At 31.8% G+C, this 55,426-nt stretch carries 52 protein-coding genes and 1 tRNA gene; 24 read left to right on the top strand and 29 right to left on the bottom strand.

Annotated features, from left to right (window positions below):
- Positions 1-176: 176 nt before the first annotated feature.
- The 13 genes from H3S88_RS11275 to H3S88_RS11335 all read right to left on the bottom strand — a co-directional run bounded on the left by H3S88_RS11275 (position 177) and on the right by H3S88_RS11335 (position 7,310).
- A complete protein-coding gene (locus H3S88_RS11275) occupies positions 177-608 on the bottom strand; it encodes a phage tail protein (protein ID WP_198228951.1) in 432 nt (143 codons plus the stop codon).
- A 184-nt stretch (positions 609-792) separates the two neighbouring features.
- Positions 793-1,074 carry a phage holin family protein gene (locus tag H3S88_RS11280; protein ID WP_198228950.1) on the bottom strand — a complete coding sequence of 94 codons (282 nt, stop codon included), beginning with the start codon at positions 1,072-1,074 and terminating at the stop codon, positions 793-795.
- Complete coding sequence (locus H3S88_RS11285) at positions 1,071-1,448, bottom strand: putative holin (RefSeq protein WP_198228949.1); 378 nt, start codon at positions 1,446-1,448, stop codon at positions 1,071-1,073. The genes H3S88_RS11280 and H3S88_RS11285 overlap by 4 nt, the downstream gene beginning before the upstream one ends.
- A gap of 4 nt (positions 1,449-1,452) precedes the next feature.
- The gene (locus H3S88_RS11290; protein ID WP_198228948.1) at positions 1,453-1,656 is read right to left on the bottom strand and encodes a tail protein X; all 204 of its coding nucleotides are present in this window, start codon (positions 1,654-1,656) and stop codon (positions 1,453-1,455) included.
- 391 nt (positions 1,657-2,047) lie between these two features.
- On the bottom strand, positions 2,048-2,395 hold the full coding sequence (locus tag H3S88_RS11295) for a hypothetical protein (RefSeq protein WP_198228947.1): 348 nt from the start codon (positions 2,393-2,395) through the stop codon (positions 2,048-2,050).
- The gene (locus tag H3S88_RS11300) at positions 2,392-2,832 is read right to left on the bottom strand and encodes a D-Ala-D-Ala carboxypeptidase family metallohydrolase (protein ID WP_198228946.1); all 441 of its coding nucleotides are present in this window, start codon (positions 2,830-2,832) and stop codon (positions 2,392-2,394) included. Before H3S88_RS11300 ends, H3S88_RS11295 begins: the two co-directional genes overlap by 4 nt.
- A 714-nt stretch (positions 2,833-3,546) precedes the next feature.
- A complete protein-coding gene (locus tag H3S88_RS11305; protein ID WP_198228945.1) occupies positions 3,547-3,726 on the bottom strand; it encodes a hypothetical protein in 180 nt (59 codons plus the stop codon).
- A 185-nt stretch (positions 3,727-3,911) separates the two neighbouring features.
- The gene (locus H3S88_RS11310; RefSeq protein WP_198228944.1) at positions 3,912-6,065 is read right to left on the bottom strand and encodes a replication endonuclease; all 2,154 of its coding nucleotides are present in this window, start codon (positions 6,063-6,065) and stop codon (positions 3,912-3,914) included.
- Between the two features lie 16 nt (positions 6,066-6,081).
- Positions 6,082-6,288 carry a TraR/DksA family transcriptional regulator gene (locus H3S88_RS11315; RefSeq protein WP_198228943.1) on the bottom strand — a complete coding sequence of 69 codons (207 nt, stop codon included), beginning with the start codon at positions 6,286-6,288 and terminating at the stop codon, positions 6,082-6,084.
- The gene (locus H3S88_RS11320; protein ID WP_198228942.1) at positions 6,288-6,503 is read right to left on the bottom strand and encodes a DUF2732 family protein; all 216 of its coding nucleotides are present in this window, start codon (positions 6,501-6,503) and stop codon (positions 6,288-6,290) included. Before H3S88_RS11320 ends, H3S88_RS11315 begins: the two co-directional genes overlap by 1 nt.
- Before the next feature lie 26 nt (positions 6,504-6,529).
- A complete protein-coding gene (locus tag H3S88_RS11325; RefSeq protein WP_198228941.1) occupies positions 6,530-6,832 on the bottom strand; it encodes a hypothetical protein in 303 nt (100 codons plus the stop codon).
- Between the two features lie 87 nt (positions 6,833-6,919).
- Complete coding sequence (locus H3S88_RS11330) at positions 6,920-7,069, bottom strand: hypothetical protein (protein ID WP_198228940.1); 150 nt, start codon at positions 7,067-7,069, stop codon at positions 6,920-6,922.
- A 1-nt stretch (position 7,070) separates the two neighbouring features.
- Positions 7,071-7,310 carry a MerR family transcriptional regulator gene (locus H3S88_RS11335; protein WP_025315541.1) on the bottom strand — a complete coding sequence of 80 codons (240 nt, stop codon included), beginning with the start codon at positions 7,308-7,310 and terminating at the stop codon, positions 7,071-7,073.
- 142 nt (positions 7,311-7,452) lie between these two features.
- Here H3S88_RS11335 and H3S88_RS11340 point away from each other — a divergent pair, with 142 nt between their 5' ends.
- From H3S88_RS11340 to H3S88_RS11360, 5 genes are all read left to right on the top strand, one after another.
- Complete coding sequence (locus tag H3S88_RS11340; protein ID WP_198228939.1) at positions 7,453-7,809, top strand: helix-turn-helix domain-containing protein; 357 nt, start codon at positions 7,453-7,455, stop codon at positions 7,807-7,809.
- Positions 7,810-7,833: 24 nt separating this feature from the next.
- Complete coding sequence (locus tag H3S88_RS11345; RefSeq protein WP_198228938.1) at positions 7,834-8,835, top strand: tyrosine-type recombinase/integrase; 1,002 nt, start codon at positions 7,834-7,836, stop codon at positions 8,833-8,835.
- 1,105 nt (positions 8,836-9,940) lie between these two features.
- Positions 9,941-10,459, top strand: a complete 519-nt coding sequence (locus tag H3S88_RS11350) for a hypothetical protein (protein WP_198228937.1) — start codon at positions 9,941-9,943, stop codon at positions 10,457-10,459.
- A gap of 28 nt (positions 10,460-10,487) precedes the next feature.
- The gene (locus H3S88_RS11355) at positions 10,488-10,811 is read left to right on the top strand and encodes a hypothetical protein (RefSeq protein ID WP_198228936.1); all 324 of its coding nucleotides are present in this window, start codon (positions 10,488-10,490) and stop codon (positions 10,809-10,811) included.
- A gap of 1,136 nt (positions 10,812-11,947) precedes the next feature.
- Positions 11,948-12,469 (top strand): SMI1/KNR4 family protein, encoded by a 522-nt coding sequence (locus tag H3S88_RS11360; protein ID WP_198228935.1) that lies wholly within the window; start codon positions 11,948-11,950, stop codon positions 12,467-12,469.
- 59 nt (positions 12,470-12,528) lie between these two features.
- On the opposite strand, the gene H3S88_RS11365 is transcribed toward H3S88_RS11360, so the two are convergent.
- The gene (locus tag H3S88_RS11365) at positions 12,529-13,254 is read right to left on the bottom strand and encodes a LysR family substrate-binding domain-containing protein (RefSeq protein WP_198228934.1); all 726 of its coding nucleotides are present in this window, start codon (positions 13,252-13,254) and stop codon (positions 12,529-12,531) included.
- 17 nt (positions 13,255-13,271) lie between these two features.
- Complete coding sequence (locus H3S88_RS11370) at positions 13,272-13,406, bottom strand: LysR family transcriptional regulator (RefSeq protein ID WP_198228933.1); 135 nt, start codon at positions 13,404-13,406, stop codon at positions 13,272-13,274.
- A gap of 116 nt (positions 13,407-13,522) precedes the next feature.
- On the opposite strand from H3S88_RS11370, the gene H3S88_RS11375 reads away from it, so the two are divergent.
- The 3 genes from H3S88_RS11375 to H3S88_RS11385 all read left to right on the top strand — a co-directional run bounded on the left by H3S88_RS11375 (position 13,523) and on the right by H3S88_RS11385 (position 15,561).
- The gene (locus H3S88_RS11375) at positions 13,523-14,242 is read left to right on the top strand and encodes an HAD family phosphatase (protein WP_198228932.1); all 720 of its coding nucleotides are present in this window, start codon (positions 13,523-13,525) and stop codon (positions 14,240-14,242) included.
- Positions 14,243-14,415: 173 nt separating this feature from the next.
- Complete coding sequence (locus tag H3S88_RS11380) at positions 14,416-14,622, top strand: hypothetical protein (RefSeq protein WP_025315619.1); 207 nt, start codon at positions 14,416-14,418, stop codon at positions 14,620-14,622.
- A gap of 513 nt (positions 14,623-15,135) precedes the next feature.
- Positions 15,136-15,561, top strand: coding sequence for a hypothetical protein (locus tag H3S88_RS11385; protein ID WP_198228931.1), 426 nt, complete (start codon positions 15,136-15,138; stop codon positions 15,559-15,561).
- 397 nt (positions 15,562-15,958) lie between these two features.
- Here the strand turns inward: H3S88_RS11385 and cmoB are convergent, their stop codons facing one another.
- Together cmoB and cmoA are read right to left on the bottom strand one after the other, a co-directional pair.
- Complete coding sequence (cmoB, locus tag H3S88_RS11390) at positions 15,959-16,927, bottom strand: tRNA 5-methoxyuridine(34)/uridine 5-oxyacetic acid(34) synthase CmoB (RefSeq protein ID WP_198228930.1); 969 nt, start codon at positions 16,925-16,927, stop codon at positions 15,959-15,961.
- A gap of 33 nt (positions 16,928-16,960) precedes the next feature.
- Positions 16,961-17,692, bottom strand: coding sequence for a carboxy-S-adenosyl-L-methionine synthase CmoA (cmoA, locus tag H3S88_RS11395; protein ID WP_198228929.1), 732 nt, complete (start codon positions 17,690-17,692; stop codon positions 16,961-16,963).
- Positions 17,693-17,763: 71 nt separating this feature from the next.
- On the opposite strand from cmoA, the gene H3S88_RS11400 reads away from it, so the two are divergent.
- Entirely contained in the window at positions 17,764-18,933 is a 1,170-nt protein-coding gene (locus H3S88_RS11400; RefSeq protein ID WP_198228928.1) for a metallophosphoesterase, read from the top strand.
- Positions 18,934-18,944: 11 nt separating this feature from the next.
- Complete coding sequence (gene rnd / locus H3S88_RS11405; RefSeq protein WP_039128821.1) at positions 18,945-20,027, top strand: ribonuclease D; 1,083 nt, start codon at positions 18,945-18,947, stop codon at positions 20,025-20,027.
- A 27-nt stretch (positions 20,028-20,054) separates the two neighbouring features.
- On the opposite strand, the gene H3S88_RS11410 is transcribed toward rnd, so the two are convergent.
- Positions 20,055-20,747 (bottom strand): 5'-methylthioadenosine/adenosylhomocysteine nucleosidase, encoded by a 693-nt coding sequence (locus H3S88_RS11410; RefSeq protein ID WP_198228927.1) that lies wholly within the window; start codon positions 20,745-20,747, stop codon positions 20,055-20,057.
- A gap of 101 nt (positions 20,748-20,848) precedes the next feature.
- Between H3S88_RS11410 and H3S88_RS11415 the strand changes: the two genes are divergently transcribed.
- Positions 20,849-21,619, top strand: coding sequence for an SDR family oxidoreductase (locus H3S88_RS11415; RefSeq protein WP_232352537.1), 771 nt, complete (start codon positions 20,849-20,851; stop codon positions 21,617-21,619).
- 27 nt (positions 21,620-21,646) lie between these two features.
- A complete protein-coding gene (locus tag H3S88_RS11420) occupies positions 21,647-22,516 on the top strand; it encodes a co-chaperone YbbN (protein ID WP_198228925.1) in 870 nt (289 codons plus the stop codon).
- Positions 22,517-22,769: 253 nt separating this feature from the next.
- Here H3S88_RS11420 and map read toward each other — a convergent pair whose 3' ends face one another.
- On the bottom strand, positions 22,770-23,558 hold the full coding sequence (map, locus tag H3S88_RS11425) for a type I methionyl aminopeptidase (protein WP_198228924.1): 789 nt from the start codon (positions 23,556-23,558) through the stop codon (positions 22,770-22,772).
- 213 nt (positions 23,559-23,771) lie between these two features.
- On the opposite strand from map, the gene rlmC reads away from it, so the two are divergent.
- The 6 genes from rlmC to H3S88_RS11455 all read left to right on the top strand — a co-directional run bounded on the left by rlmC (position 23,772) and on the right by H3S88_RS11455 (position 32,430).
- The gene (gene rlmC / locus H3S88_RS11430) at positions 23,772-24,917 is read left to right on the top strand and encodes a 23S rRNA (uracil(747)-C(5))-methyltransferase RlmC (protein ID WP_198228923.1); all 1,146 of its coding nucleotides are present in this window, start codon (positions 23,772-23,774) and stop codon (positions 24,915-24,917) included.
- A 319-nt stretch (positions 24,918-25,236) separates the two neighbouring features.
- Positions 25,237-27,432, top strand: a complete 2,196-nt coding sequence (locus tag H3S88_RS11435) for a TonB-dependent hemoglobin/transferrin/lactoferrin family receptor (protein WP_198228922.1) — start codon at positions 25,237-25,239, stop codon at positions 27,430-27,432.
- Between the two features lie 53 nt (positions 27,433-27,485).
- The gene (locus tag H3S88_RS11440) at positions 27,486-29,198 is read left to right on the top strand and encodes an SbmA/BacA-like family transporter (protein ID WP_198228921.1); all 1,713 of its coding nucleotides are present in this window, start codon (positions 27,486-27,488) and stop codon (positions 29,196-29,198) included.
- Positions 29,199-29,254: 56 nt separating this feature from the next.
- Positions 29,255-29,779: a HugZ family protein gene (locus H3S88_RS11445; protein WP_198228920.1), complete on the top strand. Its 525-nt coding sequence runs from the start codon at positions 29,255-29,257 to the stop codon at positions 29,777-29,779.
- A gap of 292 nt (positions 29,780-30,071) precedes the next feature.
- Positions 30,072-31,634: a glutamate--cysteine ligase gene (gshA, locus tag H3S88_RS11450; protein WP_198228919.1), complete on the top strand. Its 1,563-nt coding sequence runs from the start codon at positions 30,072-30,074 to the stop codon at positions 31,632-31,634.
- 1 nt (position 31,635) lies between these two features.
- Entirely contained in the window at positions 31,636-32,430 is a 795-nt protein-coding gene (locus H3S88_RS11455; protein WP_198228918.1) for an endonuclease/exonuclease/phosphatase family protein, read from the top strand.
- Here H3S88_RS11455 and H3S88_RS11460 read toward each other — a convergent pair.
- From H3S88_RS11460 to rnhA, 3 genes are all read right to left on the bottom strand, one after another.
- Complete coding sequence (locus tag H3S88_RS11460) at positions 32,396-33,664, bottom strand: transglycosylase SLT domain-containing protein (protein ID WP_198228917.1); 1,269 nt, start codon at positions 33,662-33,664, stop codon at positions 32,396-32,398. The genes H3S88_RS11455 and H3S88_RS11460 overlap by 35 nt on opposite strands.
- Positions 33,665-33,706: 42 nt before the next feature.
- The gene (gene gloB / locus H3S88_RS11465) at positions 33,707-34,435 is read right to left on the bottom strand and encodes a hydroxyacylglutathione hydrolase (protein WP_198228916.1); all 729 of its coding nucleotides are present in this window, start codon (positions 34,433-34,435) and stop codon (positions 33,707-33,709) included.
- 69 nt (positions 34,436-34,504) lie between these two features.
- On the bottom strand, positions 34,505-35,014 hold the full coding sequence (rnhA, locus tag H3S88_RS11470; protein WP_198228915.1) for a ribonuclease HI: 510 nt from the start codon (positions 35,012-35,014) through the stop codon (positions 34,505-34,507).
- Between the two features lie 193 nt (positions 35,015-35,207).
- Between rnhA and dnaQ the strand changes: the two genes are divergently transcribed.
- From dnaQ to H3S88_RS11485, 3 genes are all read left to right on the top strand, one after another.
- Positions 35,208-35,942 carry a DNA polymerase III subunit epsilon gene (gene dnaQ, locus H3S88_RS11475; RefSeq protein WP_086327035.1) on the top strand — a complete coding sequence of 245 codons (735 nt, stop codon included), beginning with the start codon at positions 35,208-35,210 and terminating at the stop codon, positions 35,940-35,942.
- A gap of 114 nt (positions 35,943-36,056) precedes the next feature.
- Positions 36,057-36,133, top strand: a tRNA-Asp gene (locus H3S88_RS11480).
- Positions 36,134-36,638: 505 nt separating this feature from the next.
- Complete coding sequence (locus H3S88_RS11485; protein WP_198228914.1) at positions 36,639-37,004, top strand: YbaN family protein; 366 nt, start codon at positions 36,639-36,641, stop codon at positions 37,002-37,004.
- Between the two features lie 98 nt (positions 37,005-37,102).
- Here H3S88_RS11485 and H3S88_RS11490 read toward each other — a convergent pair whose 3' ends face one another.
- On the bottom strand, positions 37,103-38,158 hold the full coding sequence (locus H3S88_RS11490; RefSeq protein ID WP_198228913.1) for a hypothetical protein: 1,056 nt from the start codon (positions 38,156-38,158) through the stop codon (positions 37,103-37,105).
- Between the two features lie 519 nt (positions 38,159-38,677).
- Here H3S88_RS11490 and H3S88_RS11495 point away from each other — a divergent pair.
- A complete protein-coding gene (locus H3S88_RS11495; RefSeq protein ID WP_198228912.1) occupies positions 38,678-41,452 on the top strand; it encodes a flavocytochrome c in 2,775 nt (924 codons plus the stop codon).
- A 454-nt stretch (positions 41,453-41,906) separates the two neighbouring features.
- Positions 41,907-43,370, top strand: a complete 1,464-nt coding sequence (locus tag H3S88_RS11500; RefSeq protein ID WP_198228911.1) for a DASS family sodium-coupled anion symporter — start codon at positions 41,907-41,909, stop codon at positions 43,368-43,370.
- Positions 43,371-43,443: 73 nt separating this feature from the next.
- On the opposite strand, the gene H3S88_RS11505 is transcribed toward H3S88_RS11500, so the two are convergent.
- The 4 genes from H3S88_RS11505 to H3S88_RS11520 all read right to left on the bottom strand — a co-directional run bounded on the left by H3S88_RS11505 (position 43,444) and on the right by H3S88_RS11520 (position 49,300).
- Positions 43,444-44,913: an exopolyphosphatase gene (locus H3S88_RS11505; protein WP_198228952.1), complete on the bottom strand. Its 1,470-nt coding sequence runs from the start codon at positions 44,911-44,913 to the stop codon at positions 43,444-43,446.
- A gap of 66 nt (positions 44,914-44,979) precedes the next feature.
- Complete coding sequence (gene ppk1 / locus H3S88_RS11510) at positions 44,980-47,037, bottom strand: polyphosphate kinase 1 (RefSeq protein ID WP_198228910.1); 2,058 nt, start codon at positions 47,035-47,037, stop codon at positions 44,980-44,982.
- 110 nt (positions 47,038-47,147) lie between these two features.
- Positions 47,148-48,560: a pyruvate kinase PykF gene (gene pykF, locus H3S88_RS11515; RefSeq protein WP_025315592.1), complete on the bottom strand. Its 1,413-nt coding sequence runs from the start codon at positions 48,558-48,560 to the stop codon at positions 47,148-47,150.
- Positions 48,561-48,880: 320 nt separating this feature from the next.
- Positions 48,881-49,300 carry an META domain-containing protein gene (locus tag H3S88_RS11520; protein WP_198228909.1) on the bottom strand — a complete coding sequence of 140 codons (420 nt, stop codon included), beginning with the start codon at positions 49,298-49,300 and terminating at the stop codon, positions 48,881-48,883.
- Positions 49,301-49,375: 75 nt separating this feature from the next.
- Here H3S88_RS11520 and hrpA point away from each other — a divergent pair, with 75 nt between their 5' ends.
- On the top strand, positions 49,376-53,242 hold the full coding sequence (gene hrpA / locus H3S88_RS11525; protein ID WP_198228908.1) for an ATP-dependent RNA helicase HrpA: 3,867 nt from the start codon (positions 49,376-49,378) through the stop codon (positions 53,240-53,242).
- 101 nt (positions 53,243-53,343) lie between these two features.
- On the opposite strand, the gene H3S88_RS11530 is transcribed toward hrpA, so the two are convergent.
- The gene (locus H3S88_RS11530; RefSeq protein ID WP_198228907.1) at positions 53,344-54,390 is read right to left on the bottom strand and encodes a YdgH/BhsA/McbA-like domain containing protein; all 1,047 of its coding nucleotides are present in this window, start codon (positions 54,388-54,390) and stop codon (positions 53,344-53,346) included.
- 50 nt (positions 54,391-54,440) lie between these two features.
- Positions 54,441-55,154 (bottom strand): cyclic nucleotide-binding domain-containing protein, encoded by a 714-nt coding sequence (locus tag H3S88_RS11535; protein ID WP_086351307.1) that lies wholly within the window; start codon positions 55,152-55,154, stop codon positions 54,441-54,443.
- Positions 55,155-55,426 lie beyond the last annotated feature (272 nt).

The following is a 55,426-nucleotide window of genomic DNA, read 5'->3' on the forward strand; positions in this document are numbered from 1 at the left end:
TAAAAGGCCTGACTCCGGTTGAATATCGAAATCAGGCCTTACAAGCCGCTTAATAAAAGTGTCCAACTTTATGGGGTCACTTCAGATAGGGGCTTTTTTAAAGCCCCTAAAAGCATCTATTTGTCATCAAATTTGAAATGTCTATACTAATGTCAGCATTTTATTTGCAACAGTTATTAATAGCCATACTTTTCTAATGATTCTTGCAAAATTATTCGATCAGTTAATGAGTTAAATTCCAATTTATCTTGCTTTTGTATTGGTTTAATCCGTTCTGACAATGCTAATTCAATTGTTAAATCACACTGATTGCCAGAGATATTTGTAACATTAAACTTAATTGCTCGTTGACGTGATTGTGTGCTAATCAAGGCATCTGGCTGATTAGCTTGCATCCAGCTGACTATACTGGCGATTAAATCTTCAAAAGGGTAGCAATAGCCAGTTAAATATATAGTTAATGTAAAATGGTATTTAAATCCTGAATTATCCACAGAGAAAGGCTCAACAATACCATCTTTGATGGTAAATTGATTTTTAGTTGTTGAATTATCGTTCAGCAGATTTTTCTCAAACAGATATTTTTTTAAATGATTAATTTTTTTCATACAGATCCTTTTAATATTTATAAATAATTTTGGTTACTGTTAAACCCACTAATTTAGTGAAAGATAGATGAGGAGGAATAAAATAATTGTCAATTCTCCATTCTCAATTTAATAGCATTAGTCCAAATATCTAATATAGCTATTCATTTTCTTAATCGGTTATTTTAAATTATTATTATCATTGTTAATTGGTGTTCTTAACCGATTTTGATGAACGACAAAAGGTGCTTATATTGCCTTTGCTTTTTAATAAACAGAGTAATAATGTTATGTTCATCACTACTTGGGCTAGGTAAGCACGATGGGGTAGATTGAAAAATGAAAATAAGCTGATAGTAGCACTTGATATTATCATCAACCAAGCTAACCAACTGTATCTAACTTTGTAGCGACAATTGTTGCGATCAAAAGTAAATAATCGCACAGCAATCATTAAACAAAAAATAGCATTAAGTGTCGTTATCATGATTTTTTGCCCCTAAAGTTATTGATAATGTCAGTTGGATCATCAAATTTTTTAATTAACCATAGTAATAATTTAACGCTAATAGCTGATGCAACTAATGCACCTAAGCCTGGTGGTATTTTAGTTTGAATATTGATTGGAAAAAACGGAATGAGTAAATACAGTGTCATTTCAGCTAAGAGCAAACCCATAGCAAATGAAATAAAAAATAAGATGATACGACGCAAACGGGAAATGCATTGTTCACTAATTACTAATAAAATCGAACCACAAAGAGCACCTAAAATAATACCATTTTCAATGTTAGGATAAATCATCGATAATGAAAAAGCACTGATAATTGCAGTAAAAGTTAGACTGGTGGGCTCTGTCATTAAATTAGTCCCATAAATTAATAGAATTAGAGTTTTTTTCAGGTACTGATTCCGGTACGTTTACTTCTATACCCATAGGCAATATCGCTGGTAATTCACATAGCTTAGGGTTGTTTTGATAAATTATTTCCACAATCCCCGTTGTTTTACCAAAAACACGATAAGCTAATGCATCAATAGTTTCATTTTGCATGGTATAAACTATCATTCTTCAATTACTCCATAGTTAATTTAGATTTTTTTAACAGCGACATTGATGGTGTTTCAATAAATAGGGCTCGGCGGAAAACAAGGGGGATTGCTCTATTAAAACCATTGCTCCGCCGAGGTGTGAGGGTCACTCGTTATAAATGATTATTTAATAATATGGTCGTTGCTAAATCATTTTTAAGCAATTAATCAAAATTGTAATAAATTGACATACAATACGATAAAGTATTGTTGATCAGTTAATAAAAAATTAGTTGCTGTCAGTTTCATTAATCTCACGAATAGCCTGTTTATCAGCATTACATTTTTCAATAATATGCAATAAATGTTCGTTGTATGTAAGGCTATCACCAAAAGTCATTGGATTAGGAGGCAAATTTGGTTGACAACTAATGAGTAAATTCGCGGGTATTGGTTGATTGACGAAGATTTTTCGCTCGGTTGTACAAGCTACCAGAAATAGGCATAGGCACCAGCTGGTTAGCACAAAAATTCTCTTTGAGTTGACCATTTATTTGTTCCTGATTTTGTAACGATTGTTGTTCTAAATACTGCTTGTTTTTTTCATAGTCAAAGATAATCTGATTATTTTTTATAATTGTTTGTTGCAATTGGACTACTTTTTGAGCCAATTGGCTGGCTTCATTGTTTGCTAATCGTTTAGCATGCAGTAAATCGCTAATAATAAAAAACAATAATATAAAGGCAAAAGCAATAGTGACGTTGGTTTTGTTCATACTAATCCTGGTAAATAAATAGTTTTGCCGTTTTGTTTTACTGCTGTAAGAACACACCTGCGTTGGTTGACGTGACTAAATTCAATATGAACCCATTGATTATATTCTTGGATGATTTTGTCAAATTCGACCCCCGAAGTGATTAAATGTTGGCAAATTTGTTTTGGATTGCCATAGGCACAATTGAAATCAACGGCTAAACCTTTGGTATGAGCACTGGTTTGCGACCCACCCACTTGGTAATTCAAAGCAAGGCTGCGGTATCCAGATGAGATAATGATTGGATAAGCTAAAGCTTTTCTAACTAATTCTAATTTGTTAGCTGTCAGATAAATATTTGCCATTAAGTTATCTGGCACACGATTATCTATTTTTAGTCGAGTTGCTGTTGTTGAGCGAGTAAATTCTTCTAATGTGAAGTGCTCGGTTAATTTCATGACTCTTCATCTCCTTTGATATATTTAACTAATTTTTATTTCGAATTTAAATTAAGTTGACTCCGAACCAATAACCTTGGTCATAGTTATGCCGGAGGTAAGTTCAAATTGCCAATTAAAACAGCTAAACGCTAAAATGACTAATGCTCTAGCAAAAGCCGAAAATATACATTTAAGCAATTAATGTTGTAATGCGAAATTTGTTATCATTTTTTACTATCCTTTTTTAATAAGTATATTCCAATCCTGATATCAGTTATCAAGAATCAAAGGATAATTTAAGTAATTTCTTACACTGTTTAATTATACAGTTTTTCACTCTTTTCTCCTAATTTATAATGAGTATTTAATTAAAAATAAGCTTTTTAAAATTGTTATTAATCAAATAATTGAGGGTTTTTGCGGACTGGATTTTGTAGTAACTGTTTAAACAATTAAAATCATTTATTTTGACTAAAATAAATTAGTATTTGGCGGTTGCCGATGTTAATTAAAAATCTAAGTATTAAGGTTTAATTCATATAAATAGTCATTGCTAATATGAATTTTATTAATAACAATCGGCAAATATTTAATAAAATTGCGGTATCTGAGTATACAAAATAAAGCTTTCTCAAATTGTAGTTTTTTATTATTGGTTTGTATGGTATAGGAGGATAGTTGATGATTGTTGTTAAGTGGTCTACACTATTTTCAACTATCCTAAAGTGATTATTAATTATTTGGGTTATCAAGATGTTTAGTCGTCATTTGTTTTTTTAATGGCTCAAGTAAATCACGAAACCAAAACATTATTATGTCTTTATCATTTTCCTGTAAATGAATATGTTCAGTAATGATTCGTGAAAGTAATTCGACGCGCTCTATTGTTTTTATTTTTTCCAACTCATTCATTTCTAGTTACCCTTAAATACTGTATCTACATACAGTATATAATAATTATCTTTTCGATCAAGTCATTTTTTAAAAACTTAGAACAAAGTAGTCAATAATATTTAGTATATTGATAATTATCTATTTTATTGTCTAAATGTTACACGATTCACTAAATAAGAAATATTAATAATGTATTTTTTGCTTTAGTTAAAAATGTCATTGATATGGTTTTTAGGTGGCCTTTTTTTTAGCTCAATATAATGATTGTTTACTATTAAATGAAGTCCTTTTAGGTAGTCAGTTAATATTAGACTCTGATGTGCATTTAGCCTGATACTTCGCCTTAAATAGAGATGATTCACATTTAAATCATTATCTGGCAAACCAATAATTTTCAGTTGTTGTTTAATGGCCTGTCGTTGTTGTTCAAAATTAACTGTGTGAGTACAGTTATTGACAGAACTCCAAGGCGTGCGTTCCGCCCGCAATAAAAATGTATCATTAGTTTTTACGCCATTACTGTTATTTTTGGGAACTAGCTTCCATTTAATTAATCGGGTGCAAATAAAAGATGAAAAACCATGAATCGGTGCATAGACCCCTTTAATTTTTTTGATAATTTCTTCATATTGATTAACTTTATCCTCATAAGCAAGCCGGACTTTAATATCCTTGCGTTTGACTAATGGTCCACCTTGATGAGTAGTATAAGCGGCCCAATCACCAATATCGGCCGATGCTAATACTGGATCGATAATATTATTGTCTACTTTTTTATTTTTTAAACGACGCAGTTCTCGCCATACACTGACTGGTGCTCCCCCTAATTGTTGAAATTGGCGAATCTTCCAGCGGCTGGCCCAAGCGGTAATCGCTTTAGATGATAGCTTTAAGTTTTCGCCTGTTTGAGTATCAATTTCGTTTTCTAGTGCATATCCATCAATATTTTTGGCAATATATTTGGCGATGTAGCCAGTTGCAGATCCTTTTTGTTTATCAATATCTTTAAATTCAAAACGATTGATGGCAGCACCTTTTTCATCCCCATCTTCATCCATAGCATATATCCACATACTATAAAAAGCTTTTTGAATATCTTTTGGACGCATAAAGATTAAAATATGCCAGTGAGGTGTACCGTCATGATGAGGTTCGGCAACCCGAAAACCAAAAAATTGAATATTTTCACGATTTAATTTAGCCCGAATTCGTGACCAAATTTTGCATAAGTAGGCTTGTGTTTCTCGTGGAGTGTTGCCTTGCCAGTTTTCAACAAAGCCACCTTTAGCATGCGCACTGTGATATTTAGCTGGTGCAGTCAAGGTTATAAAAGCACCTTGATAACCAAGTTGATCTGCTAAATCTTCAAAGCCCCGCATGCGTGTCATAAGCTCCACACGCCTTATTGCTGGGTTAGCAATTGATTTATAAACTTGTAAATCTAATGATATTTGTTCACCCGTTTCTGGATTTTCTATCGCCATCTTTTCCAGATATTTTTGATTGCGACGTTTTTGCTCTTGCCATTTCATTTGACAGCTACGACTAGCATAAGGTGATGCCTTTTTTTGCACTTGACCTACGGCAATTGCTAAATGTTCATGTTCAAAATCTCGGCGAGTTTTTAATTTACGCTGCCACCACTCATGATTGGTTATTTTAGCTAATGCTTTAATACAATTATCATTGGTTAATTTGTGATTTTTAAAATCATTAAAATAGGGTGGAATAATGTTAATACCAATTAGTTCTTTTAAAACACTACGATAGAGATTTTGCTCCAAACTATTGCTTTCAATATAATTCGCTTTCAAACAAAAGGCCTGATCTGCAAGACGGGTCTGGATGTGTTTATTCAGATAATTGGCTATGTCAACACTTAATTTTGCTAGCTTTTTTGTACATAATGTGGCTAATTGGGCAAATTCCTCGGTAAAATTTATTGATAAGGCACTGGGTTTGTCTACTTGGTAACGAGCTTTGACTTGCGATAATCTTGCCTGAATATTGCCACCTAAAGTTTGTCGTAAAAAACGGTTGGCTTGTTTTCTTCCTTCAGCTTGAAAAAGATTGATATATTTATCAGCAAAATAACCAGCTAAAAAATCAGGTAAATCACTAAAGAATTGAGCTCGGAATGGGTGGTCTTCTTGATCAACTTGCCACAATTTAATTTCATTATAGCTGATAGATTGTGGCATTTTTTTTCTATAATCAAGCTGGGCTATTGGCGTTCTTGCTAATTTTTTATTAGGTAAATATTGCCCTGTATTTTCATAATAATCACGCATAGCTAATAATAGAGAATGCTTATTTTTAGCTGTAATAAAAGGTAAAGAGAAAGATTGACTGGTCATAAATTCTCGGTAGCTGTTATCGTTTGGTACGCAGTTCTTTTAGACTTTGACAATCAATACAAAGTTGACAACCTTTTATCAATTGTCTACGTTTTTCAGGGATTGGCTCGTCACATTCAATACAATCTATTGCTGATTCGCCGGTAAAGGTTTGGCGATTAGCAATTAGATTATCGAGTTCAAGTTGAGCCAAATCATTTGCTTGGTCTATAATATCTTTCATTAGGCATTAGTCTCATAGCTTTGATGGCGAAGTTTTTCTGCTTCTTGATAAAGCAATTCATTTACTTCGCTAGCGGTTAAATTCTGATCTAAAATATGACCACTTATTTGCATTAAGCGATTTATATAAAGATCACAAAGTCGTTGTTCGGTTTCTTGTTTAATTTTTAACGATATATGCTGTAATTTAGATTGAGTGATATTGCTTGAGTTCATATGTTTTTTCCTTATCTTAATATTCATTATTGTTTGGTAAAATCTTGTGCTTCACAGTGGGTAAAAACATCCACAATGGCTTGTAAACGGCGAAGTCCTATCTCTAAATTATCTACTTCATTATCGTTGAGCAGATCAAAGTTTAGATTATGTTCTGAATACGACAATCTTGTGTTTAATGATGTTATACCTGAGGCTGCTAATAACAGTCTTTTTTGTCCAGGCTTTAACCGATTAAAATTGCTGCGTACTAAACTGCGATGTCCATGAATTAATTGATATAGATGTCTTATATGTTCAAGTTGACGAGATTGTTCAATATTATTCATCGCTCTTCCTTATATAAATGTAGTTTGAATCATCAAAAAAGAGTTATGTCTTTCGAAAAAGGCAAAGGCTTTATCAAATGGTTTGAATTAGTTTTGGAGATGCTTTATTTGCTTTAATTTAATCGTTTTACCATTACTTTTTTCAATCCAACCATTTGGATTATGCTTATTGGTTTGAATAAAAATGACTAACGGTTGGGTAGTCGATTTTTCACTTAAATAGATGGCCTGACTCATATTATTGCTCCATCAAATTTAGTTCAGGATTAAATGCTTTCGCCCCTTCAAGCGTAAGGGCGGTCATATTAATTAATGTTGTTGAGCGGTCATGTTTGCCTGTGATTCTTTTTTTTCGCGTTGGTAGCAATCCTTCATGTACATATTTTTTAACAGTACGAGGATTCATGCCCGAAACTCGAGCAAATTCATCAACAGTGACGTAAGGAGCAGAAATAGTGATTGAAATTGTTGTCATCATAGTGCATTATTCCTAACATAAATATGCTTATGTGTAATTATGTGTATTTATATGTAAAATTAAACTAAATATAATTTATCATTAAGCAAAGCTTAATGTCAATCATATTTTTATTTTTAAATTAACTTAGGCTTAATTCAAGATGAGTATTAATTTTAATTCTGGTGGTGCTAAAGTATTAGATAGAATTATTGAGGCTTATGGGTTTAAATCCAAAGCCGAATATAGCAATTATTTAGGGACATCAGCAGCAAGTTTATCAATTCGTTATCGACGAGATCTCTTTCCTTCTGATCTTGTTGTCAAATGTATGGATGAAACTGGTGCATCATTACAATGGTTAGCGACTGGTGAAGGACAATTTAAACCAGCTGAGCAATCTAAAGAAGCGGTTATTTCCGATGAAACTTTAGTTAAACTTGAGCGGTTGGCAAGCTTAAAAGATAAGGGAGCCATTACTGAACAAGAGTTTAGCGAATTAAAAGGACAATTGATTTAGATTAGCAAAGGACTAATTGTACTTATGTCAGTAAGAAAACAACCTAATGGTAAATGGTTATTTGAAAAATATCTTCCTGGTGGTCGTCGGATCCGTAAAAACTTCGCCACCAAAGGAGAAGCATTAGCATATGAAAATTATCTTGAAGAACAAGCAAATCAAAAACCATGGATTAATGAAAAAATTGATAAGCGTCGTTTATCTGAATTAATCCAAAGCTGGTATTCACTACATGGTCAAACCTTAAAAGATGGCCAAACTCGATTAAAAGCAATGCTTTTTGCCAGTGATTGTATGGACAATCCATTAGCAACAAATTTCACTGCAAAACAATTTACAACTTATCGCCAAAAGCGGATTGATGGTGAGATATATCGAACTGATCGCATTAAAACGGTTGCTCCTAGAACGATGAACCTTGAATTAACTTATTTTAAAGCCATGTTTAATGAGTTAATTCGGCTAGGGGAGTGGCAGCATAAAAATCCTTTGGAACTCGTTCGTTCATTTAAAACCGATGAACAAGAGATGGCTTATTTATCCAAAGAACAAATTCAATCATTACTCAATTCTTGTCAGCAAAGTAGTGCAACCGATTTAACCATTATAGTTAAAATTTGTTTGGCAACAGGGGCCAGATGGAGTGAAGCTGAAAGCTTAAAAAGCGCTCAAGTTAAGAACAGAAAGATTACCTACATTAATACTAAAGGTAAACGTAACCGCACAATTCCGATTAGTGATGAGTTATTTCAACAAATTCCCAATAAAAATGGCCAGCTTTTCACTGCTTGTTATTCGGCCTTTCGCTCGGCATTAGATAGAACTGGTATTGAGCTACCTGATCGACAATTAACACATGTATTACGCCACACTTTTGCGAGCCACTTTATGATGAATGGTGGCAATATATTAGTCCTGCAAAAAATCTTAGGCCATACCGATATAAAAATGACCATGCGCTACGCTCATTTTGCCCCAGATCACTTCGAAGATGCCGTGAAATTAAATCCGTTAGACCATGATTAATTAAAGAGAGATTGAGTCATTATTATTTCAATAATAATAAACTAAATTAAATAAAAAATGGCGGTAAATTGGCGATCGAAAATGATTTTATAGTGCTTAATATGTTTTTATATGCATAATTAACTAATTGATTAATAACTAAGTTGTTGATTTAAAACCTCTATCCAAAAAACTCATAATCGATTGGTCACTGGTTCAAGTCCTATTAGTTTTTATTTTGCTTTTTTAATACGATTTTTATCTATATTGTCAGCAATTAAAAATTGGAATGTCCAATATCACAAAAAATAAGAAAAGTATTTTAAAAAAATAGGTGCAATAAATATGAAATTTATTAACTGACATAATTTGCCATTTATGTTAAAGAAACTAATGATCCTATAGAGTTACGTTCGGATGATATTGTGATATTGAGATATTAGATTTAATTGAAAGATGATTGTTGTAACTTTTGAATTAATTGTTAGTATGATTGGTTCGTTAACTTCAGGTAATTATTTTAAAAGGAAGGATTTCTTTTATTTTATTTTGGCTTATTTTTTAGAGGAGTAGTAATTTGAGTGGTCGGTCGATCCAATGAAATTGTCATATTATTACTACTTTAAAAAGGCATATTTTTTTTAATATCAAAATTTTAGTTCTGATATCTCAATTACAGTATTGCCAATTGAAATATTAAAATAATTTTTAAACCTAAATTATGATGTGATTTGCCATATAGTTTTTGAAAAAGTAATCTTGCTTGAATATTATTGTCTTGTTGATAACATAGATTATAATCATTAACATCCTTTCTAACTTATTTTTAAAAAAATATTGTCAGTACTGACAAAAGCATTAGAGATGAGAATATTCTGTTAACATATATTGAATAATAATTTTATTTTTCAGTACACTACATTTAAAAAAAGAAGTATTGTTACTATTAATCGCAAAATGTTCATATAGTACTAAGTAAATTTATTTTTGTAACCTATGTTATTTATAAGAAGATCTAATTTACTATTTTGATTATTCTAATAATGAATATCTCTACTTTTATATTGATAAAGTTCTTTGTTAATATTATTGTATAAGAGTTAAGCATTTTTATTAGGAAATGATCATGATAGAACCACTATCCAATATTATTTTAAAAGCGTTACCTCGCAATAAAAAGGGCGTAATAGGTGCGCAGGTTGAAGTCGATGGTGTTTGTTTTCATGACAAACTGGAAGTTTGTGATTTAAAAGCAGCTTATCTTTATAACAATCGTTATCTCTTATTGTTTGTCATCGATATTGATATGGGACTTTATGACGAAGAGTTGTACATATATTTACTTGATTCTCAGAGTAAAAAAATTGTTGATCATGTTATTATTGGTGGTCAGCATGGTTGGTTAACACCCAGTATTTTCAAAGTTGGCGATATTAAAATTCTAAATGACAATTCCATAAGTTTTAAATTTATGTTCCCAAACGGTAGCGATGGTTGGATAATTAAGCTGTTTAGCAAGCCGATTAAAAGTTTACCATGGGTTTTAAAATATTCCCCTTTGGTGACATGTCCTGTTTCGTTTAAGCGCTATTTTCAAATCTATCCCAATACATTAGTAAAAGAAAATAGAAAACAAGACAAATAGGATTATTCATAAATATTAAGGAGTAAAAATGCCTTTAATATCTATACAAGATGCCTTAATTAATATTGAAAACATGTCAAATGATTGGTTTTATCTGCCTCCTGATTCAAAATCTTGGACACTTGATACAATAGGATTCTTTTGTGAAGATGAGGATATTGACAATGATTACCAGATTAATTTACCTAAGCAAGCTATTGAAGCAAATTGGATACCAACATTAGAAAAAGCCGATATTGAAAGTATTATTGATGTAGCTAACGATCAATTAGATAATCCAACATTAGATGATTTATTTAATTCTTTTGTTTTCTTTTTTGAAAATGATGCTTTTTTACAATATGATGATTAAATTCATCGAATTTTCAATAAATTATTCCTATTGCAAATCGCACTTAAATCCATTACCAAATAAAAATAGATGGCTAACATTTAATGATTTTATAGTCATTTGGCTAATAATATCAACAATCAGAACATATTAGCCTAAGGTTTTTAACTTTAAATAAAATCTCCAATTATTTCAGTTTAATGTTAAATCATAATGTATGATTTGGTGAGCAAGTACACAAGCGAGAGGTGTATTAATATAACTAGAATAATTTTAAGGATATATCACTGTGAGAATATATATCTAAATATGATAAGACTTAAACCAATCAATTATCCAATAATGATAGTTATATCTAACATTAGATATAAAGTTATTTTGATATTTTATACTAAAATACAGGCGTGACCTCAAACTTTTTAGCGAAGTTAGTTGTTGGTTTTACGTTATTATGTAAATAATAATGGAAAATCAAAACAATATTATTTTAAGAATCATCGAATGTTGGAATTGAGATGACTTAAAAAACGACTAACATTTAAAATAATAAATTTTTTGAAATTGTTAACATATTAAATAATATAAAATCATTTAATTGGTAGATACAATGCCATTTTATTGTAAATCAGAACAAGGAAGATAGGCATAGATCCAATTTTTAATTTGGATTGTGATAGCTTTCTTGATTATGGAAACGCCAAAACAAATACTGGAAAATCAGTAATTAATTGTTATAAGCAAAATAATACTTTTTATTTAAATGTTCAATTGTGAACAACATCCCAATTTTTATGTAAATTCTCAAAGTTATAAGACTACTTTGTATTTATCTTCTTAATAAAATCAAAAAGGACAAAATCGACAAAAATTTGTTCAAGTTTTCTGTTACAATCAGTTCAGTTAATCACATAGAACGGCAAAAACATTCTCCATCTGATTATTATTATGAAATAAGATCTAATAGACGCTCGCAATGCTATTTTTATTTTTTAATTATCATCTTTAATTCTAAAAATGGATATGGTTATTTGCATGATTTATAATGATTTTCTAGGTATATAAACGATACATCATTGAACTATTAATATCAGAATTGTATATGTCATGGGGTGATTACTATAGGAAAAAAATAGTTAGTATTAAAAAGGAAATACAAAATGGCATTGATACTTGAGAATAGTCAACAAAAATTAACCTACGAAGATATTATTGATTTCAACCGATTATTTGATGCGAAAATTCCTTCTTCTTTTCTTGATTTTTTCCATGAATTTAATGGTGGGGATTTTCCTAAAGTAAATGATCTTAATTGTGAATATTTGAGTGGTTTTTATAGCATCAAATATGGCCATTCGACCATAACACGAATATATAATGAACTATTGATTGAAAATCCAGAATTGCAATTCATGTTACCTTTTGCTTACGATCATAACCTTAATAGTTATTTAATTTCATTAAAAGAGGACGACTATGGAACTATTTATCTATGGTCGAATGAAGAACAGGGGATATCTCATATTTCCAATTCATTTGATGATTTTATTCAATCATTCGATCAATTCATCGATGCAGTTGAGATAAAAAAGGTAAGTAATAATATAAAAAATCGTTTAGTTAAAACTTTTATTATGGTCGGAGCAATTTGTATTGTTTGGTATTTTTTTTCGAGAAGATAAACAATTAAAACTTATTTAAATTGCATAAGATTTTTTATAACTTATTAAAGTTTTGCTGATTAATTTTGAGTATTGACGATTTTTATAAAGTTATCACGATAATCATTGTTAATTTTGGGATTCCAAACCATTGCAATTTCCCATTGAACAGTATTTTGTTCAGGAATGAGGAGTTTAACATTTGCCGGTAGGAATTGTTGCATACTTTGAGGAATTAAGGTGACAGCGTTACCACTAGCAACTAATGCTAGCAGTGTTGTCAGATCACCTTTTACAAAAATTTTGTTGGCTCTTAATAGATTACTTTGTAAAAATTGTTCGGTTTGCGCTGCTAGACAAGGGTAGGTAATGTTATCAAGTTGATATAATGAGTAATGGTTTAATATCTCTTGCAAGCTATTGCTCAGATCTTTCGGATAATTTTCAGGTATGGCGAGTGCCAGCATTTCATGACAAATAACTTGAGTAGCCAGCTTGTTGTCTACTGGCAAGCGTACAAAGCCGATTTGTAAGGATCCTTCAAGTAGCATGTCAATTTGAATACTTGATGGTAGATGATTCAGTCGTACTTCACAATTGGGCTCGCACTTAGAGAATTGGTCAATCCATAAGGGTACTTTTACAAATGATGATAGGTTAAATCCAATAGATAAAATCTGTTGTTCACTTTGGTTAAGTTGCTTGATATAACTTAAAAAATTATCATGCGATTGTAAAATGGATTTTGCTTTGACAAATAATTGACTACTAAAAGAGGTTAAAGTTGCACCGTGTCGCCCTCGCAAAAATATTTGTCCACCTGTTACGTTTCTAAAGCTTGAATCTGTTTTGTTAAGATTGGTTGAGTAACAAACAACGATTTAGCCGCTACACTATAATTGCCTTTTTCGACCAATTTTACAAAGGCTCGTAATAACTTTAGATCTATTCCTTGCATCTATAGAATCCTAAAAAATTGGAATTATATATAACCTAAAATCCTATTTATGATGTTTTTTGTTAAAGATAACAGAAATGATGATTTAAATCTCGTATAAATTAAGGATAAAGGTTATGAATAATATTATAAAAAATTTTAATGCTGTTTTATTTGATATGGATGGTGTATTAATTGATTCTAACTCAGTAATTGAAAGGGCTTGGTGTGAAGTGGCACAGATGTATGACAGGGAAATTTCAAATGATGAAATGATTAAGCATATTCATGGTCAACCTGGACCCCATACCATTTCAGCACTATTTGGCGATTTGTCAGCAGCCGATCAGCAAAAAGTTCAAGATTATATAATATATATCGAAAATACAGCTATCTATAAACCTATCGATGGTGTAGCTGAACTTATTTTAGCATTGCATAAAGTAGGTATTCGTATCGGAATTGTTACAAGTGGGTGGCGTCAAAAAATTGATTCCGTCATAAAATTATTGAAAGTCGATGGCTGTATTTCTGTAATTGTAGAACGAGACGATGTCACTAAAGGTAAACCTTATCCAGATCCTTATCTTTTGGCAATTAAGCGATTAAATATTCCAGTCAATCATACAATTGTATTTGAAGATTCCTCAAGTGGCGTAAAATCTGCTGTAGCAGCAGATACATATTGTGTTGGCATTGGGGGAGAGAACTTATTAAGTGTTGGTGCACAATTCACAATTCACAATTCACAATTCACAATTACTGATTTTTCGGCCGTAAAAATTGTTACTCATCCTAATGGTCAAATTATGATAAGTTTTGATGACCAGCATCAATTAACTTATATAAATCCGTGATAAGTTGCTCAAATTAATTTTTTTGTAAATTAACTATTTTAATAATGCTTAAATAATGAAAATGGTCAAAATAAAACCATTTCTTAGCTTGATTTATTGCTAGATCAGCGTTTATATATAAAAGTGATAAGTATGGACTTATCATTCATATTAATTTACTGGAGGAGCTTATAATGGTACAAAAATTTGCTGCATACGGTAGTGATGCTTCAGCTGGCACTTTTAAATGTGCTGATTGTGGCTATGTATATTCAAACCAGAGTAAAAAATCGTTACCTCCTTGCCCAGATCATAATAAAAAACCTCATAGTAAAAATGGCTGGTATATTATGTCAGGTCAGGGTGATTCTGTTAAAGATCCTCATCCAAATAAGAAATAATCTTTTAGTTATATCTTAAGGTAACCATTGGGTTACCTTTTTTATGTCCTTTATTCAATCAATATAATCACACCTTAATATTTATTATTACACCAACTATCTATTTGGTATTTAACGCTTTTTCGCTTAATCATTATCTATGCCTACTTTAATGGATAAAATGATTAACAAATATGGTTAAACGCATCAAAACAGAGATGACCAAGCCTTTATAAATGTGACAATGTCACGTAACAGATAAATAAAAATTTATTTTTTATCTGATTCCACTCTATTTGTGGGGTTCAACGCAAAAATGATTGATTAGCAATATTGACTAAAACGACAAATATAAATTTATTAGATACTCTTTTTTTCTAAAATTTTGTGTATGATAATTAACAAATTTCATTTATTTAAATAATAATTAAAAAAGATAAAATATTACTCTTATCATCTATTGATATAGAGGTATACCAGAATAAACTTCATTTTACTAAAAAGAGTGATAAAGCAGGATTAAAGGATAAAATAATGAGAAATTTGGTTAAATTAATGGTATTGCTTTCTGGAATTATGGTGTTTTCTCCCGTTTATAGCGATGATGATATACTTTCGGTTGATAAAGTAAGTTCAGCGATTGTTGAGAGTGCAAAAAGTTCCCTATTAGGTAAAAAGGGCAAATTTCCTTTCAAAACAGCAGATGGCACCGAAATTACTAATATTAGCTATAATAGCAACAATATTTTATTTGAATTTAAAATCCCATCCGATAGCCAAACCATACTTGCGCAATACCTTGCGGAAGATCTGCGGATAAGATTTAATCATGAATTTTGTCATAACGAAAATTTGATTAATGTACTAAATCATTATGATATTCGTTTTCTATTTCGTTTTGAATATACTGATCATCGAATTGTACCCGCAATACTTTCAATGAATGAGATTTGTTCATAAAATGAGCTAGTTTCAAATAATTAACTGTAAATATTGTGTGCAGATTAACTTATATAGATGATAGCGAAAAGTATTGGTTAATGATCAATAAATAGGTTTTATACTGAAACGTATAGTTTTCCTCAAACTTTTTTACAATTTTCATTATTTTTTGAAGTACTCTAGATAAAAATGGTAAATATTATTGATTGTTAACCCTAATTTCCACATTATAAATCATTCTATAAAAGTGATTAAAAAATAGAAATCAGAAAGTTTTAAAGAGTACTTTTACAATTAATTTTAGTTATTTATCAGGGCTAAAAGTTAACGATATTTGATTTAATCAGTTAACCGCTCATCCTTAGAAAATGGGCTTTTCAACAGAATGAGAGGTTGGTTGGTTGCTTAATTAATCTTATTTCTTAGCTATAAATACTGCCCGCATTGGTGCAGGGTAGCCTTCAATGGTTTTACTTGAATCATTTGGATCTAAGAAATCAGCTAATGAATCTGATGTCATCCATTCGGTTTTACGTTGTTCGTCCAAACTCGTTACTGATTTATCAACCATCTTAACATCAGAAAATCCGCATTTATGTAACCAATTAATCATCGTTGGAACCGATGGAATAAAATAGACATTTCGCATTTGCGCATAACGTTCGCCTGGCATTAACGCTTGATGTAGCTCACCATCAATAACTAAAGTTTCAAGTACTAGTTGCCCACCATCAATCAATTGATCTTTTAATTGAAATAGATGATCCAAAGGAGAACGTCTGTGATATAAAACGCCCATAGAAAATACGGTATCAAACGCATTGAGTTTAGGCAGTTCTTCTATTCCAAGCGGTAATAAATGAGCACGTTGATCGTTACCCAACAATTTGCGAATCGCTTCGAATTGACAAAGGTAAAGTGCCATAGGATCAATACCAACCGCTAGCTTAGCGCCTGCTCCAACCATTCGCCATAAATGATAACCACTATTACACCCCACATCCAAAACTGTTTTTCCTGCAAGATTATTAATATGAGGAATCAATCGTTCCCATTTCCAATCTGAACGCCACTCAGTATCGATATTAATCCCATAAAGATGAAAAGGGCCTTTACGCCAAGGCATCATATTTTTAAGCAATTGAGTAATACGTTGTTGGTCACCGATTGAAATCGGTTGTTCACTTTCGACCGTTACACTATTTAATAGATCAATTTGATAAGGTTTAATCGTAGGTAGATGTTTAATACTGTTGAGCCATTGATTAAAGCGGTTATCAATATTGCTTTTTTGCCAATTGGCAAGTTGTGCAGGTAATACTTCAAGCCATTTGCTCAGTTTATTTTTTGCGATAATCTGGTAAAAATCACCAAAATCAATCATTCTTTTTTCCTTTTAATAAAGTAAATTAATGCGTTATTTAATGGCAATGATTGAGCCAAAATTAAAACATTGAAACCAAGTATCAATATGTTTAAAACCCGCATCAGATAGACGTTTTTTATGGGTTTCAATGGTATCAGTAAGCATGACGTTTTCTAGCATGTTTCGTTTTTGACTAATTTCAAGTTCGCTATAACCATTTGCACGTTTAAAGTCATGATGCATATTAAACAGCAGTTCATCAACGGTTGAATCATTAAAACTAAATTTTTCAGATAGAACCAAGATCCCATTAGGTTTTAATGCCTGATAAATTTTATTTAAAACTTTTTGGCGATTTTCAGGTGTTAAAAATTGTAAAGTAAAATTCAGTACCACCATTGAGGCGTTTTGCATATCAATATTGCAAATATCGTCACAAATCACTTCGACTGGGGTATTGGCTTTATAAGATTCAATATGTCTTTTACAACGTTCGACCATTGGCTGTGAATTATCAACAGCAATAATACGGCAGTTTTTTTCATTGACATTCCGACGAATGGATAGCGTAGCTGCTCCTAATGAACAACCTAAATCATAAATTGTTGAATTGGGTTGAACAAATCTTTCTGCGAGCATACCAATCATGGAAATAATATTTGAATACCCCGGTACGGAACGTTGAACCATATCAGGAAATACTTCAGCGACTTTTTCATCGAATGTCCAATCGCCTAATTTATCAATCGGGGTTGAAAATAATTGATCTTTTTTAATATTCATAAAACATATTGGTGCTATTAAAATAAATTCTGTTATCATAACATTTTTTGACTTATATTGTTTGGATAATTATGACTATTGCAGCTTTCATAGCCATTTCTATAGCTATTATCATTAGTGGCTTAATGGCTGTCTATTTGGGAAAACGATGGCAGTTTTGGTTTAACTTTTCTTTAACAAGTTATTACCAAATTGTTTATTGGACAGTTGTTATTATGGCTGGGTTATCAATTGTCTTATCAAGGTTATCTGAAAACATTTCAACATATTGGCTTCCACTAATCTTAAATAATGTTTGTGCAATAATGATTTGCAGTGTTTTTATGTCATTAATTTTTGATATTGGGCGTTGGATCAGTAAACAAAGATTAAAACCTCAATTAGCAACTAAAGTTGTGTATATTCTTGGTGTTTTTTCATTATTTTATTACGGTCATGAAATGGCGATAGAGCCTAGCGTAGTTAACTATCAAGTTAAAATTGATAAAAGGGCAAAGGTCAATAAACTGCGTATTGTGCAATTGAGTGATATTCATATTAATGACATGACTTCTTCTGATAGAATTCAAGACATGGTTGATAAAGTAAATCAACTCAATGCAGATTTTATTGTAATTACTGGCGATACTTTGGATAGACGGTTACAACCTTTTACTGAAAAAGGTTTTGATAAACAATTTCAGCAATTTAAGTCAAAATATGGAACCTATATTATTTTTGGTAATCATGAATATTTGAATATTAAAGAAGAAAATAATCATGAACAAGATATTATCAATGCTTTTAAACACGCTGATATGAAAGTTTTAAAGGATGATGTCGTTTATCTTGATAACGTAGGTATTACTTTCATCGGTCGGGATGATTTTTCTTCATCGAATTATGATATTAAACGAGCATCATTGTCAGATTTAATCATGTTTTCTAATACCGACGAACCGATTATCTTGTTAGATCATCAACCACATGATCTCAATGAACCTGCAAATTTAGGTGTCGATTTAATGATTTCTGGGCATACCCATGCTGGGCAAGTATTTCCCATTAACCTTATTGAAAAATTAATCTATAAAAATAATTATGGAATATATAAAAATACAAAACAGCATTTTACCAGTATTGTAAGTAGTGGATTTGGTTTTTGGGGACCTCCAATTCGCTTAATGACACGTTCTGAAATAGTCGTCATTGACGTAACATTTGATGAAAAACCCACTGAGTTCTTTAATTTTTCTATGTAGGAATTTAAACTTTGTCTTATCAATATATAGTTAATAATGAGCAATTAATTGATTATTGTTCAAAAATCGGAAACAGTACTGCTTTGGCCTTGGATACTGAATTTGTTCGTACACGAACGTTCTATCCTCATTTAGGACTTTTACAAGTTTTTAATGGTGAGCACGCAGCGCTCATTGATCCGATTAATATTACTGATTGGCATGCTTTTTTAAGCATTTTAAGTAATCCTAACATTGAAAAGTATTTTCATTCCTGTAGCGAAGATCTTGAAGTTTTTTTTCATAAGTTCGGCTCTATTCCAACACCTATCATTGATAGCCAAATCTTGGCTTCATTTTTGGATAATCCACTAAGTAGTGGTTATGCAAACTTAGTTAATAAATATTTACAGGTGGAACTCGATAAAAGTGAAACGAGAACTGACTGGCTAAAGAGACCATTGACGGATAAACAATGTGAATATGCGATTAATGATGTATTGTATTTGTATCCTTTAGTCAATATTTTAAAAGCACAATTAACCTCAAAAGGATATTTAGAAGCAGCCTATCAAGAGAGCCAAATGGTTGTCGCCCGTAAATGTGAAACAATAGATCCAAATGATGCTTATTTGAATATCAAAAACAGTTGGCAATTAAAAGGGCGAAGTTTAGGACAATTATATAAATTAGCCAGTTGGCGTTATAAATTAGCGAAAGAACAAGATTTAGCATTGAATTTTGTGGTACATGAAAAGACATTATGGAATATTGCCCGATACTCGCCAACTTCATTAGCACAATTGGGTAATTTAGGCTTGAAAGGGAAAGAAATTCGTTTATATGGACAGAAAATATTAAATATTTTGTCAGAACCTATTCCGGAATTATCGCCGATTTGTAGGGTGACGAGTTACCCTAATTACAAAAAAATTAGTGATGAATTAAAACTTATCGCCCAAGATATATGTTCTCATACTGGATTGAATCAAGATTTATTACTTTCACGGCGATTAATTAATCAATATGTAAAATGGCAAGCAGATAAAAATGGAAGCCAACCAGAACTGTTATCTGGTTGGAGAGAGCCTTTATTTAGACCATATGGCTTATAACTTTTATAAATATTGGTAATGGGCGTTTTAAGCAAGCTCACTTAACATTGATTCAACAATCAATGATGATTGAGCTGCAGCTACTTTCAAAAAAGATTGGAAATCAACAGCAGATTCACTATCCCCATTATCTGAAATTGCACGAACTACGACAAATGGCGTCTTATATAACCAACAAATATGACCGATTGCCGCAGCCTCCATTTCAACCGCAATTGCGTCAGGGAAAGTTTGCCTTATTCTTTCTAAATTAGATTTACCATTTATAAAAGCATCACCACTACCAATTGATCCTTCAACTGCATTAACACCATGTTTTTTAATGCTAGTTTTGGCTAATAACTGATACTTTGAATCGGCTTCAAAAGCAACCGGACAACCGGACATTTGTCCAGGCTTATAACCAAAAGCGGTTAAGTCAACATCATGATAAAATACCTCTTTTGACACAATAATATCGCCAATATTGAGTTCTGAAGAGAGTCCTCCTGCCGATCCCGTATTGATTACAGCATCAACTTTATAATTATTTAATAATAAAGTAGTACCAGATGCCGCAGCTACTTTACCAATACCAGATTGCAGTAAAACAATTTCACAATTTGCGATTTGGCCAAGATGAAAGTCGTATTCTAGATGGCGTTCTACATGGTAATGGGTTATTTTGCTTTTAAGTATAGCAACTTCTTCTTCCATTGCGGCAATAATGGCAATTTTCATTTGATCCTCTTGGTTTACAATAAGTAACTTGAATTTAGTTGTGCTATCATAATTGCTATAAACAAACTTGACAATATTTGAATATAACGGAGCAAACAAAGTTGCAAACGATTTTTATTACGGGTTGTTCTAGTGGGATTGGCTTAATTTCAGCGATTGCCCTTAAAAAACGTGGATATCGTGTCATTACCTCATGCCGTAAAGAAGCTGATCAAAAAAAACTCATGGAGCAAGGATTTGAATGTGTTCTGCTTGATTTAGATAATCCTGAGTCAGTTACTCATGCAGCACAAGAAGTATTAGCATTAACAGAGAGTAGGTTATACGCATTATTTAATAACGCTGGTTTTGGTGTTTATGGACGATTAAATAGCATAAATCGTGAGCAGTTAGAATCACAATTTTCTACCAATTTTTTTGGTGTGCATCAGTTGACTCAGCTACTATTGCCAGCCATGTTATCACAAAATGCAGGTCGAATTATTCAAACAAGTTCAATTGTTGGTATTATAGCTACACCAGGTCGAGGCGCATACAGTGCAAGTAAATATGCATTAGAAGCTTGGTCTGATGTATTACGATTAGAATTGAGTAACACAGGTATTAAAGTTTGTTTAATTGAGCCGGGTCCATTAAAAACTTATTTCTCTAATAATGTTAATCAAACAGAAAAAGAAAATATTGTGAAAAATCCGCCAATTGCAAAACGTTTTACTCTGCCTCCTGAAGCTGTTTTGCCCTATTTGTTTCATGCGTTAGAACATCCGAAACCCAAAATACGTTACAGGGTAACAAAAGTAACTAAAATTGCAGCCATTGCTAAACGTTTGCTTCCAGATAGATTAATGGATAAAATTTTAAAGAACAAATAATAACTCATCATATTACTAGGACATATTATGCAAAACCAATTCATTTTTGATGTTAATGAGCAAAATATTCAAGAGGTTATAGAAATCTCTTCTAAATATCCAGTGTTGTTTTATTTTTGGTCTCCTAGAAGCCCAAATTATGAAGCAATGACACAAACATTAACTAATTTAGCAAATGAATATCCTGGGCAGTTTGTATTAGCCAGTGTAAATTGTGATGAGCAGCAGATGTTAGCTGCACAATTTGGTTTACGCGCTATCCCAACTGTTTATTTATTTCAAAATGGACAACCTGTTGATGGTTTCCAAGGTCCACAACCAGAAGAAACGATTAGAGCGTTTTTAGAGAAAGTTCTACCAAATGAAGATGAACTTAAATGGATTGAAGCACAAAATTTGTTTAATGAAGCCAAATATGAACAGGCTTTACCATTATTAAGACAAGCATGGAAAACATTAACCGATCATTTAGGTAAACCAAGAACAGATATCGCCTTAATGTTAGTTAAAGCTCAAATAGAACAAAAACAGCTTAGTGAAGCTAAAGAGGTATTAGCAACAATTCCTCTGCAAGATCAAGACTCTGATTTTCATGGATTGCAAGCTGAAATTGAATTGCTTGAGCAAGCAGCCAATTCGCCTGAACTTCAACAATTACAAGCTGAACTTGCCAAACAACCTGATAATATTGAACTTATGATTCAATTATCATCACAATTAATGCAAGTAGGGCGACATGAAGAAGCACTAGAATTGTTATTTAAACCATTAACTCATGATCTTAATGCTGGGGATGGACAGGTGAAAAAAACATTACTAGATCTGCTTGCTGCTCTTGGAACAAGTAATCCTTTAGCAAGTGCTTATCGCCGTAAACTTTATACACTTTTATATTAATTTTTATGAAACCAAAGTATAAACGATTTTGGCTACACATGTTAATGTGGTTACTTTCTATATTGAGCCTTGATTGTTATTCTCATCAACTATGGCAACCTTATATTAAAATTTTGAAAGAAAAAATATATAAAAGTAAAGTTGATGAATTAAACAAGAAATTAGAGGAAAAAAACTCGAATCTAAGAGTATTGGATAAATTTTGAGAAATGAGGAGATTCAACAATAATAAAATTGTTGAATCTTTCTCTATTTAATGTTCAATAATTCGTGAAAAGTCTTCATTGCTACGCAATGTTAAAATTTCAACACCATTATCCGTCACTAAAAGAGTGTGTTCATATTGGGCAGAAAGACCATGGTCTTTAGTTTTCACTGTCCAACCGTCTTTCATTGTACGTGTTCGCCAATCACCAGTATTCACCATTGGTTCAATGGTAAAGGTCATCCCTGACTTCAAAATCACACCGCCATCATCTGCATCGTAATGTAGAACTTGCGGTTCATCGTGATACACTTCGCCAATACCATGACCACAATATTCACGGACTGATGAAAAACCAAATTTATCAACATATTTTTGGATTGTTTTACCAATTTCTTTTAAACGAATACCCGGTTTGATAATTTTTATTGCCTCATATAAGCTTTGTTGGGTAACTTGGCAAAGTTTTTCTCCAGCAACAGTGGGTTTACCCGCTATGTACATTCGGGACGTATCACCATGATAACCATCTTTAATAACAGTTACATCAATATTTAAAATATCGCCATCTTTTAATTTTTTATCAAAACTTGGAATACCATGACAAACGACATCATTGATTGAAATACAAGTAGTATGTTGATAACCACTATAACCAATATTGGCAGGTATAGCTTTTTGAACATTAACAATATAATCGTAACAGATTTTATCAAGCTCACCAGTACTAATACCTGGTTTTACATAAGGTTCAATCATTTCTAATACTTCAGCAGCAAGTTTTCCTGCTATACGCATTTTTTCAATTTCAGCGGGGGTTTTTAATTTAATAGACATTAGAGTGTTCCTGTAATTTTCATGGCAATATCCTATCATATACCATTATTTCGTCAAATCATCGCGATTAATAAATTAGTTGTGTGAATTAAATACATAATTTTTTTGTAAAGAAGTTTCATGTTAAGGGTACGTTTTAGTATAAAATTGAAAACTAATATTTATTAGCATAGTTTAAGTATATAATTATTGATTATAAAAAAAGGTTATATAGTGATGCAATGTAGTTATTATCAACAAAATAAATGTTCATCTTGTCAGTGGATTGACTATTCTTATCCAACTCAACTTGAAATTAAACAAAATAAAATTTTAGAACAATTAATTCCTTTTAAACCATTAGACGTTAAATCTCCTTTTGCGAGTCGCGAGGCAGCTTTTCGTAATAAAGCTAAAATGGCTGTGCTTGGAACCGTTGAAAAACCAGTATTAGGTATTCAAAATGCTTATGAAACTGTTGATTTATGTGATTGTCCTCTTTATACCCACAGTATGCAAAGCATCCTTAAAATAGTTCGTAGTTACATTCGGAAACAGGGTTTAGTTCCTTATAATATCAATAAGCGAAAAGGCGAATTGAAATTTGTAATTATCAACGAGAGCGTCAGTGCAGGCGAACATAAATATATGTTAAGGTTTGTTGTAAAATCAGATAAATTCGTTAAAAAAATCAGAGATACCTATAAACAGTTGCAAGAGAAGATTCAAAATTTACTTGTTGTGTCAATTAATATTCAACCTAAGCATGCAGCAATTTTAGAAGGTGAACAAGAAATTGTTCTAACTCATAATGCTTTTTTACCTATGACATTAAATCATGTTCCACTGTATATTAAGTCCAAAAGTTTTTTTCAAACGAATACTTATATCGCGGAAAACCTTTATAAAACAGCAAGCGAGTGGGTTGCAACTCTGCCAATTAACTCTATTTGGGATCTCTTTTGTGGGGTAGGCGGGTTTGGTTTGAGTTGTGTCAATAATGCCGCTTCAAATGATATTAAATTAACAGGTATCGAAATTAATTCTGATGCTATTGAGTGCGCATCAAAAACAGCAAATATTTTAGATTTTAAACATTTGACATTCAAATCACTCGATGCAACACAGTACGCCATTGCTACGCAAGATATACCTGATTTAGTTTTACTTAATCCTCCTCGTCGTGGAGCAGGTAAAGATTTGATGCAATATTTAGAAAATGTTAAACCAAACTATGTTTTATATTCCAGTTGTAATTTGACTTCGTTAACCGAGGATCTAACCTTTTTATCCAATTATCAAATAGTAAAGGTTCAACTATTTGATATGTTCCCTCATACATCACATATGGAAATTTTAGTTTTATTAGCGAAAAAATAATTAATTCTATTTTGATTAGTCGATAATGGCTAATCAATTTTCTATTTGTGATTTGTTATAAATTTTTTAGTAATAACAATCTCATTTTGATAACTCAATTTTACTTAGCTGTCCCTCGATAATAAATCTAAATCTCGTTATCTCATTTAATATTAAAAACGTTCAATATAAATACTAATGATAATCATTATTAAATGTTAGTAATAATTATTATCATTGATCGCTTTAAGTAAATTTGTTAGATTAGCGCAATAAATATGATAAACATCAAATATTGGAGCAATACTTTATAAGTTTTAATATGTTTTATGGTGTATGAATGAGAGTAAATAATATCTTTTTAACTTTTGTAATTGCTTCAATCTCTTTGCCTGTATTGGCGGATAATGATGAATTAGAAACAATAACTGTGACAGCAAGTCGGCAAAAAAAAGCTAAATTAACCATTCCAGAAACTGTCGATATCATAAGTAGAAAGACCATTGATGATCATCAAATGACAACAATGGAAGATTTAGTCCGTTATCTTCCCGGTATTTCGGTAAATAGACAAACATCAGGGACCGATCCTTATGGTAATTTGGGTGGAATCAGAATTAGAGGGATGGCTGGAAATCGGGTGCAATTACAGGTTGATGGTGCAAGAGTAATCGAAGGTTTGCAAGACGGTAATCGTAATTTTATCGATTTATCGACAATTAAAACTGTTGAAATCGTGCGGGGACCGGGTTCAGTTTTATGGGGAGCGGATGCATTAGGTGGAGTTGTTGCATTCAAAACATTAGATCCTAATGATTTACTGAAAGGTAAAGCTTATGCAGTACAAATTAAAGATGCTTATGATAGCTTGAATAAGCAGAATACAAAAACAGGTATGCTGGCATTAGAATTAATGCCAAATTTAGAAGCACTTATCAGTTTTAGTCGACGTGACTATCAAGAAACAAAGCTAAAAAAAGCTAAAGCGAATGGGGGGATATGGGGATGTCCTCGAGGCGAAAACGCAATTAGATGTAATAAACTCAATCCGTTAGATGCAAAAGCTGAAAATATGTTGTCAAAACTGGTTTATCATAATGATAATCGTGAGACAAAATTAACTTTTGAAAATTTCCGCTCTAATTCTTTTGTTAAACAGTTATACGATTATGGTTTACAATCTTCTGGTACTTTTAATGGTGATTATAGAAGAACTCAAATACAGACAAGAAAGCGTTATGCTATAGAAGACTCATGGTCACCCGCTTTGCCTTTTATCGATCAAATCAAAACAATGATCTCTTATTCTCCTCAAGAACGTTATCTAAAATCTCGTCGTGAACAAATCGATAGAAAGCGTAATCCAATCTATACCTATACCACAAATGATTATAAAGAGAAATTTTGGCAAGTTGATTTACAATTCAATTCAAACTTGGATTTTTTGAATGTTGATCATGATTTAGTGTATGGATTTCAAGGTGATATTACGCACAGCGATTACCGTAATAAAAGTACAAAAAATGGTATAACTACCATTGGAGGTGGATTCAATTTTGCTAATTCTAAAACTCAACGAGCAGATATTTATTTGCAAGATGAGTTTCATATATTTACGGAACGTTTAAAAGTTAAACCTGGTTTACGTTATGCTACTTATAAAATTAAACCTGATATTGATAGTTATTATGCTGTTATTCAAGGAAAAGAGCCTCGTAAATTAACTTCTCATCGCTTGATTCCTCAATTAGGAACTTTATTCAACCTTACCGATCAATATTCAATTTATGCCCGTTATGCTGAAGGCTTTAAAATGCCAACAGCTCAGCAGTTATATACTTCTTTGCCATCGGTATCGATGAATTTGATACCTAATCCTAATTTAAAACCAGAAAAAGTTAAATCCTACGAAGCAGGATTAAGGGGCGATTATACCAATGGTTGGTTTAGCTTTGGTGCCTTTAAAGCTGACTATAGTAATTATATTAAAAACTTTATTCGTGTTGGCCCTAAAGATTATACATATAAAAATTTATCAAGAGTAAATCTTTGGGGATTGGAATCATCGGCTGAGTGGAGGTTTTCAAATAACTGGACTTTAAATACTTCTGCATCTTATCAACATGGAAAAAAACAAGAAACACCTGGTGAAAAAAAGTCATATTTTAATGAAGCAATGCCTTTACAAGGTACTGTTGGTCTTAAATGGCATCATCCAGAATACAATTTTGATACTGAAATAGTTGGAACGTTCTCTAAAGCTGTGACACGAGTGTCAAAAGATAGTTCATCTAACGATGAAGTATTCAAACCTAAAGGATATGCTATTTATGATGCGTATCTTAATTGGCATCCTAGTAAAAATATTACTTTTAGGGCATCAGTCTTAAATATTTTCGATCGACGTTACTTTAAGTGGCCAATGTTTAGTACATATTATAAAAATCCACAAGATAATGTAAAAGTAACCAATCCGATTGAGCTACAAACAGCACCTGGAAGAACTTTCACTGTTGATGTGGTAGTAAATTTTTAAAAGATCGTCTAAATATAAACAAGACCACCGTTTCTGATTAAAAAGCAGAGTAGGTGGCTTTTAACAATAGTTATTTATTGAGAGTAAAAGTTTTGCAAACATTAAGAAATATTTTTTTGCTTATAAAACTCTGCACCAAAACTAAGCAAGGTAAATGGGGATTTTGTTACGCTTTCATTGTGATAAGTTTAAAAATTGTTTTAATTAAAATTAGTTTGGAGATGATTGGTTGGAATAAAAATTTCTTCAATGCACTGGAAAAATATAATTTACAAGAAGTAGTAAATCAAATTGGCGTTTTTATTTTATTAACAATCCTAGGTGCCATTACTTTTTTAATGTCAGATTATTTAAGAAAAATTACCGTTATTATATGGCGTAAAGTACTTAATGATACGATATTAGATCATTGGATAAATAATAAAACCTATTGGTTTTTGAATAATAAACAAGGTGAAATAGATAATCCTGAACAACGCATTGCTGAAGATTGCCAGTTGTTTGTTGATAAATTAACCAATGAGGGGTTTTCTTTTATCACTCAACTGATAGGTCTAGTTACGTATTTTATATTGCTATGGCAAATTACAGATAACTTCGTTTTATCGTTTAATCTATTGGGTTTTGATATTAGTCTTTCACACTATATGGTTTGGTTAGCGCCAATATATGTCATTATCTGTTCTTACCTGACTCATTGGCTTGGTAATCCTTTGAAAGCTTTATTAATTCAACAACAGCATAAAGAAGCGGATTACCGTTTTGCTTTAACTCGATTTAGAGAATCAAAAGAACCGATAGCCTTATTAAACGGAGAAAAAGTTGAAAGAGAGATACTCGATCAGCATTTTAGTGACATCATGACAAATTGGTATCAGTTAATTAAACGACAGTTATTTCTAGGTTGTTTTACTCGACCTTATAATCTTACTGTTTTACAAATACCCACTTTTTTTGCTTTACCTATTTACCTAATTGGCAAAGTTAGCCTTGGATCATTAATGCAAATTAGTAAGACATTTAGTAATGTGGTGGTTAATTTATCGTGGTTTATTTTCAATTATAATAATTTAGCTGAGCTGACTGCCTGTAACCACCGTTTATGTCAGTTTATTAATCGTGCTAGATTGATAGCTGATATGCATAACCAACAAAGGCAATTTGAAAAAGATACGGATACTTTATTAATAAATAATCTAATTATAAAAAATCCAAGTGGTAAGGTTTTGCTTAAAGTACCCGAACTGCGATTAAATAAAGGGGAATCTATCATCTTGTCAGGAGTGTCAGGAATAGGTAAATCGACCTTGTTTAAATTATTATCAGGAATTTATCCCTACTATGAAGGTTATATTAAGTTACCAAAAGCTAATAAACTCTTTTTATCACAAAATCCTTATTTTCCTATGGGAGGATTAGCTCATGCAGTGGCTTATCCTAACCCTTTATTAGAAAAGGATCTAGACAGTATTAAACAAATTTTAGCAGAGGTAGGTTTCTTAGCTCAAGATATTGAAAAAAAGTTACTAGATTACGATTTAAATAGACTATCTGGAGGTGAAAAACAGCGTTTAGTGATAGCGCGGATTTTATTGCATAAACCTGATTGGATATTTATGGATGAGACGACAAATGCATTAGATAAACATTCAGAACATCAATTACTAAAATTGTTACAAACTAACTTAACAAATAGTAGTTTTATTATAATTTCTCATTCGGATATATCGTCTTATTTCAAACAATGCAATCAATTAATATTATAAAAAAGAAATAACAGATTAAGTAAAAAAATAAAAGTTAAATTAAATAAGGAGTTTTTATGGCAGAATCCAAAACTAATAATGTTCAAGATACATTAAATAGCTTACATGAATCCGTGTTAACAGTCATACTATCGACTATAAATAAAGATGGAGGGGTTGAAACCAGTTATTCACCTTATTTCTTTGATGGAAGTGATTATTATGTTCTTATTTCTGATTTAGCACCACATAGTCAAAATATGAAAATCAATCCTCAAATTTCTTTTATTATTATTGATGATGAATCTAAGACAAAAAATATTTATGCTCGTAGACGTCTGAGTTCTCAAGCAACAGCTGAAATTGTTGATAAAAATTCTTCAATTTTTGAGAAAGTAATCGATCAGCTTGCTAAACGGGTGAGTAAGATGGTTTATATGCTTTGTGAGATGAATGATTTTAACTTATTTAAAATTACACCAACATCAGGACGCATTGTTATTGGTTTTGGTAAAACCTATCTTATTGATCACAAGAATAAAATCGTCACACCTGTCGATGAAGATTATGTTGCTAACCAAAAAAAGCAAAGTGATAGTTAAACTATAATGAAATTTTAAATCAATAGAGTAGGTGAATTATCAACTCTATTGACTCTTATTATTTTCGAAAAAATTGCCCTCTACAGATTATTATGTTTCTATTTAAATATAAAATATATGTTTATCTGATAATTTTTAATTAACAGCTCTATTATGAATATAATAGTGAAGTTTATCTTTAAAGATGAATAAATATTAATTTATTAATTGCATATTATAAAAATAGCCCATGATAGGCTGTAATTTATGTTAATATGGCAAAAATCAATCTTAATTAAGGAAACGCAAAATTATGATACCTGATGTTTCTAAAGCACTTAGCTGGTTAGAAAAACATTATACAATTTTACAAGGCATTCAACGCGGTGTTGAGCGAGAAACTTTGCGTATTTTACCTGATGGTTCCTTATCAAAAACACCTTTCCCAGCCAATATAGGCTCCGCGCTCACTCACCCTTGGGTCACAACTGATTTTGCTGAATCACTACTTGAATTCATTACGCCAGTTAATACTAATATTGATTATATGTTAACATTTTTACGTGATTTGCATCGTTATGCTAGTGTTAATATTGGTGATGAATTGATGTGGCCTTTAAGTATGCCATGTTTTGTCGCAAACGAAGATGACATTATTTTGGCACAATATGGATCATCAAATGAAGGGCGTTTCAAAACGGTGTATCGTGAAGGTTTAAAAAACCGTTATGGCGCAATGATGCAAACTATTTCAGGAGTTCATTATAATTTTTCATTGCCAATGGCATTTTGGCAAGCTAGAGATGGTGTAAAAAATACTGAAGAAGGTAAAGCCGTTATTTCTGAAGGCTATTTTACTTTAATCCGTAACTATTATCGGTTTGGGTGGGTTATTCCTTATTTATTCGGCGCCTCTCCATCTATATGTTCTTCATTTATTCAAAACCCAGAAAAAGCGAAAGCTTTTATTGAACAAACAAACGGAAATTGTTATTTACCTTATGCAACTTCATTAAGACTAAGTGATATTGGTTACACAAATGATGCACAAAAGCAGTTAGGTATAACATTTAATCACTTAGATACTTATGTTGAAGGCCTTAAACGAGCCACACATACCAAGTCACCACAATTTAGTAAATTGGGTGTCAAAGTAAATGGCCATTATCGTCAATTGAATGATAATGTATTACAAATTGAAAATGAGTTTTATGCACCAATTCGCCCTAAACGGGTACCAAGATCTGGGGAATCGCCATCTGATGCACTTATGCGTGGCGGTATTGAGTATATTGAAGTTCGAGCGTTGGATATCAATCCTTTTTCACCTATTGGTATTACCGAAGAACAAATTCGTTTTATCGATCTTTTCTTAATTTGGTGTGCATTAGCGCCTGCACCAGAAATGAGTAGTGAGGAACTTGAGTGTTCTAAAATAAATTGGAATCGAGTAATCATGGAAGGGCGTAAGCCTGGTTTGGAAATAGGCATGGGCTGTGATAGTTATCGGGAACCATTATCTAAAGTTGGGCATAATTTGTTTAAAGATTTGCTTAGAGTCGCTGATGTTTTGGATCATAATGATGAGCATCGACAATATCGAAAGGTTTGTGAAAAGTTAGATGTGATGTTTGACCAACCTGAATTAACTTTATCTGCTAGAACACTTGAAGCTATTAGTGATTTAGGCACTTCTAAATTTGGTTTAGTCTTTGCATCTCAATATAAAAAACAACTCTCAGCAGAACCTTTAGCAATATTGACTGATAGCGATTTTGTTCAACAGCGTATTTTGTCTATTGAAAAACAAAAGAAAAAAGAGCAAAGTGATACCTTATCCTTTGATGAGTATGTAAAACAAAAAAACAATATTTAAAATGTTCAGAAAACGCAATTATACATTAAGATATAAGAGAAATAGCGATGTAGAATTGATATTACCTAACCATCATATAGTGGTAAAGCAACCACTCATTGATCAAGAATATTTTTCAATTTTAGTTTGGAATATTTTTAAGCAAAAGAGGGCGGAATGTATCAATATTTTAGAGCTTTATGCAGATAAAGCTAAACTAATTTTATTACAAGAAGCCCAAACTACACCTCAATTATTAAATTTTATTTCACGACACAATAAAATTGCAGATCATGTTCCAGCATATTGTTTGAAAGATATTTATGCCGGTGTTATGACTATAACCGATAGTTTACCAACAGATCTTTTGTCTTTTAGAGAAATAGAGCCACTAATTCGGGTTCCCAAATCAGCGTTAATAACTATCTATCCTATTAAAAATTCATTACAACAATTATTGGTAGCAAACATTCATGCTGTTAATTTTAGTATTGGAATTAAGGTTTATCGCCAACAAATCCATATTTTATTAAAACGTATTAAAGAACATCATGGTCCGGTAATATTAGCAGGGGATTTTAATGCATGGAGTAAACAGCGCTTAGATTTATTATTTTATTTAGTAAGTTCAATTGGACTTAAACCCGTAAATTTCAGCGTTGATATTAGAAAAACATTTATGGGAAGACCTTTAGACTTTGTTTTTTATCGAGGATTACAGCTTGATGCAGCACAAATAATTAGTACAACTGCATCAGATCATAATCCTCTTTATGTAAGTTTTAAATTGGATTTGCATTCACATTCACAAGGTTAATTGTTAGAACATCACCCTCTTTAATTCTCTGATTTTTTAAGTTATTCCATAACAACAGATCAGTAATTTTTACTCGATAATTTTGCGCAATACTATAGAGATTATCACCCGCTTTCACTTGATAGGTGATTTGGGTATTGTTACTATTATTCTCCACAATTGAGCTGATCTTTTGATGATTTAGATCATTATGTTGTACTTCCGATGATTTAACTTCAAATGGCATCGGAGCATGTGGTACATCTTGCAAAAGCTCAGTTATTTCATTTGCTACAAGATTTTCTGCTTGTAATTTTTGGAATAAACTTTTGGCATAAGCATGTGGAATAAGCAAATGGAAAGGACCATTTACGGTTTGCTGTACATACCCCGCATTATAGGTCGTTAACTCATTGAGTGACAATCCTGTATATTGAGCAATTTTAGCCAATGAAATGTTTTTCGTTATATCAATTCTGACCAATGAATTTTCATAATTACAATCAGGTAATTTAACACCATATCGAGTATTATTTTTTACAATATCCACGATTGCCAAAATTTTAGGAACATAATGCATTGTTTCATTAGGTAATTCTAAAGACCAATAGTCAGTGGATAAACCTTTAGCATGGTTTTTCTCCATTGCTCTTCTAACGCGCCCTTCACCAGCATTATATGCGGCAAGCGTTAATAACCAATCGCCATTAAAGCGTTCGTTTAAATTTTGTAATAATGTAATGGCTGAATTTGTTGATGCAATTAAATCACGGCGAGCATCAAAATAATTACTCTGTTTTAAGCCATACTCTTTTGCTGTTATGGGTACAAATTGCCATAAACCCGCCGCTTGAGCAGATGATGTTGCTAATGGATCATAAGCACTTTCAATTAAAGGAACTAAAGCTAACTCAACAGGTAAATTATTTTTACGTAATTGATTAACTATATAATAAACATAAGGCTCCGAACGTAATGCGATTGTTTCAAAACCTTGGGGATCACGTAATAATATTTCTCTTTCAGCTTTAATGCGACTATTATCGGGAACATTAGCATTAATCTGATTGTTTATATACTGCCATGGATTCTGCGTGATAGATACATAATTACTATTACTGACAGTTTGTCTATTACTAACTACGGTATTTTTTGAGTACTTTATTCTAACAACTGCATTATGGCGTGGCCCACTATACTGCTGACATGCACCTAAAAAAGAGCATAACACTGTAAATATTAATAATTTTTTCATTAGACAGACTAAGTTCTATATTGTTTAAGATTACTATTATACCTAAAAATTATCTTTTAGGCTCCTAAAAAAAGCAAACAGCTCTAATTCATCGTTAAAATTGAATTTATCTTGTAAAGATTTTTCTTCGCATCGTAAAAATAAATTAATTTGTTTTTCTTCATTTAAAATAGAAGGTAAAGTCACTGATTTATTATGGATACTATCAAAATATTTGTTTATTTCTTTGTCATCTGCAACCATATTTTTAGCAAAATTTAAATTTGCTAAAGTATATTCGTGTCCAGCACAAACAAGAGTATCATCAGGCAACTGTTTTAATTTTTTAAGCGAACTTAACATTTGTTGATAAGTTCCTTCAAAAATTCTTCCACATCCAGCAGAAAACAATGTATCACCAGAAAACAGATACGGATGACAATAATAAGCTAAATGTCCCAAAGTATGTCCAGGTAAATGGAACACCTCAAAATTGAAATCACCAATACTCACTTCATGTTGATTAGTTAGATAGGTAATTGGTAAATTAATCTCACTTGGACCATAAATGATTACATCAGGATATTTGGTTTTTAGCCCGCTAACACCTCCAACGTGGTCTATATGGTGATGAGTAAGTAAAATTGCAAGTGGTAATAGTTTATGTTGATTAAGATAATTAATGACCACTTGTGCATCACCAGGATCGACTATGATGACCTGATTATGTGAATTTTCTAATAACCATATATAGTTATCTTTTAATGCGGGAATGACATGTAAGTGAAACATTTATTATTGACTCCGTTAATGTTACTTATTGCAATTTATTAGAAATTTACACTTATTATCGATACCCTATCAAAATAGATTCAGTTCACTATCATCATTATTTGCATTTTCAGATAATGATTGTTCAAATACAACATCGGATAAGCTTGGTGCTTGAGCCATGGACTTTGCAATTACATCACAACGTTCATTTTCAATATGTCCAGCATGACCTTTTACCCAAATCCACTCAATTTCATGCGTTTGAACCAGTTTGTCTAAACGCATCCATAAATCCACATTTTTAACAGGTTTTTTATTGGATGTTTTCCAGCCATTTCTTTTCCATCCATGTATCCAATTGGTAATCCCATTGCGTACATATTGACTATCTGAATAGAGTTTTATCTTGCAAGTTTGTTTTAATTGCTCTAAGGCAACAATAGCGGCTAATAATTCCATGCGATTGTTTGTTGTTTTAAAATAACCTTGAGATAAGATTTTTTCGTTTTGCTTATATTTTAATATTGCGGCATATCCTCCAGGGCCAGGATTACCAAGGCAAGAACCATCTGTGTATATTTCAATTTGTTTTAACATTTTATTAATCTTTTTTAAAAATCAAATAACATTTTGAATGTGAGTTTGATATAAAATAGTAAAATATTTGTACTGATTTGATTAAATTATTTACTTCAATTTTCGCAGATATCAACATCAAAGAGTTTTAGTGCTAGACTATACCATTATTTTGTTTTTCCCAACATTTATTAATACATAAAAAGAGAATAATGTGATAACTAATTGTACTCGCCAAATCGTATTAGATACGGAAACCACCGGTATGAATCAAGAGGGCAATAATCATTATGAAGGTCATAAGATTATTGAAATTGGTGCTGTTGAAGTGGTTAACCGTCGATTAACTGGCAACCATTTTCATGTCTATATTAATCCTGAACGCCTAATTGATGAAGAGGCTTTTAGAGTTCATGGCATAAGTGATGAATTCGTTAAAGATAAACCGATTTTCAAAAATATTGCTCATGATTTTATTAAATTCATTGATGGTGCAGAGCTAGTGATTCATAACGCTTCATTTGACGTCGGATTTATGGATTATGAATTCCGGCTTTGTGGTCTAGATTTTAAAACTTCTGAGCATTGTATCGTAACCGATACTTTAGCTATGGCAAGACGAATGTTTCCCGGTAAACGTAATAATTTAGATGTTCTTTGTGAACGCTATCAGATAGATAATTCTCATCGAACTCTTCATGGAGCTTTACTTGATGCCGAGATTTTAGCTGAAGTTTATTTAGCTATGACTGGCGGGCAAACAACTCTAGCTTTCAGTTCGGATGAACATCTTTCAACTTCAACAGAGGGAAGTGTTATCAAAAGAATAGAACGTACTGGTAATCCGTTAAAGATTATAAAGGCAACGGAACATGAGCTATCTGAACATGAATCAATCCTAAAAAAAATTGAAAAGAAAAGTGGTGAAGCCATGTGGAAATTACATTAATGATGTTTTTATATTCAATTGAACAATGATTTTAAAAATATGATTGACGAACAAGAAAATAATCTTTAATATCACGCCTACTTTAATGTTGTTCATTAAAGGAATCTAAAAAGCGGAGCGGTAGTTCAGTTGGTTAGAATACCTGCCTGTCACGCAGGGGGTCGCGGGTTCGAGCCCCGTCCGTTCCGCCAATTATTATAGAAATTCATTCAATTAGAGCGCTCCACGAAAGCGCTTTTTTTATTGTAAAATTCTTTGTGTCAAATTGGTGACATTTTCAGATAATCCATTTAGACCATCCCAAATCAAAGCCATGATGACAAATGTTTATGTTTTATAGTGTGAATAAATTTGGTCTATATTTTAAAATCATTAATAAGCATATTACCTAATTATTGCGGTAATATCCTAGTTCTAAAATAGGAGAAAACGATAATAAAATTGACTTCTCCATATATTAATAAGATATGAGTATATTCGAACTATCCATAGATCATATTAAAATTAATGAACTATAACGCATTGTAATTATGTTTTTATTATCTACTGGACATACATAATTATATTACTGATGTTTGTAGTCAACAGAATAGGGATGATGTAGGTAACAAAAGCATTTTTCAAAAAAAACATCAGCTGTGTTATATTAAATTGATGTTAATTAAACAGTAAATTTACTTAGAGCTAAATTTTTTAATGTTAAAAAAAAGTTTATTTATATTATTGGGAAGTGTTTCTTTTATATTAGGAACCGTTGGTATTTTTGTGCCGGTTTTACCTACTGTACCTTTTTATTTATTAACAGCTTATCTTTGGCTGAATAGTTCTGATCGCCTTTATTCTTATTTTACTAAAAGTAAATATTATCAAATTTACATTCAAAAAATATTGATTGAGAAAAAAGCTTCAAAAGCAAGTTTATTTAAAATGCTTTTGATGGTATTTATTGTATTAGTCATACCTTTTATTATCTTTAATTCATTACATGTTAGAATTATTCTTGTTACTGTTTTTCTGGCACATCTTATATTCGGTTATATTTATTTCAATAAAAATAAATAAAAATAAATAAAAATAATATTGTTATGAGTAAGATTTAATTAAGTTAAAAAGTTAAAGGGCATACAAGTTACCCTGTAACTTTTTAGAGTATCCATTTATTATTGTTTTAAACTCTTTTTGATTTCTATTGCAAGCAAAGGATTCCACATAGCGCCCGTAGCACTCATTACTGCGTTAGCGCCAGCTTTTATAAATTCCTGATAATGTTCACTTGAGCTTACGCCGCCAACGCCAATAATTGCAAAGTTTAATTCCATTTGTTGACGATATTTAGCTAGACGAGTCACCATATCCAAACCTGCCCAACGAATAGCATCACCACAGACTCCACCTTCTTTTCTATTTTCTCCTAATGCTGGATGGCCATTTGCATCTACAGGTTTAGCCGAAAGGGTATTAATAGTACTTAAACCATCAATAATTGAACCAACTCGTTTTAATAACGACACAATTTTTTCATCATCAGGAAAATAAGCTAATTTTAAAATAAGAGGGCGATCAGGCACGGCTGTTTTTATTTCATTAACAATACGCTCCACTCTATCTGTATCAAAACAAAGTAGTTTACTTGCACCTTCGTTAGGACAACTCAGATTGGCTTCTAGAATGGGGGCATCAGTTTCTCTAACTAATTTTGCTGCTAAAGCATAGTCTTTTTCAATTGCTCCATTGCCTTGAGTTCCTTGAAAGCTACCAATTACACATTGACCATGACCTGCTGCTTTAACTGCCTCAGCCATATCTGGTTGCCAAACGTCAGGTGCAAAAGAAGGAACGCCAAAGGAGTTAGTAATTGATAATGGTTGATTATAATTGGTGTCGGCTAAAACTGTATCAAGGTTACTGGTTAGTTTACCTTTAGGATGTACGGACAAAACATTTGGTAAAGGATGACATTTATGCATTTTTGTTCTAACTGTTTTGTACACACATAAATCAAATCCATATACAAAAGCTGCTTTGATATAATTTGCATTTAATAATGGACCGGCAGGCATTCCAAACGGTAAGTTCACATCAACATTTAAAAATTTAGTAGGCAGAGTTGTTACTTGTTCTGCCTTATCTAATTGACTGAAAAGTCCAAAAGGCCCTTGAGCATAATTATCTTCATAACTAATACTTGGATTATAAAAAGGGATCAAAGGTTTCATGCTTGCTCCTGTTTTGGTGTACTTATATTGAATTTGATTGGTAATCTGAGATGAAAATAAAAAAAGATAGGCTTAAAATAAAAAATCCTCCATAATGGAGGATCATTAATTAAAATAGAAAAAGAATGATGTTTTAATGTTTCTTTCAGTTTGTGTGTATGTGCCACAATCATCTACCATTCCTTTTTATATAAATTTTTAAGCATTCTAACTGATTAGAATTAAAGTTCAAGAATAAAGTATTAAAAAATTTGCAAGTAAATGAAATAGTTATAGTGTTTTTTTTTAGACTAAAAATCCATTTTTATTAATCAAAAATAGAAAAAATGATACAAAATAAACAATATTTAATTATTTAAAAAGTAAATTATTTTATAATTTTTTAATAAATTTAGAAAAATTCCTGTCGAAAAAATGATACTAACCTTGCTAATGAAGTTATTGTCGGTAGAGGATGATTATTAGTAATGTTATTATTACCAATTATAAATTAATGTAAGTAATTATCAGGTACCTAAAATGACAAAGAAAAATGCTTTTGAACCATTAACATTACCCAATGGTGTTGAATTAAAGAATCGCATAATTATGGCACCAATGACTACTTGTTCTGGATTTTATGAAGGTTCTGTAACATCCGATCTAATTGAATATTACAATGCTAGATCTGGAGAAATTGGAACTATTATTGTCGAATGTGGTTTTGTCGATCAAAAAGGCTTAGCTTTTCCTGGTGCTATTGGACTAGATAGTGATGACAAAATTGAGGGTTTAGCAAAAATAGCTCAAGCAATTAAAGAAAAAGGTTCAAAAGCAATCATTCAGGTTTATCATGGTGGTAGAATGGTGGAGCCCAATCTTATTGGTGGACTTTCCCCTGTAGGCCCTAGTGCGATTGCTGCCCCTAGACCTGAAGCAGCTACTCCAATAGAACTAACGGCGAATGAAGTAGATCAAATGATCGAAAAATTTGGAGAAGCAGTTAGACGAGCTATCCAAGCAGGTTTTGATGGTATAGAAATCCACGGTGCTAATACCTATTTAATTCAGCAATTTTATTCACCAAATTCAAATCAACGCAATGACAAATGGGGTGGGAGTCGGGATAATCGAACAAGATTCCCCTTAGCCGTTTTGGATATAACTCACAATATTGTTAAGAAGTTTGGGAACTCTGATTTTATTATTGGCTATCGTTTTTCACCAGAAGAGCTAGAAATACCAGGTATTCGTTTTGATGATACTATGTATTTACTTGAGAAATTAGCTGAAAAAGGTTTAGATTATGTTCATTTTTCAATGGGAACGATTTTAAGATCCTCGATTGTCGATATTGAAGATCCAACACCATTGATTAAAAAATATCTTGCAATGCGTTCTGAGACATTAGCTAAAATTCCAGTTGTCGGGGTTGGTAATGTAATTAATCAAACCGATTTAGAAACTGCCTTAGAAAATGGTTATGATTTAGTTGCTATTGGTCGAGCCTGCATTGCCTATCCAGATTGGACAAGTCGAATCAAAAATGGTGAAAAGCTTGAATTGTTTATCAATAGTGATAAGCGAGAAGAACTCAAAATCCCAGTGCCATTATGGCATTTTCCATTAGTTGAAAGTTTAATTCGAGATGTAAATTTAAATAACAAAAAATTTAAACCTGGTAATTATCAAGAGAAAGTCAATGATGAATCCTATGAATTTACGATCAATGTTGAATTAGCAAAAGACTATATTAAAGATATGCAATTAGTGAATGCAAATAATTTTGACGATAATGTATTAAGTAATTTTAATGAAATAAAAGATAGAATTATTAATTCAAATAGTCCTCATGTTGACACTATTTCTGGTGCTACAACTCAATGTGAAGCATTTAAAAAAGCGGTAACTAAGGCCATGGTTAAATCCAATAAAGATGCCATTTTGGCCGAAGGTGGTGATCCAGATGATAAATCTTTTGATATTGTTATTGTTGGAAGCGGAGGCGCGGGATTAGCAGCGGCAATTCGTGCACATGATTTAGGTGCCAATGTAGTCATTATTGAAAAAATGTCAGTCATTGGGGGAAATACCAATAAAGCATCGGCCGGTATGAATGCTGCAGAAACTAAATTTCAAAAACTGAAAGGAATCATCGATAGTAAAGATCTTTTCTATAAAGAAACAATGATTGGAGGAAAAAACAAAAATAATCCTGATTTGTTACGTTATTTTGTTGACAATGCTCCAGATGCTATTGATTGGTTAGATAAAAATGGCATTACGTTAAGTGGTATTACCACAACTGGAGGCATGAGTATCGATCGAACTCATCGACCAGAAAGTGGGGCTGCGGTAGGTGGTTTTTTAATAAGTGGATTGGTAAAAAATATCAATAATCGTGGTATTGAAGTTATGCTTGATACCAACGTCACTAAAATTTTAACTGAAAATCATAAAGTAACAGGGGTGGAAGTTATCCAAGAAGATGGTTCAATTCATACCATTAAAACAAAAGCAGTAATCATTGCTACCGGTGGATTTGGCGCAAATAGAGAAATGGTTGAAAAATATCGCCCTGATCTCAAAGGTTTTGTAACAACTAATCATAAAGGAGCAACAGGATCGGGAATTACTATCCTAGAAAAGCTTGGTGCAGGTACGGTGGATATGAAAGAAATTCAAATTCATCCTACTGTAGAACAAACAACTGCTTATCTCATTTCTGAATCAATTCGTGGTGGAGGTGCAATATTAATATCACAAGATGGAAAACGCTTTGTTAATGAATTAGATACACGTGATAAAGTTTCCAATAGTATCAATAACTTACCAGAACATTATGCTTATATCTTATTTGATCAACAAGTTCGTGAAGAAAATAAATCGGTAGAGGAGTATGTTTCACGTAATTTAGTGACTCAAGCCAATACTATTGATGAATTAGCTAAACAGTTATCCATTGATGCAAATACATTGACTGAAACAATAAAACGTTATGATAATTTTATTTTGAATAAACATGATGAAGATTTTGGTCGAACAACAGGGATGCGTCATCCTATTAATAAAGGTCCATTTTATGCGATAAAAATTGCACCAGGAATACATCATACTATGGGAGGAGTAACTATCAATCCGGAAACACAAGTATTAGATACTCAACATCATGTTATTGAAGGCGTCTTTGCCGCAGGGGAGGTGGTTGGAGGCGTACATGGTGCCAATCGTATTGGTGGAAATGCTGTTGCAGATATCATTATCTTTGGTTTACAGGCAGGCAAAAAAGCTACAGATTATATTCATCAATATTAAATTAGTAGTTTGAATATATGCCATTTTATTAGAAGCAACTGTTCTATTGAAGTTTGATTAGACTAGAAAAGCCGTTGTTTAGGTGGAATATTTATACTATCAGAAACTTGATAACCAATTTGTTATTAAGTTTCACCTACTAGAGGTGATCTCCGTGAATTTAGGTAATGATAAACATCTAGTCAAAATTAATCTAATGTTATTATTTAATTATACCTAAATTTTCTTAAAGGTGTATGTATTGCACAATGAATAAGTGAATATCATGATCTATAAAGTAGCAAATATATAAAGGAAATGTTTTTCGATAAATTCATTGAAAAAAATAATAAAATTAATAAACACCTATAGTTTCACTTGCCAAATAATTAACGATTAACAAAATTAAATAATTATCCAAAAAGTGATTTTTTTAAACTAAATTAAATCGTTTTAAAACAAGAAGGAAAATGCAATGGATACAATAAAAAAGCCACCGGTTAAATGGCTACCATTTATTATTATCGCTGCTATTTCAGCCATTTTATGGCTATTTGTATTACCTCCTGATGGAATCAGTATAGAAGGATGGCGGACAAGTATTATTTTTGTGGCTACTATTGCTTGTATTGTTGCAGAAATTATGCCTATTGGCGCAATTGGTTTACTGGCGATTACCATTTTTGCGGTGTTAAGACCATCTGGAGCTACTTCTGCAACAGAATCAATTAAAATCGCGCTAAGCGAATTAAATAGTACATTAATATGGCTTATTGTTATCGCTTTTATGATCGCTCGTGGTTTTATTAAAACAGGATTAAGTAAACGTATCGCTTATTATCTTGTGAAAATTCTCGGACGAAATACATTAGGTTTAGCCTATGGATTATCAGTAACTGATATTGCTTTAGCACCTGCAATTCCAAGTACCACAGCTCGAGCGGGAGGCGTAATTTACCCAATTGCTGAAGCTTTAGCCATTAATTTTAATTCAAATCCTAAAGATGATTCACGAAACCGCATTGGAACTTTTTTGATGCTAACGATCAGTCATATCAATGATATTACATCGGCAATGTTTTTAACGGCATTCACTGGAAATCTACTGGCGGCTAAATTAGTAACATCTTCGCTTGGCATAACATTAGGTTGGGGTCAATGGTTTATTGCTGCTATTGCTCCTTGTTTAGCTTCTTTCATTATCATTCCGTTAGTTATCTATTTTTTGACCAATCCAGAACTTAAAAAAACACCTGAAGCACCAAAATTAGCGACGGAAGAGCTTAGAAAAATGGGTCCCGTCACTGGTAAAGAAATTATAATGGGAAGTACAGTGATACTGCTTTTGGTATTTTGGATTTTTGGTAATAAATTGGATATTGACTCAACTACTACAGCTTTTATTGGCTTAACTCTATTAATTTTAACAGGCGTATTGAGTTGGGATGATATTAAAGGAGAAAAAGCTGCTTGGGATACTTTAATTTGGTTTGCAGCCTTACTTATGATGGCAGGACAAGTAAACAAACTTGGTGTAACTAAGTGGTTAGGTAATACTATAGGTAATGCAATAGAAGGGCATTTAGGTGAAAGTAGTTGGGTGCTTGTTATTATTATATTGTGTACCGCTTACGTTTATTTACACTACTTTTTTGCCAGCGGTAATGCTCATATTGCAGCTTTGTTTCCTGTATTTTTATCTGTAGCAATTGCTCTCGGTGTACCACAAATGATAGCTATCTTTGCACTAGTCATTTGTACGAATTATTTTGGTTCAATTACACAATTTGCCAACGCTAGGAACCCACTATTATTCGCTGAAGGATTTGTACCGGTAAAAACATGGTGGAAAGTTGGTTTTGTATGTAGTGTTGTAAATTTAATTATTGTTTTCACCATTGGGTTATTATGGTGGAAAATGATAGGGTTAGGTCAATAAAGTAATTTTTTTACTAAAGAAATGTTTTTACTGCTAGTTTGACTAGCGGTAAAAACATATTAATAAAATTTATTCAACCTATTACAATTGATAACTTCCAATCATCGACTGTTTTCCAATATTTTTGCTCTTGTTCTAAATCAAGCAGAATAAGTTTATTATTTTCAATGAATGTCTCATCTATCTCTAAAGTAATATTTGTTAATTTGTCATCAATTAATTTCAAACGAAAAGCATTTAAATTCAGATCATTATTACGCTGATTATTGATTAATATTGATAATCTTAATATCTGTAATAATGATATGATATGCTTATATTCAAAAAGACTAAAATATGGCAAATTATCAATATTTATTGATTTTCTATGATAACGAACAAGAGAAGATAAAAGAAGTTGTTGTTCTTCATTAAATCCTGGGAGATTACTGTTTTGTAAAATATAACTTGAATGTTTATGTATAGAAGAAAAATTGATTTTTAATCCTACTTCGTGTAATTGTGCAGCCCAGTATAATATTGACTCCAAATGTATCGGAATAGTAATAGGAGATTGTTTCTTCCACTGTGAATATAAATATTTGGTTGTTTTAACAACCTGTTTTGCGTGCCGTTCGTCTATATTATAATGCTGAGAAAGGGACTCAGCTGTCGTTTCTCTAATATCTCGATAATTGGGACCATCAATGAGCTCATATAATACGCCTTCACGTAGGGCACCAGGACAATATCGTAAAGCTTGTAAATCTAGTGCATCAAAAACACCGCTAAAGATAGCAAGACCACTGACAAAAACATCTTTTCTTTCATCGGAAAGGGATGGGTATTGAATATCATAGAAAGAGTCAAATTCTAAAATATAATTGATTAGATCATCTAACCGTTTTTGAGTTATGATTCCATCACTTACTCCCAAATCCAACAGTATTTTGTAAATGGATTTGATTGTACCCGATGTACCAAAAGCAATACTAATATTCTGTTTTTTTATGGTATTAATAATGCTTTCTATCTGTTGTGCCGCAGCAAGTTTAGCTCGTTGGAAAGATATTTTATCGATCTTTTTTTTAGAAAAAAACTGCTTTGTATAAGTGACACATCCCATTGGTCTACTCGCAACGATGTATGGTTTAAGATTATTCCCTTTACCTATTGCTATCTCAGTGGATCCTCCACCTATATCTATAACAAAATTTGTATTAGTTATATTGGTCGATTCGGTAGTCATCGTGCCCAGATAAATTAAGCGAGCTTCCTCTTGCCCAGAAATAATTTCAACAGGATAAGGTATTACTTTAGCCGCTTGAGTCAAAAATATCTGTTTGTTTTTTGCAATACGTAATGTGTGTGTTGCGACAATCCTTACATTTTCAATGGGAAAATCTTTTAATCGCTCAGCAAATAAAGCAAGGCATTCTACACCACGTTTGATACTTGATTCACTTAACTCATTATTTTCATTTAATCCTGTAGCTAAATGAATATGTTTTTTATTCTTATAAATAATTTGTGAAGTACCATTTATACAACGAGCAATGATCATATGAAAACTATTTGACCCAAGATCAATCACAGCATATTCATTTAATTTAGTCACTTTCCTAATTCCTTATGCAATTGTTTCTAGTTGTTTTAAATAATCATAGATAGCATGTTGTGCTCTAATTTTCTTCTTATTACCTCTTAATACATAATTATTAGTATTATCTTTATCAATAATTCTGGCTTTAACATTGTCATTACATTGGATATTAAAAATATCATGAATCGTCGATCTTAAAATAGGGTCAAAAATTTTAACACCAACTTCAATACGATTATCTAGGTTTCTAGGCATCCAATCTGCTGAAGAAATATAGGTATCTTTTTTTCCATCATTTTCAAAAATATAAACACGAGCATGTTCTAAATATTGATCAACAATGCTGGTCACAAAGATATTTTCACTTAAATTAGGTATTTGAGGAACTAATACGCAAGTTCCTCGAACAATCATTCTAATTTTCACTCCCGCACATGATGCCCGATAAAGTGCATCAATCATTTCTTTATCGGTTATCGCATTGAGTTTTAGATAAATACCTGCAGATTTTCCTGCTTTAGCATTTGTTATTTCTCGTTCAATAAACTCATGAAATCGTAATCGTGTGTTTTGAGGAGAAACCAGCAAATAATTGAAAGATACTGGTTTAAATGGATTTTCAATAAAATTGAAAACTTTTTTTACTTCATCAGTTATAGCAGGATCTGCTGTTAATAATGAAAAATCGGTATAAATTCGGGCGGTTCTTTCATTAAAATTACCTGAACCAATATGAGCATAACGGACAATTTCATCATTTTCCTTGCGGTCAATTAAAAATAACTTGGCATGGATTTTTAATTTTGGTTGTGAATAGATAACTTTAATACCACTACTGATCAATCTTTTGGCCCATTTTATATTTGCTTCTTCATCAAAACGAGCTTGTAATTCAACTACAACCGTTACTTTTTTTCCATTATTGGCGGCATTTATAGCGGCATGAATAAACCGAGAATCTTTTGCAACACGATAAATATTCATTCTTATGTGGGTCACGGCAGGATCGAAAGAGGCCTGTCGCATAATTTCTAATACATGCCCAAATGAATAATAAGGATAATATAGTAGGACATCACGATCTTTGATTGCTGCAAAAGCATTTCTGAATTGTTTGAATCTATTATAAACAAGATTAGGCACATGTTTATTCATCAAATTTTTAATACCTAGATCTGGAAATTTCACCAAATCTTTAAAATTAGGATATCTTCCTCCAGGCATGGCATCTTGTTCAGTTAATCTTAATTTGTTAATAAGCAATTCAAATAATGCTCTTGGCATATCCTTTTGATAGGTAAATCGAACAGGTTGAGCTGTTAATCGTTGTTTTAATCCTTGAGACATCAGTTCAAGCAAACTATCTAATTCGGTATTTAATTCATATTCAGCATCGCGATTTATATTGATTGAATAAGCATTTAGCTCTAATGCATCAAAAAAAACTTTGAATATCTCAGGGAGACAATAACGTAAAATATTATCTAGAAATATAATTGATTTATTTTTTGTCGATACTTCAGAAGGAAGTAAAACGAATCGTGAAACATTATCAGTAGGTAGTTCAAGCAGGGCATAACTTATGCTAGTTTCACAAATTATTTCAACAGCCAAATAGGCATGATCGTCTTTTAAAAATTGAATCAATTCCGTATGACTATCAAGTAGGATAGGGGTAATATACTGTCTTAGATTATTTTTGTAATAATTTTTTATCCAATTTTCTTGATAAGAAGATAACTGCCTTTCATTAATCAAAAAAATCTGATTTCTGGCCATTTCAAGTAATAATTCATTATAAAGCTGATCAAACTGAAGTTCTAATTGAATAACTTTTTGATTAACTTGGCGTAAAAGTTGTTTTGAATTTGATGAACCTTGAGATTGTTCTTGTTCAATCAAAACATATTTTTTTAAATTAGCAAATTGTACTTTATAAAATTCATCAAGATTACTGGAGTATATTCCTAAAAATCGAATACGCTCAATAAGCGGATTACTTTTATCAGCGGCTTCTTGTAGAACGCGCTGATTAAAAGACAACCAACTTAGTTCTTTTGGAAAGTATACTTTTTCTGATAGCATTTTTATCTCTTACAATTTATTAATACTGTATATTTACAGGATAACTTAAGTAAAAAAAAAAGCTAGCACATAGCTAGCTTTTTATATTTAATTAACGATATTAGAATTAATTAAATTCTATGAACTGAAGTTGTGTTGGTGGTTCCACTTGGAACCAGTGCTCCAGATACCATCACAATTGTATCACCTTGATTTAAACCGCAATGTTTAACTGCCATTTCTTTACCTAAACGGTAAAAATCATCAGTAGAGTTAATTGCATCAATTAAAATAGGCTCTACACCTTTAGATAATGCTAATTGATTAACGGTTTTTTGACTTGATGAAAGTGCTAAAATACGTGCTTTAGGGAAATAATGACGTACTTCACGTGCAGATTTGCCACTGCGAGTTGCAACAACAATCAATGGAACATTGAGTCGTTCTGCAATTTCAACTGCACCACAACAAACTGCTGCTGTAATTCGTAATTTTTCTTCTTTAGCGGTAAGTTCCAATGAAGCAGGAATAGTGCTATCTGTACGTTTACAAATAGTTGCCATGACATTCACCGTTTCAAGTGGGTATTTACCTTTAGCGCTTTCGCCTGATAACATCACTGCATCAGTTCCATCAATGATTGCGTTAGCTACATCACCCGCTTCAGCACGAGTAGGGCGAGGATTTTTTATCATTGAATCAAGCATTTGTGTTGCAGTAATAACTGGTTTTGATGCTCGATTACATTTTTTAATCATCATTTTTTGAGCAAAGATAACTTCTTCAACCGCAATTTCAACACCTAAATCACCACGAGCAACCATAATACCATCTGATGCTTCTAATATTTCGTCAAAATTATCTAAACCTTCTTGGTTTTCAATTTTAGAAATAATTTTGATATCTTCACCACCATGAGCTTTTAAGTGAGCGCGGATATCTTCAACATCTGAACGTTTACGAATAAATGAAGCCGCAATAAAGTCAACGCCTTGTTCACAACCAAAGATAAGATCATTTTTATCTTTTTCAGCTAAAGCAGGTAATTTAATTGAAACACCCGGTAAGTTAATACCTTTATTTTCCCCCAAATCACCATTATTTAAAACTGTACAGATAACTTCATTACCTTTAATTTCTTTAACATCCATAGCAATTAAGCCATCATCAACTAGCACGCGATTACCTGGTTTTAGATCATGCGCAAAACCATCATAGGTAACAGCAACACGCTCAGAATTACCAACGACATTCTTATCAGTGGTGAAAGTGAAAGTTTGACCAGCTACTAATGAAACGTCATTTCCGCCTTCTAACTTAATAGTACGAATTTCAGGACCTTTGGTATCTAGCATGATTGCAGCTTTTAAGCCAGTTTCTTGCATTACTTCTCGTAAATTCTTTATTCGATTACCATGCTCTTCATAATCACCATGAGAAAAATTTAAACGCATAACGTTCATTCCTGCGTTTAATAATTTGGCTAGCATCTCTTTTGATTCAGATTTAGGACCTATGGTACAAACTATTTTTGTCTTTTTCATAATATTTTCTACTAGTTGTTAAAGTTAATGTTTAAAATTCAAATAATCTTTTTTCGCAAAAAAAATCAATGTCTGATGATTGATTAGATTGGTATATAGAGAGATGAGTAACTACAAAATAGTTACATAACTTAAATAAAATATTTGAAGAATTAGTCATTTTCATTAAAGCTTGGACATCTACAAAACTGGAGCCATTATATTCTTAACTACATTTAAAATAAAGCTTTTTGTAATGAAATTGTCTCAATTAGCCACTAAAAAACATTTTAATAATATAAATATTTGTCAAAATGTTTGAGGAAATGCATACGTTTCAATCACATTAACTCTTTAAGTTTATAAGTAAGTTCGTTATCTTCATTCTTTAGAATTAATTGATCCTTTGTTAATTCAATCTTTGCACCTTTAACAATTAAGTCTTCAATAACTGCATCTAATTCACCCAGTTCTCTATCAGGACAAGCCATTTTGGTCATAGCTAAACCTGCTCCTTTAATAACATTATCGTTTAATGCAACTTTTCCAGAAAATAAATTGCACATTTTTCCTGTTATTGTCATATTTTCACCGAATTCTAATTCAGCATACTTATCAGATGCGATTTTTTGTCCATTAGCCTTTACTAGCACAAAGTGGTGATGCATAAGATCGGTATCTTTGACATTGTTTGATTTATTACAACCAGAAATGGTGAAAGCTGTAGCAATTAAAGGTAAAATAAAAATCGTTTTTTTCATTTAAACTCCTAATAAAAAGTTTAATTTGCTATAATTGAGCACAATTTAGATTATTAACAGAGCATTTTACTCTCTATGTTATCTCAACAGCAACTAAAAGATTTAAAATCAACGACTTTCTTAGATAAACATAAAATAATAAAACTGGCTAAAAAAAATCATCTTGAGAATGATATTAATTTGGCTATACAAGCAGCTAACCAGCATTACCAAGCCCGAGTATTGTCGTTACCAAATAAAATTCATTATCCTGACAATTTACCTGTATCTGAAAAAAAACAGGCGATTTATGATGCTATAAAAAACCATCAAGTTGTCATTATTGCAGGTGAAACGGGGTCAGGTAAAACGACACAAATTCCGAAGATTTGTTTAGAGCTAGGTTTAGGGATTAAAGGATATATTGGTCATACCCAACCAAGACGATTAGCTGCTCGTTCTGTTGCAAATCGTATTGCGGAAGAATTAAAAACAGAAATAGGGCAGTTAGTTGGTTATAAAGTTAGATTTTCAGATCATGTGAGTGAAACAACATTAATAAAACTAATGACTGATGGTATATTACTTGCTGAAATCCAAAAAGATAAATTGTTGCTACAATATGATACTATTATTATTGATGAAGCTCATGAACGTAGTTTAAATATTGACTTTATTTTAGGTTATCTAAAGCAACTATTACCTAAACGTCCAGATTTAAAAGTAATAATTACATCAGCAACCATTGATGTGGAACGATTTTCTAATCACTTTAATCAAGCGCCAATAATTGAAGTTTCTGGACGAACTTATCCTGTAGAAGTGAGATACCGTCCACCCATTTTCAATGAAGAAGATGATACAATTAACGATTTTCAACCTATTCTTGATGCTATTGAGGAACTATCAGCAGAAAGCTTTGGTGACATATTAATATTTTTAACTGGTGAACGGGAAATTCGTGATGTAGCCGATATACTTAATAAATTAGAATTACGCCATACCGATATTTTACCTTTATATGCTAGATTATCTGCAACAGAACAAAATCGTATATTCCAATCCCATTCCAAACGTCGAATTATTCTTGCAACTAATGTCGCAGAAACATCATTAACTGTACCAGGAATTAAATATGTAATCGATCCTGGTTTAGCCAGAATTAGTCGTTATAGCTATCGAACAAAAGTCCAGCGATTACCAATTGAACCGATATCTCAAGCTTCGGCTAATCAACGAAAAGGTCGTTGTGGGCGTACCTCGGATGGTATATGTATTCGTTTATATGATGAAAATGATTTTTTATCCCGACCAGAATTTACTGATCCCGAAATATTACGAACTAATTTAGCTTCGGTAATTTTACAAATGACTTCATTAGGTTTAGGTAATATCGCTGCTTTTCCTTTTGTCGAAGCACCTGATTCCCGATATATTCGTGATGGTATTCGATTATTAGAAGAGCTTGGTGCAATATACATTAAGCATCATCAATATCATTTAACTGCAACAGGTAAAATTTTAGCTCAATTGCCTATTGATCCAAGATTGGCCAGAATGTTAGTAGAAGCAAGGCGATCAGGTTGTACAAAAGAAATAATGATAATTACAGCAGCCTTGTCTATCCAAGACCCAAGAGAAAGGCCATTTGATAAACAACAAGCTTCTGATGAAAAACATCGCCGTTTTGCAGATAAAGAATCAGACTTTTTATCTTTAATTAATTTGTGGAATTACATCCAAGAACAGCAAGATCTTTTATCAGGAAATCAATTTAGACGATTATGTCAAAAAGAATTTTTAAATTATCTTCGTATCAGGGAATGGCAAGATGTCTATACGCAAATCAGACAGACCATCAAACAATTAGCTTTTCCAATAAACAGTAAAGCTGCTGATTATATTTCATTACATACTTCTTTGTTGAGTGGGTTATTATCTCATATTGGCATGAAAGAAATTGAAAAACGTGAATATATCGGAGCTCGAAATATTAAGTTTGCAATTTTTCCAAATTCAGCACTTTTTAAAACTCAGCCGAAATGGTGTATTGTTAGCGAACTGGTCGAAACAAGTCGATTATGGGGGAGAACTGCAGCTAAAATTGAATCAGAATGGATCGAGCCTATAGCCCAACATTTGATTAAATACAGTTATAGTGAGCCAAGATGGTCTAAAAAGCAGGGCACCACAATAGCCAACGAAAAAGTAACATTATTTGGTTTACCAATTGTTGCTAATCGTATAGTTAATTATAGTAAAATTGATCCAGTTTTAAGTCGTTCTTTATTTATCAGGCACGCATTAGTTGAAGGTGATTGGTTAACTAATCACAAATTTTATAAACAAAATCAAAGAGTAATCAAGGAAGTTGAAGATCTTGAACATAAATCGCGTCGCCAAGATATTTTAATTGACGACGATGAGCTTTACGAATTCTATGATAAACGTATTGACGATTCAGTTATTTCTACAAAACATTTTGATAGTTGGTGGAAACAAAAGCAAAAATCTCAACCTGATTATCTTAATATTGAAAAGGAGATGCTGATCAAACAATCAGCACAGCTGGTTAATCTAAGTGACTTCCCTGATTTCTGGTATCAAGATAATTTTAAATTAGCATTAGAATATCAATTTGATATTGGACATAATCGTGACGGCGTCACAATTAAAATCCCTATTGATTTGTTAAATCAAATAAAAAATAGAGGATTTGATTGGCAAGTTCCTGGATTCAGGAAAGATTTAATTATTGCCTTAATTAAATCATTACCAAAGTCATTACGTCGTAATCTTGTTCCTGCACCGAATTATGCAGAAGCATTTTTAGAGAGAATAAAAACAACAGACCAACCAATTCTTGAAAGTTTAGAAAATGAATTTCGCAAAATGACTGGAGTAAAAATCACATCTGAAGATTGGCAACTAGATCAGGTTCCCGATTATTTAAAAATGACATTTAGCATTATTAATAGCAATAATGAAGAAATTGCATCAGGCAAAGATTTAGTCTTATTGAAAGAACAGTTAAAAAATGAAGTTCAAAAAGCTTTATCCACTTTAACTACCAAAAAAATAGTATCCATTGAGCAAAGTAATATAACTGATTGGAATTTTGGTACATTACCTACAACTTATGAAGAAAAACAGAAAAATTATACAGTTAAAGCTTATCCTGCACTTATCGATCATCAAGATTCAGTTAGTATCGAATTAGTTGATAATCAAGAGGAACAACAAAAATTAAATAAATTGGGTCTTAGACGTTTGTTAATGCTGAATATTCCTTCACCAATCAAATATTTACATGAAAAATTACCGAATAAATCCAAATTAGGACTTTATTTTAATTCTTTTGGTACCGTATTAATGTTGATTGATGATTGTATTGCTTGTGCTGTTGATGAATTAATAGATAAATATAATCAAAATATTCAAAATCAAGATCAATATCAAAAATTGCTTGATTATACCAAAACAAATATCAATGAAACGGTTATAGATATTGCTAAACAGGTAGAAAGTATTTTGACTTTACACTATAACATTAACAAAAAATTAAAAGGTCGAGTTGATCTATCATTAGCTTTTGCTCTGTCAGACATAAAAAGGCAACTTAGTAATCTAGTTTATAAAGGTTTTGTTGCTGATTCGGGTTATAAACGACTTGCTGATGTTTATCGTTATTTACTAGCAATTGAAAAAAGAATTGAAAAACTTATGGGTAATGTAACAAAAGATAGACAATCGATGAATATTATTGAGGAAGTTGAAAATCAATATGAAAAATGGGTTAATAGCTTGCCACAAATTGTTAGATCTAAAGATAGTGTCATTAATATACGTTGGATGATTGAAGAGTTAAGAGTGAATCTATTTGCTCAGCAATTAGGAACCCCTTATCCAATTTCACCTAAACGAGTTAAACAGCAGATCGAACTTGTAAAATCTGAATTATAAATATTAGGATGATCATTTCAGGTTTTAAAATTAGAACATGAAATAATAAGAAGAAAATAAAAGAGAAAGTAGGGCGTGGAATACGCCCATCTTCAAAAATGCTACTTATAAAGATCTACAAATACAGTGATATTAGGTCCTTTAGTATCATGAGCTACTCGAGCAATATGATAATATTTAGCTCCATTTTCAATCGCTCTTTTACCTGCTTGATAAGAAATTTCATGATCAGTTACATAATATCCTCGGAATTTAATAGTATCAAAAGCAACCATTTTTGCGGCTGTAGCATCATTCAATTCTTGAATTTTTCTTCCGTCAGGAAGCGTTACAGTGTAACGTATTAAGCGTTGTGGTTCGGTTGCAACTGCAGGAGCAACATCGGTTGAAGCAGTTCCAGTTATTTTCGTTTGTGTTGTCTTTGTGGTAGATTGATCTATTACTTTTACTTTATTATTAAATTTGTCTGCATAAAATTTCTCATTAAATGCAGATGGTGAATAATAACCAGGTTTTTCAACTTGCATCGCTGCTTCACCACCTTGTGCAAGTGCAAGTTGGCCAGCTTCAGAATCATAAGGAATGGCGTTTTCAGGTTGAAGTTTACGCTCTGGAGCATCTTTTTTAAACAAGTAAGCTGCGACTTGGATATTGCTGCCTAATTCAGAACGAGAATCAATATAAAAAGCGTAGGCACCTTTTGCTAAAGCTTCTTTTGCAACAGCTTGATTTAAATCAATTTCACTAGGAAAGTATCCACGTATGCGCACAATATTAAAAGGTTCTAAACGAATCGCCTTAGATTTTGGATATTCAAATACACCTTCAAATTTACGAAAGTTCTCAGCTGTTTCAACAGCCTTTGGTGCATCTGACTTATATAATTTAGCGTAAACGATACGCAATGTATCATTCGATGGACTGATATTCGTAGTAGTTATATAGAATGCTGAAGCACCTTCTTTATCAGCTGCTTTTGACATAGCCGTGACATAATCATTATCGGTATAAAAAGCACCACGAACAGTAATTTGTTTAAAAGATTGAAGGTCTTTAGCTTGTTCTTCATTTAATTGTTGAGCTGCAAATGAGCTAATTGGACTCGCAGCGATAGTCGCTACAATAAGAGTTTTCTTTAAACTTATCATATTTGATTAACCTTAGAATTAACTTATTTAACATTTTATCATGAAATAAATTACTTTCCCAAAACAATTAAAGCGTTTAAATTTTTGATGAAAATATATTTACCTTTCACGGATAAAATATCAAGTTCTTGAAATTTAGTTAAAATTCTACTAACAGTTTCAATGGTTAATCCTAGATAATTAGCGATATCGGTTCTACTCATAGATAACTTTATATTCAATGAAGTATGACCACGTTTTTCATAACGTTTATAAAGAGAATAAATAAAATAGGCTAGACGTTCATCAGCCTTTTTTTGTGAATAACATAAAACTAACTTTTGAAAATTATAGATATCATTACTTAATAATTTTAAAATCATATCTCTTGTAGTTTTATTTGTATCAACTAATTCCATTAATTCATCATAGCGGAGTTCGCATATAGAAACATTATTTAACGCTTTAACAGTATAGTTATAAACCCTTGTTGAAATGGAGTCTAACCCAACAATATCACCTGGTAGATAAAAACCATTGATTTGTTCATTACCATTTGAAGTAGTAACATAGGTTTTTAATGCGCCTGAATGGATGATGAATAATTTTGTGAAAGAAGTGTTTTCGTGAATTAAGATCTCATCTTTTATATAAGACTTTTTACGATCTAACACTGTATGTAGGGTATTATTGAGTAACATTGGGATACATAGTGATCCAGTACTGCACAATTCACATGGAACAGAATAGCTTTTTGATCGTAATGACTTATATTTAGTTTGCATCTTTCCGAAAATGTTAATCCATTAGTTGACAAGAACAATGTATTCTATAATAAAAAACAAAGAGTAGTTAGACATTATTTTTTTATTTACAAAAATAATCTAATATCTTTATAGAAATACAAAAAAACTTTATATTTCATATAAAACTACACTAAACCGATATAATTTATATCTTATATAATAATTGATAAAAGTCAAGAATAACAATTAAGTTCAAAATAAAAGAAGAGAAGAAAAGAGGACTAAATGATATTGGCCGGTACTTAAATACA

This window comes from Gilliamella sp. B14448G11, assembly GCF_016101765.1.
Lineage (GTDB): Bacteria > Pseudomonadota > Gammaproteobacteria > Enterobacterales > Orbaceae > Gilliamella > Gilliamella apicola_N.

Bases quoted from the DNA above. Each gene is read 5' to 3' on its own strand.
- H3S88_RS11435 (WP_198228922.1), top strand. From the start codon at position 25,237: ATGAGAGTAAATAATATCTTTTTAACTTTTGTAATTGCTTCAATCTCT.
- H3S88_RS11355 (WP_198228936.1), top strand. From the start codon at position 10,488: ATGCCTTTAATATCTATACAAGATGCCTTAATTAATATTGAAAACATG.
- hrpA (WP_198228908.1), top strand. From the start codon at position 49,376: ATGTTATCTCAACAGCAACTAAAAGATTTAAAATCAACGACTTTCTTA.
- H3S88_RS11300 (WP_198228946.1), bottom strand. From the start codon at position 2,832: ATGAAATTAACCGAGCACTTCACATTAGAAGAATTTACTCGCTCAACA.
- H3S88_RS11290 (WP_198228948.1), bottom strand. From the start codon at position 1,656: ATGATAGTTTATACCATGCAAAATGAAACTATTGATGCATTAGCTTAT.
- H3S88_RS11520 (WP_198228909.1), bottom strand. From the start codon at position 49,300: ATGAAAAAAACGATTTTTATTTTACCTTTAATTGCTACAGCTTTCACC.
- H3S88_RS11495 (WP_198228912.1), top strand. From the start codon at position 38,678: ATGACAAAGAAAAATGCTTTTGAACCATTAACATTACCCAATGGTGTT.
- H3S88_RS11340 (WP_198228939.1), top strand. From the start codon at position 7,453: ATGAGTATTAATTTTAATTCTGGTGGTGCTAAAGTATTAGATAGAATT.
- H3S88_RS11295 (WP_198228947.1), bottom strand. From the start codon at position 2,395: ATGAACAAAACCAACGTCACTATTGCTTTTGCCTTTATATTATTGTTT.
- H3S88_RS11455 (WP_198228918.1), top strand. From the start codon at position 31,636: ATGTTCAGAAAACGCAATTATACATTAAGATATAAGAGAAATAGCGAT.
- H3S88_RS11285 (WP_198228949.1), bottom strand. From the start codon at position 1,448: ATGACAGAGCCCACCAGTCTAACTTTTACTGCAATTATCAGTGCTTTT.
- H3S88_RS11360 (WP_198228935.1), top strand. From the start codon at position 11,948: ATGGCATTGATACTTGAGAATAGTCAACAAAAATTAACCTACGAAGAT.
- H3S88_RS11275 (WP_198228951.1), bottom strand. From the start codon at position 608: ATGAAAAAAATTAATCATTTAAAAAAATATCTGTTTGAGAAAAATCTG.
- pykF (WP_025315592.1), bottom strand. From the start codon at position 48,560: ATGAAAAAGACAAAAATAGTTTGTACCATAGGTCCTAAATCTGAATCA.
- H3S88_RS11410 (WP_198228927.1), bottom strand. From the start codon at position 20,747: ATGAAAATTGCCATTATTGCCGCAATGGAAGAAGAAGTTGCTATACTT.
- H3S88_RS11370 (WP_198228933.1), bottom strand. From the start codon at position 13,406: ATGCAAGGAATAGATCTAAAGTTATTACGAGCCTTTGTAAAATTGGTC.
- H3S88_RS11535 (WP_086351307.1), bottom strand. From the start codon at position 55,154: ATGCAAACTAAATATAAGTCATTACGATCAAAAAGCTATTCTGTTCCA.
- H3S88_RS11315 (WP_198228943.1), bottom strand. From the start codon at position 6,288: ATGAAAGATATTATAGACCAAGCAAATGATTTGGCTCAACTTGAACTC.
- cmoA (WP_198228929.1), bottom strand. From the start codon at position 17,692: ATGAATATTAAAAAAGATCAATTATTTTCAACCCCGATTGATAAATTA.
- ppk1 (WP_198228910.1), bottom strand. From the start codon at position 47,037: ATGCTATCAGAAAAAGTATACTTTCCAAAAGAACTAAGTTGGTTGTCT.
- rnhA (WP_198228915.1), bottom strand. From the start codon at position 35,014: ATGTTAAAACAAATTGAAATATACACAGATGGTTCTTGCCTTGGTAAT.
- H3S88_RS11460 (WP_198228917.1), bottom strand. From the start codon at position 33,664: ATGAAAAAATTATTAATATTTACAGTGTTATGCTCTTTTTTAGGTGCA.
- H3S88_RS11445 (WP_198228920.1), top strand. From the start codon at position 29,255: ATGGCAGAATCCAAAACTAATAATGTTCAAGATACATTAAATAGCTTA.
- map (WP_198228924.1), bottom strand. From the start codon at position 23,558: ATGTCTATTAAATTAAAAACCCCCGCTGAAATTGAAAAAATGCGTATA.
- gshA (WP_198228919.1), top strand. From the start codon at position 30,072: ATGATACCTGATGTTTCTAAAGCACTTAGCTGGTTAGAAAAACATTAT.
- H3S88_RS11325 (WP_198228941.1), bottom strand. From the start codon at position 6,832: ATGAATAATATTGAACAATCTCGTCAACTTGAACATATAAGACATCTA.
- H3S88_RS11335 (WP_025315541.1), bottom strand. From the start codon at position 7,310: ATGATGACAACAATTTCAATCACTATTTCTGCTCCTTACGTCACTGTT.
- H3S88_RS11350 (WP_198228937.1), top strand. From the start codon at position 9,941: ATGATAGAACCACTATCCAATATTATTTTAAAAGCGTTACCTCGCAAT.
- H3S88_RS11385 (WP_198228931.1), top strand. From the start codon at position 15,136: ATGAGAAATTTGGTTAAATTAATGGTATTGCTTTCTGGAATTATGGTG.
- H3S88_RS11330 (WP_198228940.1), bottom strand. From the start codon at position 7,069: ATGAGTCAGGCCATCTATTTAAGTGAAAAATCGACTACCCAACCGTTA.
- H3S88_RS11310 (WP_198228944.1), bottom strand. From the start codon at position 6,065: ATGACCAGTCAATCTTTCTCTTTACCTTTTATTACAGCTAAAAATAAG.
- H3S88_RS11400 (WP_198228928.1), top strand. From the start codon at position 17,764: ATGACTATTGCAGCTTTCATAGCCATTTCTATAGCTATTATCATTAGT.
- cmoB (WP_198228930.1), bottom strand. From the start codon at position 16,927: ATGATTGATTTTGGTGATTTTTACCAGATTATCGCAAAAAATAAACTG.
- H3S88_RS11490 (WP_198228913.1), bottom strand. From the start codon at position 38,158: ATGAAACCTTTGATCCCTTTTTATAATCCAAGTATTAGTTATGAAGAT.
- H3S88_RS11305 (WP_198228945.1), bottom strand. From the start codon at position 3,726: ATGAATGAGTTGGAAAAAATAAAAACAATAGAGCGCGTCGAATTACTT.
- H3S88_RS11345 (WP_198228938.1), top strand. From the start codon at position 7,834: ATGTCAGTAAGAAAACAACCTAATGGTAAATGGTTATTTGAAAAATAT.
- H3S88_RS11375 (WP_198228932.1), top strand. From the start codon at position 13,523: ATGAATAATATTATAAAAAATTTTAATGCTGTTTTATTTGATATGGAT.
- H3S88_RS11380 (WP_025315619.1), top strand. From the start codon at position 14,416: ATGGTACAAAAATTTGCTGCATACGGTAGTGATGCTTCAGCTGGCACT.
- gloB (WP_198228916.1), bottom strand. From the start codon at position 34,435: ATGTTTCACTTACATGTCATTCCCGCATTAAAAGATAACTATATATGG.
- H3S88_RS11500 (WP_198228911.1), top strand. From the start codon at position 41,907: ATGGATACAATAAAAAAGCCACCGGTTAAATGGCTACCATTTATTATT.
- H3S88_RS11280 (WP_198228950.1), bottom strand. From the start codon at position 1,074: ATGATAACGACACTTAATGCTATTTTTTGTTTAATGATTGCTGTGCGA.
- H3S88_RS11485 (WP_198228914.1), top strand. From the start codon at position 36,639: ATGTTAAAAAAAAGTTTATTTATATTATTGGGAAGTGTTTCTTTTATA.
- H3S88_RS11505 (WP_198228952.1), bottom strand. From the start codon at position 44,913: ATGATCATTGCTCGTTGTATAAATGGTACTTCACAAATTATTTATAAG.
- H3S88_RS11530 (WP_198228907.1), bottom strand. From the start codon at position 54,390: ATGATAAGTTTAAAGAAAACTCTTATTGTAGCGACTATCGCTGCGAGT.
- H3S88_RS11320 (WP_198228942.1), bottom strand. From the start codon at position 6,503: ATGAACTCAAGCAATATCACTCAATCTAAATTACAGCATATATCGTTA.
- H3S88_RS11420 (WP_198228925.1), top strand. From the start codon at position 21,647: ATGCAAAACCAATTCATTTTTGATGTTAATGAGCAAAATATTCAAGAG.